The organism is Glaciihabitans arcticus (assembly GCF_004310685.1).
Classification (GTDB): domain Bacteria; phylum Actinomycetota; class Actinomycetes; order Actinomycetales; family Microbacteriaceae; genus Conyzicola; species Conyzicola arctica.
In genome coordinates this window covers 1-57,671 of sequence record NZ_SISG01000002.1, presented here as the reverse complement: position 1 = coordinate 57,671, position 57,671 = coordinate 1, and the positions used below count along the sequence as shown (strand labels likewise).

Annotated in this window: 41 protein-coding genes, 1 tRNA gene and 1 riboswitch (1 of these 43 running past the window's edge); of the genes, 27 read left to right on the top strand and 15 right to left on the bottom strand. The window is 67.6% G+C overall.

The features are described from left to right. The 15 genes from EYE40_RS14475 to EYE40_RS14405 form a co-directional block, all read left to right on the top strand. Window positions 1-43 carry the 3' portion of a TadE family type IV pilus minor pilin gene (locus EYE40_RS14475; protein WP_130982983.1) on the top strand. The gene continues 341 nt to the left of window position 1, outside the view, so only the last 43 of its 384 coding nucleotides appear in the window; its start codon lies off the left edge, out of view; its stop codon occupies window positions 41-43. A 17-nt stretch (window positions 44-60) separates the two neighbouring features. Beyond that, complete coding sequence (locus EYE40_RS14470) at window positions 61-432, top strand: Rv3654c family TadE-like protein (protein ID WP_130982982.1); 372 nt, start codon at window positions 61-63, stop codon at window positions 430-432. Between the two features lie 144 nt (window positions 433-576). After that, window positions 577-3,474, top strand: a complete 2,898-nt coding sequence (gene topA, locus EYE40_RS14465) for a type I DNA topoisomerase (protein WP_130982981.1) — start codon at window positions 577-579, stop codon at window positions 3,472-3,474. Between the two features lie 2 nt (window positions 3,475-3,476). Then, window positions 3,477-4,097, top strand: a complete 621-nt coding sequence (gene tmk, locus EYE40_RS14460; protein ID WP_130982980.1) for a dTMP kinase — start codon at window positions 3,477-3,479, stop codon at window positions 4,095-4,097. Window positions 4,098-4,106: 9 nt separating this feature from the next. Beyond that, window positions 4,107-5,273 (top strand): DNA polymerase III subunit delta', encoded by a 1,167-nt coding sequence (locus EYE40_RS14455; protein WP_130982979.1) that lies wholly within the window; start codon window positions 4,107-4,109, stop codon window positions 5,271-5,273. Beyond that, window positions 5,270-6,793 carry an alpha/beta hydrolase gene (locus EYE40_RS14450; protein ID WP_130982978.1) on the top strand — a complete coding sequence of 508 codons (1,524 nt, stop codon included), beginning with the start codon at window positions 5,270-5,272 and terminating at the stop codon, window positions 6,791-6,793. The genes EYE40_RS14455 and EYE40_RS14450 overlap by 4 nt, the downstream gene beginning before the upstream one ends. After that, a complete protein-coding gene (locus EYE40_RS14445; RefSeq protein ID WP_130982977.1) occupies window positions 6,787-7,458 on the top strand; it encodes a TetR/AcrR family transcriptional regulator in 672 nt (223 codons plus the stop codon). The genes EYE40_RS14450 and EYE40_RS14445 overlap by 7 nt, the downstream gene beginning before the upstream one ends. A 63-nt stretch (window positions 7,459-7,521) precedes the next feature. Then, window positions 7,522-7,594 (top strand) — tRNA-Thr (locus tag EYE40_RS14440). 35 nt (window positions 7,595-7,629) lie between these two features. Further along, a complete protein-coding gene (locus tag EYE40_RS14435) occupies window positions 7,630-7,947 on the top strand; it encodes an NIPSNAP family protein (protein WP_130982976.1) in 318 nt (105 codons plus the stop codon). Between the two features lie 73 nt (window positions 7,948-8,020). Further along, window positions 8,021-9,004: a Gfo/Idh/MocA family protein gene (locus EYE40_RS14430; protein ID WP_130982975.1), complete on the top strand. Its 984-nt coding sequence runs from the start codon at window positions 8,021-8,023 to the stop codon at window positions 9,002-9,004. Between the two features lie 10 nt (window positions 9,005-9,014). Next, window positions 9,015-10,541: a D-alanyl-D-alanine carboxypeptidase/D-alanyl-D-alanine endopeptidase gene (gene dacB / locus EYE40_RS14425; RefSeq protein ID WP_130982974.1), complete on the top strand. Its 1,527-nt coding sequence runs from the start codon at window positions 9,015-9,017 to the stop codon at window positions 10,539-10,541. Window positions 10,542-10,557: 16 nt separating this feature from the next. Then, window positions 10,558-11,139, top strand: a complete 582-nt coding sequence (locus tag EYE40_RS14420) for an isochorismatase family protein (protein ID WP_130982973.1) — start codon at window positions 10,558-10,560, stop codon at window positions 11,137-11,139. A gap of 12 nt (window positions 11,140-11,151) precedes the next feature. Then, window positions 11,152-12,618: an NAD-dependent succinate-semialdehyde dehydrogenase gene (locus tag EYE40_RS14415; protein ID WP_130982972.1), complete on the top strand. Its 1,467-nt coding sequence runs from the start codon at window positions 11,152-11,154 to the stop codon at window positions 12,616-12,618. Window positions 12,619-12,622: 4 nt separating this feature from the next. Next, a complete protein-coding gene (locus EYE40_RS14410; protein WP_130982971.1) occupies window positions 12,623-13,117 on the top strand; it encodes a hypothetical protein in 495 nt (164 codons plus the stop codon). Then, window positions 13,114-13,908, top strand: a complete 795-nt coding sequence (locus tag EYE40_RS14405) for a TrmH family RNA methyltransferase (RefSeq protein WP_130982970.1) — start codon at window positions 13,114-13,116, stop codon at window positions 13,906-13,908. The genes EYE40_RS14410 and EYE40_RS14405 overlap by 4 nt, the downstream gene beginning before the upstream one ends. Here EYE40_RS14405 and EYE40_RS14400 read toward each other — a convergent pair whose 3' ends face one another. The 3 genes from EYE40_RS14400 to EYE40_RS14390 all read right to left on the bottom strand — a co-directional run bounded on the left by EYE40_RS14400 (window position 13,909) and on the right by EYE40_RS14390 (window position 16,860). Next, window positions 13,909-15,744, bottom strand: a complete 1,836-nt coding sequence (locus tag EYE40_RS14400) for an ABC transporter ATP-binding protein (protein ID WP_130982969.1) — start codon at window positions 15,742-15,744, stop codon at window positions 13,909-13,911. A 79-nt stretch (window positions 15,745-15,823) separates the two neighbouring features. Continuing rightward, window positions 15,824-16,036 (bottom strand): hypothetical protein, encoded by a 213-nt coding sequence (locus EYE40_RS14395; RefSeq protein WP_130982968.1) that lies wholly within the window; start codon window positions 16,034-16,036, stop codon window positions 15,824-15,826. A gap of 50 nt (window positions 16,037-16,086) precedes the next feature. Continuing rightward, window positions 16,087-16,860, bottom strand: a complete 774-nt coding sequence (locus tag EYE40_RS14390) for a hypothetical protein (protein ID WP_130982967.1) — start codon at window positions 16,858-16,860, stop codon at window positions 16,087-16,089. 133 nt (window positions 16,861-16,993) lie between these two features. On the opposite strand from EYE40_RS14390, the gene EYE40_RS14385 reads away from it, so the two are divergent. Genes EYE40_RS14385 through EYE40_RS14375 form a run of 3 tightly spaced genes read left to right on the top strand, consistent with a single transcriptional unit; the run spans window position 16,994 to window position 19,595 of the window. Beyond that, complete coding sequence (locus EYE40_RS14385; RefSeq protein ID WP_130982966.1) at window positions 16,994-17,920, top strand: ABC transporter ATP-binding protein; 927 nt, start codon at window positions 16,994-16,996, stop codon at window positions 17,918-17,920. Next, window positions 17,917-18,765, top strand: coding sequence for an ABC transporter permease (locus tag EYE40_RS14380; RefSeq protein WP_130982965.1), 849 nt, complete (start codon window positions 17,917-17,919; stop codon window positions 18,763-18,765). The genes EYE40_RS14385 and EYE40_RS14380 overlap by 4 nt, the downstream gene beginning before the upstream one ends. 23 nt (window positions 18,766-18,788) lie before the next feature. Beyond that, complete coding sequence (locus EYE40_RS14375; protein ID WP_130983143.1) at window positions 18,789-19,595, top strand: ABC transporter permease; 807 nt, start codon at window positions 18,789-18,791, stop codon at window positions 19,593-19,595. Window positions 19,596-19,788: 193 nt separating this feature from the next. Here the strand turns inward: EYE40_RS14375 and EYE40_RS14370 are convergent, their stop codons facing one another. From EYE40_RS14370 to EYE40_RS14345, 6 genes are all read right to left on the bottom strand, one after another. Beyond that, window positions 19,789-21,186: an MFS transporter gene (locus tag EYE40_RS14370; RefSeq protein ID WP_130982964.1), complete on the bottom strand. Its 1,398-nt coding sequence runs from the start codon at window positions 21,184-21,186 to the stop codon at window positions 19,789-19,791. A 290-nt stretch (window positions 21,187-21,476) separates the two neighbouring features. After that, window positions 21,477-21,950, bottom strand: a complete 474-nt coding sequence (ribH, locus tag EYE40_RS14365) for a 6,7-dimethyl-8-ribityllumazine synthase (protein ID WP_130982963.1) — start codon at window positions 21,948-21,950, stop codon at window positions 21,477-21,479. Further along, a complete protein-coding gene (ribB, locus tag EYE40_RS14360) occupies window positions 21,947-23,233 on the bottom strand; it encodes a 3,4-dihydroxy-2-butanone-4-phosphate synthase (RefSeq protein WP_130982962.1) in 1,287 nt (428 codons plus the stop codon). Before ribB ends, ribH begins: the two co-directional genes overlap by 4 nt. Then, window positions 23,230-23,826 carry a riboflavin synthase gene (locus tag EYE40_RS14355; RefSeq protein WP_130983142.1) on the bottom strand — a complete coding sequence of 199 codons (597 nt, stop codon included), beginning with the start codon at window positions 23,824-23,826 and terminating at the stop codon, window positions 23,230-23,232. The genes ribB and EYE40_RS14355 overlap by 4 nt, the downstream gene beginning before the upstream one ends. Window positions 23,827-23,828: 2 nt before the next feature. Beyond that, entirely contained in the window at window positions 23,829-24,836 is a 1,008-nt protein-coding gene (gene ribD, locus EYE40_RS14350; RefSeq protein ID WP_130982961.1) for a bifunctional diaminohydroxyphosphoribosylaminopyrimidine deaminase/5-amino-6-(5-phosphoribosylamino)uracil reductase RibD, read from the bottom strand. Window positions 24,837-24,916: 80 nt separating this feature from the next. Next, window positions 24,917-25,068: riboswitch (FMN riboswitch) on the bottom strand. A 59-nt stretch (window positions 25,069-25,127) separates the two neighbouring features. Continuing rightward, on the bottom strand, window positions 25,128-26,105 hold the full coding sequence (locus EYE40_RS14345; protein ID WP_130982960.1) for a sugar-binding transcriptional regulator: 978 nt from the start codon (window positions 26,103-26,105) through the stop codon (window positions 25,128-25,130). 110 nt (window positions 26,106-26,215) lie between these two features. Here EYE40_RS14345 and EYE40_RS14340 point away from each other — a divergent pair, with 110 nt between their 5' ends. From EYE40_RS14340 to glpK, 3 genes are all read left to right on the top strand, one after another. Further along, window positions 26,216-27,946: a glycerol-3-phosphate dehydrogenase/oxidase gene (locus EYE40_RS14340; protein WP_130982959.1), complete on the top strand. Its 1,731-nt coding sequence runs from the start codon at window positions 26,216-26,218 to the stop codon at window positions 27,944-27,946. Window positions 27,947-28,060: 114 nt separating this feature from the next. Next, window positions 28,061-28,819 (top strand): MIP/aquaporin family protein, encoded by a 759-nt coding sequence (locus EYE40_RS14335; protein ID WP_130982958.1) that lies wholly within the window; start codon window positions 28,061-28,063, stop codon window positions 28,817-28,819. Window positions 28,820-28,854: 35 nt separating this feature from the next. Next, on the top strand, window positions 28,855-30,369 hold the full coding sequence (glpK, locus tag EYE40_RS14330; protein WP_130982957.1) for a glycerol kinase GlpK: 1,515 nt from the start codon (window positions 28,855-28,857) through the stop codon (window positions 30,367-30,369). 52 nt (window positions 30,370-30,421) lie between these two features. On the opposite strand, the gene EYE40_RS14325 is transcribed toward glpK, so the two are convergent. The 6 genes from EYE40_RS14325 to EYE40_RS14300 are packed head-to-tail and all read right to left on the bottom strand — an operon-like array spanning window position 30,422 to window position 35,277. Next, window positions 30,422-31,123 carry an HAD family hydrolase gene (locus EYE40_RS14325; protein ID WP_130982956.1) on the bottom strand — a complete coding sequence of 234 codons (702 nt, stop codon included), beginning with the start codon at window positions 31,121-31,123 and terminating at the stop codon, window positions 30,422-30,424. Continuing rightward, window positions 31,120-31,683, bottom strand: coding sequence for a GNAT family N-acetyltransferase (locus tag EYE40_RS14320; protein ID WP_161972409.1), 564 nt, complete (start codon window positions 31,681-31,683; stop codon window positions 31,120-31,122). Before EYE40_RS14320 ends, EYE40_RS14325 begins: the two co-directional genes overlap by 4 nt. Further along, a complete protein-coding gene (locus EYE40_RS14315) occupies window positions 31,680-32,264 on the bottom strand; it encodes a GNAT family N-acetyltransferase (RefSeq protein ID WP_130982954.1) in 585 nt (194 codons plus the stop codon). Before EYE40_RS14315 ends, EYE40_RS14320 begins: the two co-directional genes overlap by 4 nt. Then, window positions 32,261-33,268 (bottom strand): tryptophan--tRNA ligase, encoded by a 1,008-nt coding sequence (gene trpS / locus EYE40_RS14310; RefSeq protein WP_130982953.1) that lies wholly within the window; start codon window positions 33,266-33,268, stop codon window positions 32,261-32,263. Before trpS ends, EYE40_RS14315 begins: the two co-directional genes overlap by 4 nt. A gap of 51 nt (window positions 33,269-33,319) precedes the next feature. After that, window positions 33,320-34,168, bottom strand: coding sequence for an exodeoxyribonuclease III (locus EYE40_RS14305; protein WP_130982952.1), 849 nt, complete (start codon window positions 34,166-34,168; stop codon window positions 33,320-33,322). Between the two features lie 41 nt (window positions 34,169-34,209). Further along, window positions 34,210-35,277, bottom strand: coding sequence for a YihY/virulence factor BrkB family protein (locus tag EYE40_RS14300; RefSeq protein ID WP_240034860.1), 1,068 nt, complete (start codon window positions 35,275-35,277; stop codon window positions 34,210-34,212). A gap of 65 nt (window positions 35,278-35,342) precedes the next feature. Here EYE40_RS14300 and ptsP point away from each other — a divergent pair, with 65 nt between their 5' ends. The 6 genes from ptsP to EYE40_RS14270 all read left to right on the top strand — a co-directional run. Then, window positions 35,343-36,986, top strand: a complete 1,644-nt coding sequence (gene ptsP / locus EYE40_RS14295; protein WP_130982951.1) for a phosphoenolpyruvate--protein phosphotransferase — start codon at window positions 35,343-35,345, stop codon at window positions 36,984-36,986. Between the two features lie 109 nt (window positions 36,987-37,095). Further along, on the top strand, window positions 37,096-41,301 hold the full coding sequence (locus EYE40_RS14290) for a hypothetical protein (RefSeq protein ID WP_130982950.1): 4,206 nt from the start codon (window positions 37,096-37,098) through the stop codon (window positions 41,299-41,301). 114 nt (window positions 41,302-41,415) lie between these two features. Then, on the top strand, window positions 41,416-45,990 hold the full coding sequence (locus EYE40_RS14285; protein ID WP_130982949.1) for an SdrD B-like domain-containing protein: 4,575 nt from the start codon (window positions 41,416-41,418) through the stop codon (window positions 45,988-45,990). 91 nt (window positions 45,991-46,081) lie between these two features. Further along, window positions 46,082-50,632, top strand: a complete 4,551-nt coding sequence (locus EYE40_RS14280) for a carboxypeptidase regulatory-like domain-containing protein (RefSeq protein ID WP_130982948.1) — start codon at window positions 46,082-46,084, stop codon at window positions 50,630-50,632. Between the two features lie 173 nt (window positions 50,633-50,805). Further along, entirely contained in the window at window positions 50,806-56,613 is a 5,808-nt protein-coding gene (locus tag EYE40_RS14275) for a hypothetical protein (RefSeq protein WP_130982947.1), read from the top strand. A gap of 108 nt (window positions 56,614-56,721) precedes the next feature. After that, window positions 56,722-57,671, top strand: a 950-nt coding sequence (locus EYE40_RS14270; protein WP_130982946.1) for a DUF222 domain-containing protein, incomplete at its 3' end; no start/stop codon positions are given.

Below are 57,671 nucleotides of genomic sequence, written 5' to 3'. Positions count from 1 at the left end.
CACTCTGACCGCACGGAGCTGCGCCCTGGCGGGAGGACTGTGAGCGGGCGGGAGAGCGCCGTGAGTAAGCGGGAGCGGGGCAGCGGATCCATTCTCGCCGTCGCACTCATCGCGGGCACGCTGTGCTTGCTCGCGCTGCTGCTCCCGCTCCAGTTCGCGCTCGCTCGCGGGCAGTCACTGGCGGGTGCCGCGGACGCCGCCGCGCTCGCCGCAGCCGACGTGAGCTCGGGGGCTGTCGCAGGATTCCCGTGCGAGTCCGCGGCCGTGGTGGCCCGTGCGAACGGAGCGGAACTGGAGGCGTGCGAGCTCGACGGGCTCGTCGCAACCGTTCGCGTCACGGGCACCGTGCTGGGGTTCAGCGTGCGCGCCGCGGCTACCGCCGGGCCGCCTCCTGACACCTCACCGGTCGACCCCTCGTCGGGGGTGAATTAGACAGGAGTCAGGGAGACGTGTGTATGGTGTGGCTGACGGCGGCAGTTCGAGACGCAGCACTTCCAGCCCTTGACGCTCGGCCGTTGATAGTAGTACGGGTCGCGAAAACCTCCCGTGCAGGGGTCCCTATATAAGAGGAGAAACGTGCCTGGCACGAAGAAGCTGGTCATTGTCGAGTCGCCCGCAAAGGCGAAGACCATCGGCCAGTATTTGGGAGACGAGTACGAGGTGCAGGCCTCGGTTGGCCACATCCGTGACCTCATCGAGCCCAAGAACCTCCCGCCCGAGCTCAAGAAGGGCTCGCTCGGCAAGTTCTCCGTCGACGTCGAGAACGGCTTCGAGCCGTACTATGTCGTCTCCGACGCCAAGAAGAAGACGGTTGCCGACCTCAAGCGCGCACTCAAGGGTGCCGACGAGCTCTACCTCGCAACTGATGAGGACCGCGAAGGTGAGGCCATCGCGTGGCACCTCCTGCAGGAGCTCAAGCCCAAGGTTCCCGTCAAGCGCATGGTGTTCCATGAGATCACCAAGGACGCGATCCAGCACGCCATCGCCAACACCCGCGAACTCGACACCGCCCTGGTCGATGCGCAGGAGACGAGGCGCATCCTCGACCGCCTGTATGGCTACGAGATCTCGCCGGTGCTGTGGCGCAAGGTCGGCCCCGGCCTCTCCGCGGGCCGCGTGCAGTCTGCAGCCACCCGCCTCGTCGTCGACCGTGAACGCGAACGCCTCGCCTTCACCACCGCGAGCTACTGGGACCTGATCGCGAACTTCGCGGCAGCCGCCGGTGCGCAGGACTTCGAGTCCCGTCTCGTCCGACTCAACGGCACCCGCATCGCCGTCGGGCGCGACTTCGACGACAAGGGAATCCTCAAGTCCGACGCCGTCGCTCTCGACGAGAAAGCCGCCGAGTCGCTCGCCGCAGCTCTCCGCGACCCCGCCATCTCGATCGTCGTGAGCTCGCTCGAATCGAAGCCGTACACGCGTCGCCCCGCCGCACCGTTCACCACCTCGACCCTGCAGCAGGAGGCCGGCCGCAAGCTCCGCTTCTCCGCCCGCCAGACCATGAGCGTCGCGCAGGGACTGTACGAGAACGGTTACATCACCTATATGCGTACCGACTCGCCCACGCTCTCGAAGCAGGCGATCGACGCGGCACGCTCGCAGGCCAGCAAGCTCTACGGCCCCGACACCATCCCCGAGAAGCCGCGCGTCTACAGCGGCAAGAACAAGAGCGCGCAGGAGGCCCACGAGGCCATCCGGCCGTCCGGTGACGTGTTCCGCACGCCGACCGAGCTTCAATCCGTGCTGCGCGGCAACGACTGGAAGCTCTACGACCTCATCTGGAAGCGCACCGTCGCATCCCAGATGGCGGACGCCAAGGGCTCCACCGCGACGGTCACCATCACCGCCGGTCCCACGGCCTCGACCGCAGACCCGGCGAACGCGCTCGCCGAATTCTCGGCCAGCGGCACCGTCATCACCTTCCGCGGATTTATGCACGCCTACGAGGAGAGCCGCGACGAGGATCGCAACGAGTCGGCCGAGCCGGCCGAGGCAAAGCTCCCGCAGCTGACCGAAGGCCAGACCCTCGCCCTGGTCGAGCTGGAGGCCAAGGGCCACGAGACCAGCGCGCCCCCGCGCTATACGGAGGCGAGCCTCGTCAAGACGCTCGAAGAGCTCGGCATAGGCCGGCCCTCGACCTATGCGGCCATCATCTCCACGATCGTCGACCGCGGCTACGTCACCCCGCGCGGCCAGGCGCTCGTTCCGAACTGGATCGCGTTCTCCGTCGTGCGCCTGCTCGAGGAGTACTTCTCCGACCTGGTCGAATACGACTTCACGGCCAGCATGGAGAACGACCTCGACCGCATCGCCGGGGGAGAAGCCGACCGCGTCGAATGGCTGCAGGGCTTCTACTTCGGTAACACCAACCACCGCGGCCTGCGCACCGTCATCGACAACCTCGGTGAGATCGACGCCCGCGAGATCAATTCGATCCGCATCGCCGACGACGTCACCCTGCGCATCGGCAAGTACGGCCCCTACCTCGAGGCGCCCGGCGAGACCCCGGAGACGCCGCGACGGGTCAATATCCCCGCCGAGCTCGCGCCCGACGAGCTCACCGCCGAGAAGGCGCGCGAGCTCATCGACGCTCCCGTCGTCACCGACCGCGTCATCGGCATCAACCCCGAGACCGGCAAGCTCGTGCTCGCGAAAGACGGCCGCTTCGGTCCGTACATCACCGAGTCCGACCCGGTCGACGAGGAAGCCGAGGCCGCCAAGGCTGCGGCAACCGCCGAGGCTGCAGCCATCGCCGCCGCCGAGATCGAGGCCGCAACGGTCGTCGACCCCGCCACCGGCGAGGTCATCGCGCCGAAAGCGAAACGCAAGCCGGCTGCCAAGAAGACGACCCTGCCCAAGGAGCGCACGGCATCCATCTTCAAATCGATGGATCTCGCCCTCGTCGACCTCGACACGGCGCTGAAACTGCTGTCCCTTCCCCGCGTCGTCGGCCTCGACCCCGAGACCGGCGCCGAGATCACCGCGCAGAACGGCCGCTTCGGCCCGTACCTGAAGAAGGGCGTCGACACACGCTCGCTGTCCTCCGAAGAGCTCATCTTCGACATCGACCTCGCGGGGGCCATCGAGCTCTACGCGCAGCCGAAGTACGGCGGACGCGCGGCATCCAGCGCGCTCAAGGAGTTCGATGCCGACCCCGAGAGCGGCAAGCCGATCCGCATCAAGGACGGCCGCTTCGGCGCCTACGTCACCGACGGAACCACCAACGCCACGATCCCGCGCGGCGAGACGGTCGAAGACGTCGACTTCGAGCGCGCCGTGCAGCTGCTCGCCGACAAGCGCGCCAAGGGACCGGTCGTGCGCAAGACCGCCGCCAAGAAGCCGGCAGCCAAGAAGCCCGCCGCGAAGAAGGCGGCCGTGAAGAAGCCCGCGGCCAAGAAGCCTGCGGCGAAGAAGCCTGCGGCGAAGAAACCGGCTGTCCGCAAGCCGGCGGCACCCAAGCCGGCCGCGGAGTAACCGTGTCCGGCCTCTTCATCACCTTCGAGGGCGGGGACGGTTCGGGCAAGTCGACCCAGGTCGCGCTGCTCACCAACTGGCTTCTCGCCGAAGGTCACAGCGTCGAGCATTCGCGCGAGCCCGGCGGAACCGACCTCGGCGTCGAGCTGCGGGAGATCATCCTGCACCGTCGCGGGTATATCGCGCCACGTGCCGAAGCCCTGCTTTACGCTGCCGACCGCGCCCACAACATCGCGACCCGCGTGCGTCCGGCGATCGAGCGGGGCGAGATCGTCATCCAGGACCGCTACCTCGACTCCTCGGTCGCCTACCAGGGCGCCGGTCGTGTTCTGGATGGCGCTGAGATCCGCAGCCTCTCGCTCTGGGCCGCCGAAGACCTCATCCCCGATCTCACCGTGCTGCTCGACCTCGACGTGGCGGCCGGTCGCGGGCGCCTCGACGAATCGCGCGACAAGTACGACCGGCTCGAGGCCGAGCAGCAGGACTTTCACGAGCGGGTTCGCCAGGGCTACCTCGACCTCGCGGCCGCCGAGCCTGACCGCTTCCTCGTGCTCGACGCGACCGACACGATCGAGACCCTCGCGGCGGCCATCCGGTCCCGCGTTGTCAGCCTGCTCACTTAGGCTGTCCCCATGGCGGTCTGGGACGAGTGGACGGGGCAGTCGGAGGCCATCGCCGTCGTTGCGGCAGCGGCATCCGCTTCTGCGCTCGGGGGAAGCGGCGACTCGTCGATGACCCACTCCTGGCTCATCACCGGCCCGCCCGGCTCCGGCCGATCCAACCTCGCCTACGCCTTCGCGACGGCCCTGCTCAGTCCCGGCACCCCCGAGGGAGACGAAGCCGCAGCCCGACAGGTCGCCGCCCGCACGCATCCCGACCTTGCCGTGCTCGCCACCGAGCGGGTCATCATCTCCATCGAAGAGGTGCGGCAGCTCGTCTCGAGCTCCCAGTTCTCGCCCTCCGTCGGCCGCTACCGCGTCATGATCATCGAAGACGCCGACCGCATGAGCGAGCGCACCTCAAACGTGCTGCTCAAGGCCCTCGAAGAACCGCCGCCGCGCACCGTGTGGATTCTCTGCGCACCGAGCGCCGCCGACCTCATCCCTACCATTCGTTCGAGGGTGCGCACGGTGCGCCTGCGTGTTCCCGCGGTCGAGGAGGTCGCCGCACTCATCTCCGCGCGCGACAACATCGACCTGCAGACGGCAACCCGTGCCGCCCGCGAGGCACAGAGCCACATCGGCATGGCGCACCGCCTTGCCACCAATGAGGATGCCCGCTCTCGCCGCCAGCGCACCCTCGAGATCGCCCTCGGCATCCGTACGGTCTCCGATGCCGTGCTCGCCGCTGCCGCGCTGCTCGCGCTCGCGGGCGACGATGCCAAGGCCATCACTGAGGAGAAGGATGCCGAGGAGCGCGAGAGTGCCCTGCGATCCCTCGGCATCGAACCGGGCGGCACGATCCCGCCCGCCCTGCGCGTGCAGCTCAAGAACCTCGAAGAAGACCAGAAGCGGCGCGCGACCCGCAGCCTGCGCGACGGCATCGACCGCATCGCCGTCGACCTGCTCTCGCTCTATCGGGACATCCTGCTCATGCAGCTCGGCGTACCAAGCGACCCGATCAACCTCGCGATTCACGCGCAGTTGCTCGCGGCCGCGAAGATCTCGACGGCGCCGCAGACCCTCGCCACCATGGACGCCATCGCCACGGCCCGCAAGCGCATCGAGAGCAACGTGTCTCCAGCCCTCGCGCTCGAAGCCATGCTCATCACCGCTCGACGAACGGGACCCACTACGTGAAACGCCTCCTCACCGCAGCATCGCTCGCCACCGTTGCCACCCTGCTGCTCGGGGGCTGCACGCTCTTCGGCGGTGGCGGCGGAACATCCACCCCGACCGGCGAGGACGTCGCGGCCGAGCTCGAGCCGTTCTACTCCCAGGTGCTCGAGTGGTCCTCCTGCGCCGAGGGCATGCAGTGCGCGACGGCGAAGGCTCCACTCGACTGGGCCGACCCCTCGCGGGACGACATCGACCTCGCCCTCGTGCGCCAGCTCGCGACCGGTGGCAACGCGAAGGGATCCCTGCTGATCAACCCGGGCGGGCCCGGCGCATCCGGAGTCTCGATCGTGCGCGACAGCGTCGACTTCGTCACGACCGAGCGCCTGCAGGCAGAGTTCGACATCGTCGGCTTCGACCCACGGGGTGTGGGCGAGTCGTCGGCCGTGTCCTGCTACACCGACCCCGCCGACTTCGACGAGTTCATCTACAGCACCGCGCCCGGCGAGGTCGGCACCGACGAGTGGATCGACGCGCTCGAGACATCGTCCGAGCAGTTCGGCAAGGACTGCCTCGCCGAGACCGGTGACCTGCTCGAGTTCATCGACACCGAGAGCGCCGCGCGCGACATGGATCTGCTGCGCGCCGTCCTCGGCGACAAGAAGCTGAACTATCTCGGCTTCTCCTACGGCACCGAACTCGGCGCGACTTACGCGAGCCTCTACCCCGAGAAGACCGGTCGACTGGTGCTCGACGGCGCCGTCGATCCCAACGCGACCGACGCCGAGCAGACCGTTGTGCAGGCCGCCGGCTTCGAATCGGCGCTGCGGGCGTTCCTCGCCGACTGCATCGGCGGTGACGAGTGTGTGTATTCCGGCACGGTGGATGCCGCCATGGTCGACATCGCCGAGCTTCTCGAGCGCCTCAGCGAAAGCCCGTTGCGAGCCGACGACGGACGCGAGCTCAGCGGCTCGGTCATGACCACGGCCATCATCTACCCGCTCTACAGCGAGGACAGCTGGCCGTACCTGCGCCAGCTGCTCGCACTCGTGAACCAGGGCGACACCGAGTTCGCGTTCATCCTCGCCGACGCCTACAACGGCCGCGACTCGGAGACCGGCGACTACCTCGACAACTCCCTCGAGTCGCGCATCGCCATCACCTGCCTCGACTCGGGATCCAACGGCAGCCGCGAGGACTGGGCTGCCGAGGCGGCCGTCATCGAGAAGGCCGCACCGACCTTCGGCAAGCAATTCGGCTACGGCGGAACCACCTGCGCGCGCTGGCCGTTCCCGCAGAAGACGGACCGGGTGGAGATCGCCGCCCCCGGGTCCGCCGACATCATCGTCGTCGGAACGACCAATGACCCCGCGACGCCGTACGTGTGGGCCGAGGCGCTCGCCAAGGCTCTCGTGAACGGTCACCTCGTGACGCGCGAGGGCGAGGGGCACACCGGTTACAACAAGGACAACGACTGCGTGGACGACGCGGTGGACGACTACTTCCTCGAGGGGACCGTGCCCGCGAAGGATCCGCTGTGCTAGCCAGAGGCGCGCTCGAGCAGAGCGCGGCTCCCGGCCTCCGCGAGCGCAAGCGGCTGGCCACGCGTCGAGCGATCCAGCTCGCAGTGCTGGACCTGGTCGCCGAGCGCGGGCTCGACAAGGTCACCGTCGATGAGATCAGCCGTGCCGCTGACGTGTCGCCGCGCACCTTCTTCAACTACTTCGCCTCCAAGGAGGAGGCGATCGTCGGCGACGTGCCCACGCTTCCGCCGAGTGCCGATGTCGAGGAGTTCGTGAACGCCGGCCCCGGTGCCGACATCCTCTCCGGCATCGGGCAGCTGCTTATCCACACTGCGGAGGTCGCGTCTATGGACCAGGAACTCACGAGACGCCGCCGGCGACTCGTGAAGGAGCATCCACAGCTGTTCGCCATGCGCATGGCCTCGATGCGCGAGTTCGAGCTCGAGGTGGCCGAGCTGGTGGAACGGCGGCTCGTCGCGGACGGCGCGGAAGTGGCATCCGACCCCGAAGCTCTCACCGAGCGGGCGAGGCTCATCGTGCTCGTGGCGGTCGCCGCGATGCGCCACGCGTGGACCAGCTGGGCCGACGCCGAGGCGAGCGCCGCGGGCACCATCTCGCTCTCCGATCGGCTCACCGAGTCCTTCGCCCAGCTCGGCACGATTCTTCGCCCGGTGCCCACCCGCTAGTTTCAAAACCGGCCCGCGAATCGGCTAAGCTAGCTTGCTGTGCCTCGGCGAAATCCGAGCCACGCCGCCTTAGCTCAGTCGGTAGAGCATCTCACTCGTAATGAGAAGGTCGTCAGTTCGATTCTGACAGGCGGCTCCGTCAGTACTCCTCCTCGCCAGTAGGCTTCGGGCATGGCCGTCACCTTTGTCATCGACTACACGATCGACCCGAGCAAGCTCGCCGCCTTCGAGGAGTACTCCGAGCGCTGGATCCAGCTCGTCGAGCGCGAGGGCGGCACCCACCATGGGTACTATCTCCCGGCCGAGGGGGCGAGTGACAAGTCGCTGGCGCTGTTCAGCTTCCCGAGCCTCACCGCCTACGAGGTCTACCGCAGCAACTTCGGCGTCGACCCCGACTTCATCGCGGCCGACAAGCTTCGAACAGATTCGGGATGTGTTCTGCGCTGGGAACGCACCATCATGCGACCGCTGGCCGCCAACCCGCGCTGAGCCGGCCTCCCGTAGAATGGTCAACTGGCGCCTCGCGCCATCCACCCGTCGTCTGCAGTGAGCGGAGTTCCCCATGGCCGAATCTATTCGCTGGGGCATCCTCGGCACCGGGGGCATCGCCCACGCGTTCGCGAGCGACCTCCGCGACAACGGTTTCACGATCGCCGCAGTCGGCTCCCGCAGCCAGGAATCGGCCGACGCGTTCGCCGCCGAGTTCGGCATCCCGACAGCACACCCGACCTACGAGGCTCTCGCCGCTGACCCCGGGGTCGACGCAATCTACGTGTCGACGCCGCACCCGTTCCACGCTGAGAACGCGACCCTCGCGCTGAACGGCGGCAAGCACGTGCTCGTCGAGAAGCCGTTCACCCTCAACCAGGGCGAGGCCACGGCCGTCGTCGCGCTCGCGGCCGAGAAGAGGCTTGTGGTGCTCGAGGCCATGTGGAGCCGCTTCCTGCCGCACATGGTGCGCTTGCGCGAGATCATCGCCGAGGGCACGATCGGTCAGGTACGCACCGTCATCGCGGACCACAACCAGAACCTCCCGAAAGACCCGAGCCACCGCCTGCAGAACCCCGACCTCGGCGGCGGCGCCCTGCTCGACCTCGGCATCTATCCCGTCTCGTTCGCGTGGGACATGCTCGGCGCCCCGACCAGCGTGAACGCGATCTCGAGTCCGACCGCCACCGGCGTCGATCGCCAGACCGCGATCGTGCTCGGCTACGAGAACGGCCAGCAGGCGCTGTTGCACACGGCTCTCGACACGGCCGGACCGAATGAGGCATCCGTGATCGGCACGAACGGCTGGGTCAAGCTCGACGGCACCTTCTACGTGCCCACGACGTTCACGGTGCGTGACTCTTCGAACGAGGTCGTCGAGACCTTCGAGCAGGAGGTCGGCAGCCGCGGCATGCAGTTCCAGGCCTGGGAGCTCGAGCGCCTCGTGGCGGCGGGCGAGATCGCGGGCGAGATCCTTCCGCCCGAAGAGACGGTCGGCATCATGGGCACCCTCGACGAGGTGCGCCGCATCATCGGGCTGAAGTACCCGGGCGAATGATGGGAGCCGCGTGACCGACCCGAACGAGCCGCTGACACGGCGTGCAGCTCGGGATGCCGCGAAGCCCCGCAAACCCTTCACCGCGGGTCCGAAGCCGCTCAGGCAGCCGACTCTCGATCCGGCGACCGGTGAGCGGCTTCCTCCCAAGGGGATCGCCGCGCTCTACGCCAAGCACCCGCGCATCTGGCTCGCCTCCACCCTCAGCGTCGCTTTCCTGGTTCTGTGCACGGGCGCGCTCTTCGCGGGCGTCGCGTCGGGCCGTGGCGGTCCGAGTGTGGCCGGACCCGACGGGAGCGTCGCGGTTCCGGATCGCGCGGTGCCGCAGGAGATCCCCGCCCCTACGCGCCTGCGCACCTGCACCGTTGCGCCGCTCGCCTCCGACCCCGCACTCATGACCCTGCGTGGTGAGGTGATCAACGCGTCCACGAAGGAGGTGATGTTCACGCGCGGCGGCACGGTTCCGGCCCGCACCGGCAGCGTGCTGAAACCGCTGACCGCCTCCGCGGCGCTGCTCGCGCTCGGCCCCGACTACCGACTCACGACCTCGGTGTTCGAGGGCACCATCCCGGGCAGTGTGGTCCTCGTCGGCGGCGGCGACGCGACGCTGAACAGCCTCTCGAACGGGGAGAACATCTACAAGGGTGCGGCGAAGCTCAGCGACCTCGCGACGAAGGTCACCAACACCTGGTCGAGCCTGCACGGCGACGAGCCGATCACGAGCATCGTGCTCGACGCCACCATGTGGGACGCGGACGACAGCTGGAACTCCAGCTGGGCTCGCTCCGAGCAGACCAGTGGCTACCTCTCCGAGGTCACCGCGCTGCAGTTCGATGGTGACCGGCAGGACCCGACCCAACAGGTGAGCCCGCGCAGCTCGGACCCGGTGATGGCGGCGGGCAAGAAGTTCGCCGCGGCCCTCGGTGTTCCGAACGCCACGCTGAGCCTCGGCAAGACGGCCTCGTCCATCAACCTCGGTGAGGTGCGGTCGCAACCGGTCAGCACGCTCATCAACCAGATGCTCGTGACGAGCGACGGAACGCTGGCAGAGACCCTGGCCCGGGTGGTGTCCTCGCAGATGGGGCTTGGCGGCGGATCCGCGTCGGTCGGCCAGGCGATCAGCACCGCGCTGCAGCCGCTCGGCATCGACACCGGCAAGCTCGCCATCGTCGACGGATCGGGGTTGAGCGCCGAGAACGGCGTTCCGCCCGACTTCATGGCGCAGTTCATGGCGCTCGCAGTCGGGGGCACTAACGACCTCACCTACGTCTACAACGCCCTCTCGGTCGCGGGCGAGTCGGGCGCGCTCAAGAACCGGTTCACCGGCGACAACGCCATCGCGAAGGGCAAGGTGGTCGGCAAGACCGGCTACATCACGACGGCCTACACGCTGTCGGGCCTGGTGACGGCAGAGGACGGCACGGTGCTCGCCTTCGCGTTCTACGCGATCGGTGAGGGAATCCGCGACACGGCCAAGCCCGCCCTCGACACCCTCGTCACCGGCCTGTATTCCTGCGGCGACAACCTCGCGAACAACTGACGAATAGGCTGGCGGTATGACTCGGGCGCTTTTCATCATCGACGTTCAGAATGACTTCACCGAGGGCGGCGCACTCGGCGTCGACGGCGGTGCCGCGGTCGCCGCGGGCATCACCTCCCTGCTCGCCGAGCACCCCGAGCGCTACAGCCACGTGTTCGCGTCCCGCGACTGGCACGACGGCGCAAATGACAACGGTGGGCACTTCGCCACGTCGGCAGCGCCCGACTTCGTCGACAGCTGGCCGGTGCACTGCGTCGCGGGCACCGAGGGCGCGGAGTATCACCCCGCCCTCGATACGACGTCCGTCGACGTGCACGTGAAGAAGGGTCAGGGCAAGCCCGCCTACTCGATCTTCGAGGGCACAACGGAGGACGGTCGAACCGTCACCGAGGTGCTCGACGCGTTCGGCATCGACGCGATCGACGTTGCCGGAATCGCCACCGACTACTGCGTGCGTGCCTCCGCGATCGATGCCCTCACCGCGGGCCGTCGCGTCACCGTCCTCACCGACCTGGTCGCCGGCGTCGCCGCGGAGTCGAGCGCTCGCGCGCTGGTCGAGCTCGAGACCGCGGGCGCATCCCTCACCACAGCCGAATAGGAGAATCCGACAATGTCGTCAGAATCCGAACTTCTCGCCCGCGTGCCCGACCGCCTGTTCATCGGCGGGGAGTGGGTCGCCTCGACCTCCGGCAGGTCGATCGAGGTGCGCGATCCGTCGACCGGCCTGGTCATCAAGACGATCGCCGATGCGTCGGTCGCCGACGCTGCGAGTGCGATGGATGCCGCGGCGCACGCCCAGGCCTCGTGGGCCGCAACGGCGCCCCGTGTTCGCGGCGAACTGCTGCGAGGTGCCTTCGACCTGCTGCAGGAGCGAGCGGACGACTTCGCCCTGCTCATGACGCTCGAGATGGGCAAGCCGCTCGCCGAGGCGCGCGGCGAGGTCACCTACGGGGGCGAGTTCCTGCGCTGGTTCAGCGAGGAGGCCGTGCGCATCTCCGGCCGATTCGGTCGCAATCCCGAGGGCACCGGCCGCATGATCGTCACCCACAAGCCGGTCGGGCCGTCGTTCCTCATCACGCCGTGGAACTTCCCGCTCGCGATGGCGACCCGAAAGATAGGCCCCGCCCTGGCCGCTGGGTGCACCTCGATCATCAAGCCGGCCGAGCTGACCCCGCTCACCACCCTGTACTTCGCGAAGCTGCTGCAGGATGCAGGCCTTCCCGCCGGCGTCGTCAACGTGTTGACCACGAGCACGTCGAAGGAGGTCTCAAGCCCCATCATCGCCGACCCACGCCTGCGCAAGCTCTCGTTCACGGGCTCCACGCCGGTCGGGGTCGCGCTGCTCAAGCAGGCCTCCGAGAACGTGCTGCGCACCTCGATGGAGCTGGGCGGCAACGCGCCGTTCCTGGTCTTCGAAGACGCCGACCTCGACAAGGCCGTCGACGGCGCGATGATCGCGAAGTTCCGCAACATCGGGCAGGCCTGCACGGCCGCCAACCGCTTCATCGTGCACGAGTCGGTTGCCGAGGAGTTCGCCGCGAAGGTCACCGAGCGCGTGCGCGCCCTCACGATCGGCCGCGGCACCGAGGAAGGCGTCGGTATCGGGCCGCTCATCAACGACGGCGCGGTCGACAAAGCCGATGAACTCGTACAGGACGCGCTGTCCAGGGGTGCGAAGCTCGTCACCGGCGGCTCACGCGTGGACCGGGATGGCAGCTTCTACCAGCCGACGGTTCTCATTGATGTGGTCGCGGGCAGCGACATCCTGCGCCAGGAGATCTTCGGACCGGTCATCACGATCATCCCGTTCAGCGACGAGGCTGATGCCGTCGCCAAGGCGAACGACACCGAGTACGGCCTGGTCAGCTACGCGTTCACCCAGGACCTCGCGCGCGGCCTGCGCCTCATAGACAGCCTCGACACCGGGATGATGGGCCTCAACGTCGGCGTCGTCTCCAACGCCGCGGCGCCCTTCGGCGGCGTGAAGCAGTCCGGCGTCGGACGCGAGGGCGGGCTCGAGGGCATCCACGAATACCTCGAGACCAAGTACGTTCTTGTGCCCGACAGCAGCCTGTGACGCCATGACCATCCAGTTCGAGGAGACCGAGGTCGAGCCGGCGAAGGCGTCGTGGCTTCCGGCGATCCTCGCGGTGGTCGGCTTCGGTGTGGTCATCGGTGCGGCGGTACTCGTCTACGTGCTCACCTTCTTCGGACCGACCTCGGATGCCGGATTCTGCGCGGAGGTGCTGCCGTCCTGCGCGACGGTGTCCGTCGAACGGGTCGAGGAACTCGCGGGCGTCGACCTCCCGGAGGGCGCGACCGTCGTGCGCGCATTCTCCGGCGAGCGGGACGGGCAGATCGTGCTCGACGCCGTGCTGCAGCTGCCGGAGGGTGCAGAGCCGAAGCTGGCGGACAGTTACCCCGTGACCTTCGAGGGCACCCGGATCGAGGTGAACCGGCTGAGTGCCGGCACCATCTGGACGGGCGGCACCGACGACGGGTCGCTGGGCTACCAACTGCTCGTCTCCGAGGATGAGCCGCGCACGGTCACCATCGGGATCTCGAAGGCCCCGTGAGCGTCATCCCGATCACCGGTCTCGACGACCCGAGGCTGGCCGACTTCGCACACCGCACCGACGTCGCGCTCAAGAATGGGCCGGGCAGCGCGCACGGCATGTACATCGCCGAGTCGGCCCTGGTGCTCGAGCGGGCGCTGCGGGCGGGCCACGTGCCCCGGTCGGTGCTCGCGCTCGGCTCGGCCGTGGATGAAGCCGTCGCGCTGGTGGGGCCGGACGTGCCGGTGTTCTCCGGGCCTGGGGAGCTGCTCGAAGAGCTGACCGGTTACGTGTTGCATCGCGGCCTCATCGCGGCCATGCACCGACCGCCCCTGCCGTCGATCGAGTCGCTGCTCGCGGATGCCCGGCGCGTGGTGATCCTCGAGAATGTGGCCGACCCCACGAACGTGGGCGCGATCTTCCGCTCGGTGGCGGCGATCGGCGCGGATGCGGTACTGGTCACGCCGCGATGCTCCGACCCGTTCTACCGCAGGGCCATTCGAGTCTCGATGGGCACCGTGCTGCAGGTGCCGTGGACACGCACCGGCGAATGGGATGTCACGGGGCCGCTGCTGCGCGACGCCGGATTCCATGTAGCGGCTCTCGCACTGAGCGACCACTCCGTCACCCTGCGGGAGTTCGCCTCGACGGCGCCCGACCGGGTGGCTCTTGTGCTCGGTGCGGAGGGCGATGGCCTGACCCCGGCCGCCCTCGCCGCCGCCGACACCATCGTGCGGATCCCGATGGCGCACGGCATAGACAGCCTCAACGTTGCGTCGACGGCCGCTGTGGCTATGTACGCGCTGGTCTGATCACACCAGCAGCTGGTGCTTCGCGAGTTCTTTGTAGAGCGGCGTCGAGGCGACGAGCTCGGAGTGCGTGCCGACGCCGACGACGCGGCCGTGGTCGAGCACAACGATCTGGTCGGAATCGACGACGGTCGACAGGCGGTGCGCGATCACGATGAGGGTGCGGTTCTCCGCAACGGCGTCGATGGCCTCGCGCAACATCTGCTCGTTCAACCCGTCGAGGGATGAGGTCGACTCGTCGAGCAGCAGGATGGGCGGGGCTGCGAGCAGGGTGCGTGCGATAGCGAGCCGCTGGCGTTCGCCGCCGGACAGCATCACGCCATCCTCGCCGACGGCCGCATCGAGGCCGAGCGGGTTGCGGTCCAGAACCTCGGCGAGGTTGACCGAGTGGAGTACTGCGATGCACTCCTCGTCGGTCGCGTTCGGCGACCCGAGGAGGAGGTTCTGGCGCAGGGTTCCCGCGAGCACGGGGGCGTCCTGTTCGACGTAGCCGATCTGCGACCTGAGGTCTTCGCGGTCGAGAGCGCGCACATCCACACCACCGAGGCGAACGACGCCGGCCGTGGGGTCATAGAAGCGTTCGATCAGGGCGAGGATGGTGCTCTTGCCCGCTCCCGACGGGCCGACGAGCGCGGTGCGCTTGCCTCGTGGGGCACCGAACGAGACGCCGTGCAGCACGGTGAGATCGGCGATCTCGGCTTCGGGCTCGCCCTCGACCCGAACGGCCACGGCCTCTTTGGGGTAGTCGAAGCGCACGTCGTCGAAGGAGATCGCGTCGTCGGTGACTACCGGCGGGCTGGCCTGGGCGGATGTCGCCTCGTCTCCCTCGTTCTCCGAGGGAAGAGCGATGATCTCCTGGATCCGACCGAGCGCGCCGAGCGCCTGGTTCACGGAGTTGATGGCCCCGAAGGCCTGGCCGAGCGGCATGATCATGAGGAACAGGAAGAGGATGAACGAGACGAGGCTCGCGATGTCGATCGCCCCGCTCGCGACGCGGAAGCCGCCGACGCCGAGCACCACGAGGAACGACACCTGCATCGCGATGCCGGCGACGGGGACGACGAGTGCCGAGATCTTCGCGACCTGGATGCCCATCGACCAGGCGCCTTCCGCGTCCTTCTCGACGAGGGCGATCTCGCGCTCGGTGGCGTTCGAGGCTCGCACCGTGCGAATGGCGCTGATGGCGCGCTCGACCGAGGCGGCCAGGTCGCCGACCTTCTCCTGCTGCTTGCGGCTCGCGACCCGGATGCGACCGGAGAGCGACACGACCGTCACCACGGAGACCGCGATGACGAGCACGGTGAGCCCGAGCAGCACGGGGTCGATCACGAGCATCGCGATGATCGCGCCGACGAACAGCAGCGCCCCGCCGATCGCGTCGACGAGGCCCTGGGTGATGACCGCGTAGAGCAGGGTCGTGTCCGAGCCGACCCGGGAGACGAGGTCACCGGTGCGGCGAACGTCGAATTCCTGGATCGGGAGCCGGAGCATCCGGCGCACCAGCTGTCGACGAGCGGACAGCACAACGCTGGTTCCGGTGCGCTGCAGGAGGTAGTGCTGGAAGCCGCTGATCAGGGCGGAGACCACAACGAGCGCGACCAGAAGCCAGACGATCATCGAGAGGCTCTCGCCGGCCTCGACCTTGCTGATCACCTGTCCGACGAGCGCCGGCTGGGCGAGGGATGCGCCGGCGCCGATCGCGCTCAGCAGCACCACAACGCCGAGCACCCGCTTGTGCTCGAGCAGGTACGGGAGCAGCTGCTTGAAGCTCGCGCGCGGTCCGTCGTCCACGGGGCGACCGAATCGGGAACGGGGGCGTGCGGACGTGTCGGAACTCATGCTCCAACGGTAACCGTCGCGCGGGCGCGCGGGCGCCGAACGACTACTCCATCGAGAGTATTTCGCTGAGGGCGTTCCATCAGCGTTTGCCGTACTTCTTGTGCACGGCCTGGCGGCTCACTCCGAGGGCGGTGGCGATCATCTGCCAGCCGAAACCGAGGTTGCGGGCCTTGCGTACGAGTGCAGCTTCGTGCCGGATCAGCTCGAGATGCATGGCCGCGACGGCGCGAAGGGCGGCGAGCGGATCCTCGCTGTCGGACTCGCCTGCGAGGGTGTGAAGGGGTGAGGACATGCTGTCAACCGTAGTTGACATCTAGCGGAGTGTCAACCGGGGTTGACATTTTAAAGCGGGCCGCCCACGGTGCAGCGGTAGTCCACGAAGTCCTCCGCCCAGCCGAGGCCGGGTGCGCCCCATTCGGTGCCCGCCGGGAGGATCTTCGCCGTGCACTCGGAGAAGTCGATGTTCGCGGCGGCTTCGACCTGGGTGTTGGAGAAACCGTGGGACACGCTCGCCCAGGCGTGCCCGATCGCATAGTCCTCGTTGCCGCCGGTGTCCCCCTCGAACCCGAGGTAGACGGTGCCCTCGCCCGCTCCCGGCATTGTCGCGTTCTGCAGGCAGTGTGGAACGTAGTCGCCGGGTTGAGATTCATCGACGACCTCGACCTGCTTGATCGCCCCGGTCGCCGCGAGCACGGCCCGCCCCGGTTCGGGATGCAGCCAGATCGTCTCGCCGTTGGGCCACGCCGTGTCCCCGACTGCAGTGGCCGAATACTCGACGGGGACCACCGTGAAGTTACCTGCCTCGATCGACGCCTGGTCGAGCTCGCCGTCGCACCACTCGAGCAGGCGATCGAGGCCCGGCTTCGCGGCCGGCAGGTTCCAGCCCTGCGGTTCGCGCACCACGGCGCGCAGGTCGAGCTGGGCGCCATTGGTCGCGGTGGCGACGGCGGTCACCAGCAGCATCGCGTCGTCGGGGAGCGGGTCGGCCTCCGCGGTCGGCGTCGGCTCCCCCTCCACGGGCAGCGGCAGCGGAATCGGCGGCGGCTCGGGTGCGCATCCGGCCAGCAGCGCGAGGGGGAGAACAAGGGTGACGATAAAGCTGCGTGGTGCTGTCAACGGGTGTCCAATCGGGGCGCGAGCTGCCCGATCTCGAGCGGGCGCGCCCAGCTTAGACCCGGGTCATCCCGTGTCGACAGGGGGTTTCGCCTGCTCTTTTGGGTGACGGTGGATGCGTCTAGGCTCGACTACTGTGCCAGCCCCCGTCATCACCGCTACAGACCTGACCAAGAAGTACAAGGAGTTCGCCGCCGTCGACGGCATCTCCTTCGAGGTCGCGCCCGGGGAGTCGTTCGGGCTGCTCGGACCGAACGGCGCGGGCAAGTCCACGACCATGCGCATGGTCGGTGCGGTCTCCACCCGCACGAGCGGCGGGTTGTCGATTCTGGGCCTCGACCCGAACGACCACGGCCCCGAGATCCGCTCGCAGCTGGGCGTCGTTCCACAGGCCGACAACCTCGACCAGGAACTGCGCGTGCGCGACAACCTCATCGTCTACGGCCGCTACTTCGGCATCCCGCGTGCCGTGATCGCGAAGAAGGCCGATGAGCTGCTGGAGTTCGCCCAGCTCTCCGATCGTTCGAAGGCGAAGGTCGACGATCTTTCCGGCGGGATGAAGCGGCGCCTGACCATCGCCCGCGCCCTCGTCAACGACCCGCGCATCCTCCTGCTCGACGAGCCGACGACCGGCCTCGATCCCCAGGCCAGGCACATCCTCTGGGACCGCCTGTTCCGCCTCAAAGAGCAGGGCACCACGCTCGTGCTCACCACCCACTACATGGACGAGGCTGAGCAGCTCTGTGACCGCCTCGTTGTGGTCGACAAGGGCACGATCATGGCCGAGGGCTCGCCCGCCTCGCTGATCCGCGACCACTCGAGCCGCGAGGTGCTCGAGGTGCGCTTCGGCTCGGACCGCAACGCGATCGTGGCCGAGCAGATCAAGAACGCGGGCGACCGGGTCGAGGTGCTGCCCGACCGCATCCTCATCTACAGCCCGAACGGCGAGGCCGAACTCACCAAGCTCACCGACGCGGGCCTCGAGCCGATCACCTCGCTTGTGCGACGCTCGAGCCTCGAAGACGTCTTCCTGCGACTCACCGGCCGGACGCTGATCGAATGACGCTGTCGACCGAGGCCACAACCGCCGAGTACGCCGATCGCGCCCTCGCCGGCGGCATCAAGCCGCGCCGCTGGGGATCGTGGTACATCGCCGAGCACCGCTTCCGCGGCATGCGCGCCTACTACCAGACCATTCTCGCGACGAGCATCGGCAATCCGCTGGTCTACCTGTTCGCGCTCGGGGTGGGGCTCGCCGCGCTGGTGCCGCAGGGCATTCCGAACGGCTCCGGCACGATCAGCTACCTTGCCTTCGTCGCACCCGCGCTGCTCGCTACTGCAGCCGTGACGGTCGCCGCCGAAGAATCCACCTACCCGTACATGATGGGGTTCAAGTGGAACCCGATCTTCTTCGCCATGAATGCCGCCCCCATCTCGGGCAACCAGATCGCCAACGGCATGATCATCTCGATCGTCGGGCGCATCCTGCCCACCACCGCGATCTACTTCGTGGTCATGGTGCTGTTCGGAGCTGTGCCGTCCTCGCTGGGTGTGCTGGGCATCCTCACCGCAACGCTCACGGGGCTCGCGATCTCGGTCATCATCTCGATGTACACGGCGGGCATCGAAGAAGACAAGGGCCAGATGGCCATGATCATGCGCTTCGGCATCACGCCGATGTTCCTGTTCTCGGGGACCTTCTTCCCGCTCGCCTCGCTGCCGTGGTTCCTGCAGTGGATCGGCTGGATCTCCCCGCTCTGGCACGGCACAGAGCTCGGACGGGTGCTGAGCTACGGCTACCCCGAGCCGGCCTGGCTCACCGCCGTGCACGTCGTCTATCTCGTCGGACTCAGCGTGCTCGGCTGGATGCTCACCCAGCGCGTCATCTCGAAGAGGCTGAACAAGTGACCACGCAGCTCGCCCCCACCTTCGTGCCGCCCGCCACCCGCCGTGGTGTGCTCGGGTCGCTCTACGCGGGCAACGCGCGGTCGGTCATCAGCCGCGGCCTGCTCGCGACCCGCAGCACCAACTATCTCGTGGTGCTGTCGGGTTTCTTCGAACCGATCTTCTACCTGTTGTCGATGGGCCTCGGACTCGGCGCCCTCGTCGGAACGGTCGCCACGACCACCGGGCAGGAGGTTCCATACGCCGCGTTCATCGCGCCCGCACTGCTCGCCGTCTCGGCGATGAACGGTGCCGTGTACGACTCCACCTGGAACGTCTTCTTCAAGATGAACTACTCGAAGCTCTACCAGGGCATGCTCTCGACTTCTCTGGGGCCGCTGGATGTCGCGTTCGGTGAGATCCTGCTCGCTCTCCTCCGCGGCGCCATGTACGCGGTGGGGTTCATGATCGTGATGCAGGCGCTCGGGCTGAACCTCGCGTGGACCGCCCTGCTCGCCCTCCCCGCGGTGCTGCTCATCGCCTTCGGTTTCGCGAGCCTCGGCATGGCGATCACCTCGTATATGAAGACGTTCCAGCAGATGGACTGGATCGCCTTCGTCATGCTGCCGATGTTCATGTTCTCGGCGACGTTCTACCCGATCACGGTGTATCCGGTCGCGATCCAGTGGGTCGTGCAGGCCCTTCCGCTCTGGCACGGGGTCGAGCTCGTGCGCGGTCTCACCACGGGTGCCCTCAGCGACGCCATGTGGGGACACGTGCTCTACTACGTCGTGATGATCGCCATCGGACTGGTGTTCACGACGAAGCGCCTCAAGGCCCTGTTCCTCGACTGACCGGGCGTCGCGGGATCCCGAGTCTCGTCTCTCTTGTCGCCTGCTCGTCAACTCACGGTTTTCGGACCAACTCGCGCGCCGAAACCCGCGACTGTGTCCGAAATCCGTGAGTCGAGTGCGGTTCGGGATGCGGCGGCACCTTAAACAGAAAGGGGCCCGAGCCGAAGCCCGAGCCCTTTCGTGAGCGAGAGTCCTACAGCTCGTAGTCCATGTCGCGCGTCTCCTTGCTGATGTACAGCGCAACGAGGGTGATCAGCGCGGCGGCACTCAGGTAGAGACCGACGAGCACGGGGCTGCCGCCGGCGAAGGCGAGCAGCGCGAGGGCGATCGCCGGGGCCATTGCGGCACCGAGGATGCTCGCGACGTTGTAGCTGATCGCGCTGCCCGTGTACCGCACGTTGGTCGGGAAAAGTTCGGGCAGCACCGAGCCCATCGGGCCGAAGGTGAGACCCATGAGCGTGAAGCCGAGGATGAGCAGGCCGAGCACGCCGGGGGTTCCCGCGGCGAACAGCGGAACGAACAGCCCGCCGAACACGATGATGCCGATCGTCGTGACGATGAGCGTCTTGCGGCGTCCGTACTTCTCGGCCAGCGGGCCAGCGACGAGGGTGAAGATTCCGAAGAACACGCAGCCGATGATGAGCATGATGAGGAAGTCGTTGCGCGAGTAGCCGAGACCGGGAACGAACGCAGCGATCGCTGCATCGGTGAGCGGTGTGCCCTTGGCTTCGGCTGCAGCCTTTGCCGCGTCGAGCGAGCTCGCGGTGGTGCCGTAGCTGAGCGTGAACGCGGTCATCAGGTAGAACAGCACGTAGGTCGCGAGCATGATGAACGTGCCCAGGATCAGCGGACGCCAGCTCGTCTTGAAGACGCGCGCGAGCGGCAGCTTGGCGACCTCGCCGCGCTCGACCACCTTGGTGAAGGCGGGCGTCTCGACGAGCTTGAGGCGCACGTAGAGTCCGATGATCACGAGCACGGCCGAGGCGATGAACGGCACACGCCAGCCCCAGTCGAGGAACGCTTCGGGTGCAAGGTTCAGCGACAGCAGCAGGAAGACGCCGTTTGCGATGATGAAGCCGATGGGCGCGCCCAGCTGCGGGAATGTGCCGTAGATCGCGCGGCGTCCGGGTGGGGCGTTCTCGGTCGCCAGCAGGGCGGCCCCGCTCCACTCGCCGCCGAGGCCGACGCCCTGCGCGAAGCGCATGAGCACGAGCAGGGCGGGTGCGAGCACCGTCCAGCCGGGGGTGAGCGCCGTGGGCAGGATGCCGATGATGAAGGTCGCGATGCCCATCGTCAGCAGCGAGGCGACGAGGGTGCCCTTGCGGCCGATGCGGTCGCCGAAGTGCCCGAACAGGATCGAGCCGATGGGGCGCGCGACGAACGCGACACCGAAGGCCGCGAACGAGGCGAGCTGAGAGGCCACCGCGTTGTCGCTCGGGAAGAACAGGATCGGGAAGACCAGCACCGCCGCCGTCGCGTAGACGTAGAAGTCGTAGAACTCGATCGACGTTCCGATCAGGCTCGCGAGAATGACGCGCGAGCGCGGGTTGACCGGTTTGGCGAGGGCTGTGGTCGCTGAATCAGCAGACATAAAGAGGTGCTCCGAAGAATTTGCGTGCGGGATGTGACGGTCCCAAGTGATGCGTCGGGAATCCGTCGGGTGCCGCACGTGTCAGCGGCGCTCGGGGGAAAGGGCCGCTTGTGACGGCCCAACAACCCTACGCCTGTTGCCTAGATCGTGCCGACGACGCTACAGCGTGGGCTGCACGAACTGTACAAAGACGAATCCTCCGGCAAGCACCACGGCGAGAACCGCGGCGATAAAGGTGATGATGCGGCCGGGGTTCACGCTGAGCTTCGACATGTCCCCAGCGTAACGGGCTACGCCGAACGGATCTCCCGCAGCAGCACGGCGGTCGCGAGGGCGGCCTCGGCGGCCTCGGCCCCCTTGTCTTCCTTCGAGCCGGGGAGCCCGGCGCGGTCGATACCCTGCTGCTCGTCCTCGAGGGTGAGCACGCCGAAGCCAACGGGTTTGCCGGTGACGATGGCGACCTGAGTCAGGCCCGAGGTCGCGGCATCCGACACGAACTCGAAGTGCGGCGTGCCGCCCCGGATGATGACGCCGAGCGCAACCACGGCGTCGGCGCCCGCGTCGAGCGCGGCCTTCGCCACGACCGGCAGTTCGAAGCTGCCGGGCACGCGCACCTCGGTGATCACGGCACCGGACGCGTCGAGCACACGGTGCGCACCCGCGAGCAGTCCCTCCGAGATCTCGGTGTGCCACTGGCCGGCCACGATGGTGACCTTGAGGCCGGTGCCGTCGACGGTGATTTCAGGTGCTCCTGCGCCGCTCATGCGACACTTCCTCTCTGGTTCGACAAGACTGCCTCGTCGAGGGTTTGGGTGTCGGGGAGAATGTGCCCCATGAGGTCGCGCTTGGCTTCGAGGTAACCCTCGTTGAAGGTTCCGACGCCGACGACGAGCGGCACCTGCTCGAGCACGGTGATGCCGCGGTCGCCCAGCTGCTTCAGCTTGTCGGGGTTGTTGGTGATGACCCGTACTTCGGAGATTCCGAGGTCGTCGAGGATGGCCACCGCGGCCCCGTAGTCGCGTCCATCGGCGGGGAAGCCGAGCTGGATGTTGGCCTCGAGGGTGTCGAGTCCGTCCTCCTGCAGGCGGTAGGCCTTCAGCTTGTTGATGAGTCCGATGCCGCGACCTTCGTGGCCGCGCATGTAGATGACGACTCCGCCCTCGGCCTCGATCTGCTCGAGCGCCGCGTCGAGCTGCGGGCCGCACTCGCACTTGAGCGAGCCGAGTACCTCGCCGGTCAGGCATTCCGAGTGCACGCGCACCAGGGTGCCGTTGGTCGGGTTGCCGTGGATGACGGCCAGGTGGTCGGCGCCGGTCATGCGATCCCGGTAGGCGCGGATGCGGAAGGTGCCGTGCTCGGTGGGCACGTTCGTCTCGACCTCGAAAATGACGCGCGAGGTCTCGGGGATCTCGACGGCGACGGGCACATCCGTGTCGCAGTGGGTCTCCTGCAGGAACTCGATGAGCTCCTCGATGGTGATGACCGGAACGTTCTCCCGCTCGCCGAGGGCGATCAGTCCGGGCAGGCGCATCATCTCGCCGTCGTCGCCGACGATCTCCGAGATCGCGCCGACGGGGATCAGCCCGGCGAGCTTGAGGAGGTCGATGGTCGCCTCGGTGTGTCCGGCGCGGGCGCGAACGCCACCCTCGACGGCGCGCAGGGGCATGATGTGCCCGGGGCGGTGCAGGTCGGTGGGCTCGGAGTCGATGTCGGCGAGCACGCGCAGGGTGTGAGCCCGGTCGCTTGCACTGATGCCGGTGGTGACTCCGGTTGCCGCGTCGACGCTCACCGTGTAGTTCGTGCCGCGAGCGTCTTCGTTGTTGAGCACCATCACGGGCAGCTCGAGGCGGTCGGCGATCTCGTGGGTCATCGGCGCGCAGATGAAGCCGGAGGTGTTGCGCACCATCCACGCCATCCACTCCTGGCTGGCGTACTGGGCGGCGATGATGACGTCGCCCTCGTTCTCGCGGCTCTCGTCGTCGACGACGATGATCGGCTTGCCCGCGCGCAGTGCGTCGAGGGCTGTGGGGACGGTGGCGAGACTCACAGGCTGCTCATTTCGTTCAAACGCGCCACGTGACGCGCGAGGATGTCGGTCTCGATGTTGACCGACCGGCCGACGTCGAGGCTGCCGAGGGTGGTGACTTCGAGGGTCTCGGGGATCAGTGAAACTTCGAACCAGTCACGGCCGACCGCACTCACGGTGAGCGAGACGCCGTCGACGGCGATGGATCCCTTGCGGGCCACGAGGGGCGCGAGTTCCGCGTTCAGCGAGAAGCGCAGCACGCGCCAGACGCTGCCGGGTTCGATCGAGAGCACCGTCGAGGTGCCGTCGATGTGGCCCTGCACGATGTGGCCGCCGAGGCGGTCGCCGACCTGGGCGGCGCGCTCGATGTTGACGCGCTGTTCGAGCGCGGCGGGGGATAGGGTGCTGGTCGCGATGGTCATCGCCATAACGTCGGCGGTGAACCAGTCGTCGCCCTGGTCCACGACGGTCAGGCAGACGCCGCCGACGGAGATCGAGTCCCCGTGTTTCGCGTCGGACACGGCGAGCGGTGCGCGCACGGTGATGCGCGCGGCATCCTCGCCCTGCTGCCAGTCGGTCACGAGGCCGAGCTCTTCGATGATTCCGGTGAACATGGTCATTCTCCAATGGGTCGAGCCACAACGAGGAGGTCTTCCCCGAGGCGCTCGACGGACGTGATGGTGAGCCGACCGAGGTCGGACATGGTGGCGACGCCGACATCGGTGGTCGCGGTCTTCGATCCGCCGATCACGACGGGCGCGAGGTAGACGAGATACTCGTCGACGAGACCGGCCGCGATGAACGCACTGGCCAGCGTGGGTCCGCCTTCGACAAAGATGCGCCGGATGTCCCGATCCCACAGTTCGGAGAGAATGCCGGCCAGGTCGCGGCTCCCGGTGACTATCACGCCGCGCGGGTCTCGCGAGAGCTTCGAGCCCTCGGGCAGGCCGCGTTCACCGATCACTACGGGGATGGGCTGGTGCTCCATCAACTCCCCGCCGTCACCGCGCGCGGTGAGAGAAGGATCGTCGGCGATGACGGTTCCGGTGCCCACAACGATGGCGTCCGCGCGGGATCTCTGCTCGTGCACCCGCTGGCGCGCGGCCGTACCGGTGATCCACTGGCTGGTGCCGTCGTCGGCCGCGGCACGACCGTCGAGGCTCGACGCCCACTTGACGGTGACGAAGGGGCGGCCGAGACGTGCGGCGGTGAGCCACGGGTGGATGAACTCGCTCACCTCATCGGCGAGCAGCCCGGCCTCGACGGAAACCCCCTGCGAGCGCAGGTAGGCGGCGCCACCGCTCGACGCGTCGCCCGGGTCGGACACGGAGTACAGCACGCGCGAGACCCCTGCCGCGTGGAGCGCGACGCTGCACGGACCCGTGCGACCGGTGTGGTTGCAGGGCTCGAGGGTGACGTAGGCGGTGAGGCCCGTGGCATCCGGGATCTTGGACAGGGCGTCGACCTCGGCGTGCGGGGTGCCGGCGCCGCGGTGCCAGCCCTCGGCGACGATCTCACCCGCGGCGTTCACGAGCACGCAGCCGACCTGCGGGTTCACGCCAAAAGCGGGACCGTGCGCAGCAAGAGACAGCGCGTGGCGCATGAGGCTCTCGGCGGTGGTCATCGGGTTCCTGGTCTTCTCGAAAGACGGAACTCCGGGCAAGGGTCGACGGTCGTCGAACCTTCCGGGCTCGATGTCGAGCCCGCGTGCTTCCTCTCATCCGGACTGAGAGACCTTGCGGTCTCATTACCGTCGGTGCTGGAATTCCACCAGCTCAACCGTTTCGAGTTCTCACTCGACGCGGGTCGCGGACTATAACCGCCGGTTCGGACTTTCACCGACCCCGGAGCACGTTCTTTTGCTTGTACGAGTGTATCCAACGCGATACCGGCGCGGATATTCCCCACGTAACAGTCAGCCTTGTGACTCCAACAGGGTCTGGGCGGTGCTGTCGTCGAGGAACAGGTCGGTGATGAGCCCGGCAGCGAGCGCCCCGCGCAGTCCCTCGACCTTGGAGAGCCCCGACACCACGCAGATGCGGCGGGGGGTGCGGCGCAGCACGGCGAAGTCGGGGCCGGTGGTGCGCTGGTTGAGGGCGATGTCGTTCACCGTGCCGTCGGCCCGGAAGAACACCGTCGCCACATCGCCGACGACATGGGATTCCGCGAGCAGGGCGTAGTCGTCATCGTCGAGGTAGCCACCCGCGTAGACATGGCTCGGCACCTCGGAGAAGGGTGTTCCCAGGCCGAAGAGCGCGACATCCATGCTGGCCTGCATTTCGAGGATGCGCCCGATGCTGCGCTCCTTCCAATAGGCGCGCTTCGTGTCGGGGTCGTCGAAGAACGCCGGCACGGGCAGTTGGTGCACGCGCGCGCTGAACGCCTCGCCGAATCGGCCGAGAATCTGGCTCGCATAGTCGACGCCGCTCGTACGCAGATTGCCTGCGCCGTTGAGCTGCACGATGTGCGAGTTGTGGGTGGGCTTCGGTGTCACGTAGCGGCTGACCGCGTTGAGGGTGGAGCCCCACGCGATGCCCATGGTCATGTTCGAGTCGAAGAACTCGCCAAGGGTGCGGGCAGCCGAGAGCGCGACCCGCTCGAGCCGGTCGAGATCGCTCGCCTGGCCGGCCACCGGAACCACGTGCGCCGTGATGCGGAACCTGTCGCTGAGCTCGCCTGCGATGCGGCTCGCGGCGTCGAGCGGCGAGCGGATCTGGATGTCGACGAGCCCGGTCGCCCGCGCATAGCTGAGCAGGCGCGAGACCGATGAACGGGAGGTGAAGAGTTCGCCCGCGATCGCCTCCATCGTCAGATCCTGGATGTAATAGAGATGCGCGGCCCGCAGTGCGACGGCGGTGCGCTCATCGCCGGGTGTCTCGAAATCCGGGACCATGGGGTCTCCTGCACGTTTGTTCATTTGGCCTGATCGGTGCGGCCAGGGGTGATAGGACTGTAACCAGAGAGCTTGCCCCCACGCAAGCACGCGACGAAAGCGAGCGCACCGTGCAGTACCCAGCCGTTGATTTCCCCGCCAGCCTGAGCGAGCGCCCGAAGGCGCAGGTGCTCATCATCGGAGCCGGTATCAACGGCATAGCCACGTTCCGCGATCTCGCGCTGCAGGGTGTGGATGTCACGATCATCGACCGCGGTGACTTCGTGTCCGGTGCCTCGTCCGCCTCCTCGCACATGATCCACGGCGGCATCCGTTACCTCGAGAACGGCGAGTTCCGCCTGGTGCGGGAATCCGTGCAGGAACGCAACGGGCTCCTCCGCCTCGCGCCCCACTACGTCAAGCCGCTGCAGACCACGGTTCCGATCTTCTCCACCTTCTCCGGCATCACGTCGGCGCCGTTGCGCTTCCTCACGCACAAGGCTGGCGCACCCAAGGAACGCGGCGCCCTGCTCATCAAGGTCGGACTCTCGCTCTACGATTCTTTCTCCCGCGACGGCGGATCGGTTCCCCGCCACGAGTTCCACGGAGCGAAGAAGTCCCTCGAGGCACTGCCCCGCCTCAACCCGGATCTCAAGTACACCGCCACCTACTACGACGCATCCATGATCGATCCCGAGCGTCTTGCGCTAGACGTGCTCTCCGACGGACTGCGCGCCGCGGCCACCTCGCGCGCAGCCAACTACGTCGAGGCGATCGGCATGGACGAGAACGGCGTGCGGCTGCGCGACCACCGCACCGGCAAGGAGTTCAACTTCGCGGCAGACGTCGTGGTGAACACCTCCGGACCGTGGACAGACCTCACCAACGACGCGCTCGGCGAGTCCACGGCGTTCATGGGTGGCACCAAGGGCTCGCACATCGTGCTCGACAGTCCCGAACTGCTGGCCGCGACCGGTGGACGCGAGATCTTCTTCGAGCACGACGACGGCCGCATCGTGCTGATCTACCCGCTCGGCGACCGCGTGCTCGTCGGTACCACCGACCTCGAGCACGACATGCGCGAGCCGATCCGCATCACCGAGGCCGAGGTCGAGTACTTCTTCGAACTCGTGCACCACGTCTTCCCCGACGTGAAGGTCGACGCCTCTGACATCGTGTTCCGCTTCTCCGGAGTGCGTCCGCTGCCCCGCCACGACGACGAGGCCCCCGGCTTCGTCTCCCGCGACTACCGCATCGAGCAGCGCCCGCTCATCGGTCGTGCCGGCACCCAGTTCAGCCTCGTCGGCGGCAAGTGGACGACGTTCCGCGCGCTCGCCGAACACCTCGGCGGCGAGGTGCTCGAGGCCCTCGGTATCGAACGCACCGTCTCCACGGTCGACCTGCCCATCGGCGGCGGTCGCGGCTTCCCGAAGACCGACGACGCCCGCCAGGTCTGGGTCGTCAGCCACGGCGACGAGGTCGGCACCGAGCGGGCTGCGCAGCTGCTCGCCCGCTACGGCACCCGTGCGACCGAGGTCATCGACTACCTGGTCGACCACGGCGATGCGCCGCTCGTCCACAACGTCGAGTACTCGACAACCGAGATCGACTACCTCGTGCGGTCCGAGGCCGTCGTGCACCTCATCGACCTGCTGCTGCGCCGCACCCACCTCGCCTTCCGCGGCGGCATAACGGCCGCTCTGCTGACCGAGCTGGCGGATGTCACGGCTGACGCCCTCCACTGGAGCGACGAGACCCGCGACGCGGAGATCACGGCGGCGGCAGCCGAACTGGCCGAGGTGCACGGGGTCGAGATCGCCGGGCTGGACGCCCGTCATGGGGCATCCACTCACAGGAATTAAACAACTTCGCACGAATGTGCGGAACATTGCCCCTCGCTCGGGGGGTAACTTTAGATAACGCCGTGAGGCAGCCGTGAGGCAGCCTCACTCGACATCTCAAATCGGAAGGTCAACGTGGACAATTTAGGTGTTGTATTCGTATCGGAGCTGGTGGGTACTGCCCTCCTCGTTCTTCTCGGCTGTGGTGTTGTCGCCAACGTCGCCCTCGCAAAGACGAAGGGCTTCAACGGTGGTTTCCTCCTGGTCAACATCGGTTGGGGCTTCGCAGTCTTCAGCGGTGTCATCGTGTCCTACAACTCGGGTGCCCACCTCAACCCGGCAGTGACCCTCGGTCTTGTCGCGTCGGGCGCTGAGGAGTTCGGCTCAGGGGTTCCCGTCAATATCACCTCGGTGCTGGTCTACATCCTCGCCCAGCTCGTCGGTGCCATGATCGGTGCCGCCTTCTGCTGGCTCGCCTACAAGCAGCACTTCGACGACGAGCCCGACCCGGCCAACAAGCTGGGCGTCTTCTCGACCGGACCCGCCATCCGCTCCTACGGCTGGAACCTCGTCACCGAGGTCATCGGAACCTTCGTTCTGGTCTTCGTCGTGATCGGTTTCGGTCGCGCAGGAGACGGCGGGGGCCTCGCGGCCCTCGGCGCGCTTCCCGTCGCGATCCTCGTTATCGCCATCGGCGCATCGCTTGGTGGACCCACCGGCTACGCCATCAACCCCGCCCGTGACCTCGGCCCGCGTATTGCTCACGCGCTGCTGCCGATCAAGGGCAAGGGTTCCTCGGACTGGTCCTACTCATGGATCCCGGTCGTCGGTCCCATCATCGGCGGACTTCTCGCCGGCTGGGCATCGATCCCGCTCCTGCCGCTCGTCGGCTGACCCGCGCCGAACCCGAAATCACAAAGGACTAAGCAATGGCTAACTACATCCTCGCAATCGACCAGGGCACCACGAGCAGCCGGGCGATCATCTTCGACAAGTCCGGATCGATCATCTCGACCGGCCAGCTGGAGCACGAGCAGATCTTCCCCAAAGCGGGCTGGGTCGAGCACAACCCGAAGGAGATCTGGGACAACACGCGTGAGGCCATCGGCCAGGCGCTGTCCAAGGCGAACCTGACGCGCCACGACATCGAAGCCGTGGGCATCACCAACCAGCGCGAGACCGCTGTTGTCTGGGACAAGACGACGGGCGAGGCGATCTACAACGCCATCGTCTGGCAGGACACCCGCACGCAGTCGATCGTCGACCGTCTCGCCGCCGACGGAGGTGTCGAGCGTTTCAAGCCCCAGGTCGGTCTGCCGCTCGCAACCTACTTCTCCGGCACCAAGATCGTCTGGATCCTCGAGAACGTCGAAGGCGCCCGCGCCAAGGCCGACTCGGGCGACCTGATCTTCGGCACCACCGACACCTGGGTTCTGTGGAACCTGACCGGTGGCGTGGAAGGTGGAGTGCACGTCACCGACGTCACCAACGCCAGCCGCACGATGTTCATGGACCTCGAGACGCTGCAGTGGGACGACGACATCCTCGCCGCCTTCGACGTTCCGAAGTCGATGCTTCCTGAGATCAAGTCCTCCTCCGAGGTCTACGGCGTCGCCAGCCCGCAGAGCCTGCTGCGCGACACCCCGATCGCCGGAATCCTGGGTGACCAGCAGGCCGCAACCTTCGGCCAGGCCGCGTTCGACCAGGGCGAGGCGAAGAACACCTACGGCACCGGTAACTTCCTGATCTTCAACACGGACACCGAGATCGTGCACTCGAAGAACGGACTGCTCACCACGCTCGGCTACAAGCTGGGTGACGCACCGGCGCACTACGCGCTCGAAGGTTCGATCGCCGTGACCGGGTCGCTGATCCAGTGGTTGCGTGACAACCTCGGGATCATCACCAACGCGTCGGAGACCGAAGCGCTCGCTACCTCGGTCGACGACAACGGTGGGGCGTACTTCGTTCCCGCGTTCTCCGGACTCTTCGCGCCGTACTGGCGTTCGGACGCCCGTGGCGCGCTCGTGGGCCTGACCCGCTACGTCAACAAGGCGCACATTGTCCGTGCCGCTCTCGAGGCGACGGCGTACCAGACCCGTGAGGTTCTGGATGCGGTCAACGCGGACTCGGGTGTTCCGCTGACGGAGCTCAAGGTCGACGGCGGCATGATCGCCAACAACTTCCTGATGCAGTTCCAGGCCGACATCCTCGGAGTTCCGGTGGTCCGCCCCGTGGTCGCGGAGACGACGGCACTCGGTGCCGCCTACGCCGCCGGCCTCGCGGTCGGCTTCTGGAGCGACCTCGACGACCTGCGCAAGAACTGGCAGGAGGACAGCCGCTGGACGCCGAACATGGACGACGCCGAGCGCGAGCGCCTGCTGCGCAACTGGAAGAAGGCCGTCACGAAGACGTTCGACTGGGTCGACGACGACGTGAACTAACAGCGTTCCCGGGACACTCCTCGGCGGCTTCGGCCGCCGGGGAGTTTTCCCGTTAAAGCGCGGCCGGCACCTCGGCCAGTGAGTGGATGACCCGCACTCCCGCCTCGTCGGCCGTCGCGAGCTGTGCGGCGCTCGCGCTGTGAGTACGGTCGAGCCAGATTCCGAGCATGCCCGCGTTCGCGGCACCGAGGGCATCCGTCTCGAACCGGTCGCCGATGTAGGCGGCAGCGTCGAGAGGAACCCCGAACTCGGCGGCGGCGTGGGCGAAAATGCGTGCATCCGGTTTCGTGATGCCGAGGGCACCGGATGCGATCACCTTCTCGAAGCGGTCCGCGATGCCGACCTGCACGAGCTTGCGCTGCTGGAAGTCCGGCTCGCCGTTGGTGATGATGCCCAGCCGATAGGCACCCAGGGCGTCGAGCAGGGGGAGGGTGTCGTCGTGCAGGTGCCACGCCTCGCGGTAGCGCTCGAAGTAGGTGTTGAACCAGAGACCCGGATCGGGGATCTCGAGTGAGTGTGCGAGACCGAAGTCCCGGGCGCGGGCGCTGCGCTGCCCCTCGAAGTCGAGCTCGCCGGCGAGGTAGCGGTGGTAGTGCAGCTCCTCGAGGCTGTGCCACTGGGCGACGATAGCCGCCTCGTCCGCCCCCTCGAAGCCGCCGATCGTGCCGAGGTGAGCCATGATCCCGCGGGCGACCGAGGCCCGGTGCGCGAACAGGGTGTCATCGAGGTCGAACAGCACCACGGCGATCGTCACAGCGGCCAGCCCGTCTTCGGGCTGGAGCTGTCGGCGGCACCGAGCTCGCCGTGCCAGGACGGCACCGGCTCACCATGACGCCCGGGTACGTGCGAGGGGTCCTCGCCGAGGAAGCGGAAGCCGGCAGCGCGGGCGACGGATGCCGAGGCGACATTGCCGAGCTGCGTCTCCCACAGCACACGCTGCCAGCCGCCCAGGTCGAGTGCCCAGCGTGAGACGGCGGTGACCGCGGCCTTCATGAGGCCGCGACCGCGGTGCGGTGCGCCCAGCCAGAAACCGAGGTCGGCGGCTTCCGGTCCACGATCGCGCAGGCAGATCGCACCCAGCAGCGGTCCGCCGTCTCCTTCGCGGATCGCCCAGGTCAGTTCACGACCGCTCGCCCAGCCATCGGGCACGATCCGGTCGACGAAGCGCTCGGCGTGAGCCCGCGTGTACGGCCAGGGTGTAGTCATGAACCGCTCGAACAGTGGCTCGGAGCAATAACCGGTGATCGCCTCGACGTCGTCGCGGGTCGGGGAGTCGAGCAGCAGCTCGCCCGCGCGCAGGGCGAACGGGATCACAGCGGCCAGCCGGGCGCGGGCTCGCGGGCGTCATCCCGAAGCAGGGTTGCGGTCCACGCGTCGAGGCGAGTGTCGCGGTGGGGGAGGCCGCCACGGGTCACCCCCTCGAACTGGAAGCCGTTGCGTTGCGCGACGATCGCGGACGCCGTGTTGCCCACTACGCACTGCCAGTGCAGGCGGGTGAGGGCGAGACCCTCGCGATCGAACGCGAAGTCGGCGACCGTGCGCAGGGCTTCGGTCATCATCCCCTTCCCGCGGTGTTCGGCGCCGAGCCAGAACCCGACCTCCGCGGAGCCGAGCGGCTCAAAGCGCAGCTCGATGACGCCGACGAGAGGGCGCGGGCCGGCCTGCGGCGCCGGACCCCCGGTGAGCCGGATGGCCCAGAGCGAGAATTTCGTCGAGGTCGCGGCATCCGTCGCATAGGTGCCGGTGAAGTGCTCGGCGTCGCTGCGTTTGTAGGGCGCGGGCACAGGCACGCAGGCCTGCAGCTCGGCGTCCTGGCAGTACTCGAAGACCCGGTCCGTGTCGGCGATCGTCACGGGGCCGAGCGCCAGACGGTCGGTGCGCAGCACGGTCTTCATCGTCGCGGGAGGAAGCCGATGCGGTCGTAGACGGTTGCGAGCGTCCTGTCGGCGATCTCGGCCGCGCGGTCCGCGTTGCCGGCGAGGATGCGGTCGAGTTCGGCGCGGTCGTCGAGCAGTTCGAGCGCGCGGTCGCGGATCGGGGTGAACGTCTCGACGACGACCTCGGCCAGGGCCTTCTTGAACGTGCCGTAGCCGCCGGTGCCGAACTCGGACTCGAGCGACGGGATGTCGCGCCCGGTGAGGCTCGAGAACATCGTGAGGAGGTTGGCGATGCCGGGCTTCTCGGCGGCGTCGTAGCGCACCGAGCCGTCGCTGTCGGTCGTGGCGCCCATGATCTTCTTGGCGCTCTTCGCCGGGTCCTCGAGCAACCAGACGACGCCCTTGTCCGTCGAGGCCGACTTGCTCATCTTGTTGCCGGGCTCCTGCAGGTCGAAGATCTTGGCGGTCTCCTTCTGGATCTGCGTCTCCGGCAGCACGAACGTCTCGCCGAAACGCGTGTTGAAGCGGTTCGCGAGGTCGCGGGTGAGCTCGATGTGCTGGCGCTGGTCCTCGCCGACCGGCACGACGTTCGTGTCGTAGAGCAGGATGTCGGCCGCCTGCAGCACGGGGTACGTGAACAGCCCAACGGTCGTCTTGTCAGCGCCCTGGCTGGCCGACTTGTCCTTGAACTGGATCATGCGTCCGGCCTCGCCGAAACCGGTGATCGTGTTGAGCACCCAGGCGAGTTGCGCGTGCGCCTGTACGTGCGACTGCACGAAGAGGATGCTCGCCTCCGGGTCGATGCCCGCGGCGATGTACTGGGCTGCCGTTCGTCTCGTCGCCTCCCGCAGTTTGGCCGGGTCCTGGGCGACGGTGATCGCGTGCAGGTCGACAACGCAGAACACCGCGTCGTGCGTCTGCTGCATCTCCTTCCACTGCAGGAGTGCGCCGATGTAGTTGCCGATCTGAAGGGAGTCGGCGGAGGGCTGCATTCCGGAGAAGAGACGGGGCTTGACGGTCATTGCTCCAGTTTGTCAGAGAACCGGATTTCGATACGGCCGCGGGCGGCCTACTCAATCAACGAGATAGTCGACGACGACGGGGGAGTGGTCGCTCCAGCGGGTGTCCCACGCGCTGGCCTTGTCGACGGTGTAGTGCTTGACGGTGGCCGCGAGGGCCGGCGTGGCCATGTGGTAGTCGATACGCCATCCCGAGTCGTTGTCGAAGGCCTGTCCGCGCTGGGACCACCAGGTGTACGGTCCGTCAACCTCGCCCGCCCACTGGCGTCCGACGTCGACCCAGCCGTGGCCGGGACCGGTGGAGCCGTCGACGCCGGTGACCGTCTCGCCCTCGGGTCCGAAGAACCGATCGAAGTAGGCGCGCTCGCGGGGGAGGAAGCCCGCGCTGGTGCGGTTGCCGCGCCAGTTCTTGATGTCGATCTCACGGTGGCCGACGTTGAGGTCACCGACGATCAGGGAGAGCGGGTTGTGCGCGGCGAGCTCGGGCAGGCGCTCGTTCATCGCGTCGAGGAACTTCCACTTCTCGTCCTGCTTGGGAGTGTCGACGACGCCGGAGTGCACGTAGGTGCTCACGACCGTGACGATCGAATTGCCGACCTCGTAGTCGGCTTCAAGCCAGCGGCCGGCGCTGTCGAAGTCGTCGGCACCGAGGGCTACCCGGTGGATGCTCGCTTTGTTCCGGCTGGCGAGGGCGACGCCGGCGCGGCCTTTCGCCGTGGCGCCATCGTGCAGGATGTCCCATTCCGGACCCAGCAGGTCTTCGAGGATCTCAGTGGTTGCCCGCACCTCTTGCAGCGCGAGGATATCGACGTTGCGCTCGGCCAGCCACTCGGCCATGCCCTTCTTGTATGCGGCGCGCACACCGTTGACGTTGACAGTTGCGATGCGGAGGGGTGTAGCCATGGGCTAAATCCTAACTTCGACCGCCGACGCTGTTGTGCGAGTCAGCGCCCTCGGCGGAAGACGCGCGACAGCCAACTGCGCGGTCCGGCCGTGACCTCGTTGAGCACCTGCTCGCGGATCCGCTCCTCTTCGGCGAACTGCGCGGCGAGGCGCTCCTCCTCGAGCCGGGGGTCGGCGACGATGCCACGGTCCTCCATGCCGACCGCGATCCAGGCGGCCGCGAGCAGGATCACCTGGCAGATGAAGTTGAACCAGATCAGGAGTCCGATGATCACGGCGAAGGAAGCCAGCAGGGGGTTGCTGGAGGCGCCGCCGAGCAGGGTGGATCCGAGGGCCTTGAGCACGCCGAGCGCTGTGGCGCCGATCAGGGAACCGCCGACGAGCCGGCGCCAGGGGATCGTAATCCCGGACACGAAGCGGTAGAACAACCCGAGCACAACGGTATCGAGCAGCAGGGTTGCGGCCAGGCCGACGCCACGAGCCGCGAGGATGCCGCCGAGCGAATCATGGCTGATCGAGAAGAGATCGAGCACCGTGCCGAGCGCCGCCGTGCTCAGCACGGAGAGCGCCGCCGACAACAGCAGGGCGGCACCGAACGCGACGGCGAGACCCAGGTCCTTGAGCTTCAGCAGGAAGATGTTCGCCTGCTGGGGGCCGATGCGGAACATGGCGCGCACGGCATCCCGACCAGAGGCGAGCCAGCCGAGCGCGGTGAGGAGGAGGCCGCCGAGGGCGATCGCGCCCGTCCAGCCCAGGATGCCCGCCTCGAGCAGGCGGTCCTTGCTGATCGCGCCCTCGCCGTCGCCCATGTCGATGAGCCCCGGAACCGCCGTCGAGATCACCGAGAAGATCGCGTCACGCAGCTCGGGATTCGACTGGATCACAAAGCCGGCAACGGAGAACGACACCCAGATGGCGGCGAACGTCGCGAAGATCGCTTGGTAGGAAAGACCGCCGGCGAGGAGCGGACCCCTCTGCTCCGCGTAGCGCATAAAAACGCGAACCGGGCGCAGCTTCTGCACGCGGGCGGTGAGAGCGGCCAGGCGGGCACCGACGGTGACGGGAGGCGTGGCATCCTCGCTCAGAGAAGGCTTGGTGTCGGTGGGCACCGTCCAAGGATACGAGTCGCCGCCGGTAGGCTGACCGGAGGCAACTTCGACGGAGAGGACTATCCATGGATTTGCACGGTGTTGGTGTTGGGCGCGGAGTTGCCGTAGGCCCGATTCTTCGGATGCCCGACGCGCTCCCCGAACCAGAGAAGACCTCCCACGCGGGTGACGCGGCGGCGGAGTTCGCCACAGTGACCGCATCGCTCGGCGCAGTCGCCGGCGACCTGCTCGCACGCGGCGAGAAGGCGGGCGGCGAGGCGCAGGGCGTGCTCGAGGCCGCCGCCATGATGGCGCAGGACCCGATGCTGGCGGATGACGTGAAGGCACGCATCGAGACAGGCACCTCCGGCGAGCGTGCCGTGTTCGAGGCGTTCGCGCAGTTCCAGGAGATGCTCATCGGCATGGGTGGCTACATGGCCGAACGCGCAACCGACCTCGGCGATGTATCGCAGCGCATCATCGCGCACCTCCGCGGCGTCGCGGCCCCCGGAGTTCCGACCAGCGACGAGCCGTTCATCCTCGTCGCCCCCGACCTCGCACCCGCCGACACGGCCCTGCTCGACCTCAGCAAGGTGCTCGGTCTCATCACCCGCGACGGTGGGCCGACGAGCCACACCGCGATCCTCGCCCGCTCGAAGTCGATCCCGGCGCTCGTCAGCGTCGCCGGCGCCCTCGATCTGGCCGACGGCACTGTCGTCATTGCGGATGCCGCGTCCGGCACGGTTCACGTCGACCCCTCGGCTGACGCCATCGCCGACGCGCAGGCTCGTATCGCCGAGCGTGCGGCCGCCGCCACGGCACCGATCACGGACGGCGCGCTCGCGGACGGCACCAAGATCCCCCTGCTCGCCAACCTCGGCTCCCCGAAGGATGCCGCCGAAGCGGTTGCGCTCGGCGCCGAGGGTGTGGGCCTGTTCCGCACCGAGTTCCTCTTCCTCGACTCCAAGACAGCTCCGACCGTCGAGGACCAGCAGAAGCAGTACACCGAACTGCTCAGCCACTTCCCGGGCAAGAAGGTTGTGGTGCGCGCCCTCGACGCGGGTGCCGACAAACCCCTCAGCTTCCTCAATGACGCGCACGAGGAGAACCCGGCGCTCGGCCTGCGAGGCCTGCGCGCACTCCGCGCCAAGGATGAGATCCTGCGCGACCAGCTCACCGCTCTCGTGAACTCGCAGAACGAGACGGAGGCCGACCTCTGGGTCATGGCACCGATGGTCTCCGACTCCGACGAGACCGACTTCTTCGTGAAGCTCGGCAAGGAGCTCGGACTCACCACCGTCGGTGTGATGGCCGAAGTGCCCTCGCTCGCCGTCATGGCCGACCAGGTCGCCGAGCTCAGCGACTTCGTGAGCATCGGAACCAACGACCTCACCCAGTACACGCTCGCCGCGGACCGCATGCTGTCGACCGTCGCCTCGTACCAGGACCCGTGGCATCCCGCGGTGCTGCGCCTCGTCAAGTTGCTCGGCGACGCGGGTGCGGCCACCGGCAAGCCGGTCGGCATCTGCGGTGAAGCCGCAGCCGACCCGCAGCTCGCAGTTGTTCTCGTCGGTCTCGGTGCAACGACCCTGTCGATGACGCCGGCCGCGCTCGCCGACGTGCGCGCGGAACTGCTCGGGGTCACCCTCGAGCAGGCTCGCGCCAAGGCGGTGGCGGCTCTCGCCGCGCACTCCGCGGCCGGTGCGCGCGAGGCAGCAGCTCAGGCGTAGCGCCACCACCGGCAAAAACGGGGGCCTATCCCCGCAAAGTCCCCGATGCTATCGTCGGCAGCGGGGGCTCGCGACTGAGCGCACCGGAGATCGCGGGGGCGGTGTTTTTGTGGGGGATACGCTGACGGTGCGCCGAACGTGGGCGCTCGGGGTGTCCGCGGTGCTGACCGCCGTTCTGCTGCTCACCGGCATCACGCCCGCCGCGTCTGCGGACACCGTCTCGCTGACCGTGACGGTGCTCACTCCCGCGAAGGTGCCCGTCTCTACGGCCAAGGTCACGGCGATCCCGCTCGATGACGCGAACTACGGCGATACCCAGCCCGAAATTGTTGGGTTATTCACATCGGCGGGCCGGTACGTCTTCGGCAACACCCTCGACGGCAGCGTGCCGTACGCCATCCGAGTCGACACCAACAAGAATGTGTCGAACTCCAACTTCACGCAGTATTGGGGCGGCGGTTCCGACCTCGCCGGGGCGAAACCATGGACCAGTGCTGAAGGCCTGGCTCTTGAGGTGAAACTCCTCGGCGGCACCTACAGCGGCAAGGTGCTGACCTCGAAGGGGGGCGGTCTACCTAACGTCGACGTACATCTTTTCAAGTGGGACGGAGTGCGCTGGTCCCTCGTCAAGACCGTCGTATCGGCGGCGAAGACCGGCGTCTACTCTTTCCCGTACCTGGAGCCGGGCAGCTACACCACGGAATTCGACACGAGTCGTGTGCAGAGGTCGTACATCAGCGTCTTCGCGGGCGGTGCGGCCGTATACGGCACGGAGACCGTGCCGCAATCCATCGGCACCGGTCGCGTGTCCTATGTGAATTTCGGCACGCCTGCCGTGGTGAACCAGAAACTCGCGATCGGCGGCACGTTGAGCGGTCAGCTGATTTCCGGCACTGCGACCAATAAGGTGCCCGTCGACCTCGTGCCCGTGGCGATTCGCGGCACGGCCCCCAACCAGACAGGCTCGGCGCTGCCTCGTCAGCCCCTGAAGGTGTCTACGCCGGCGGCGTTCACCCTGACCGGGCTCCCGACGGGTTTTTACAGCCTCAGTGCCGCATCGGGCTCCGTGTCAGGTAGTTACATCGATCCCGGCACACCCTCGAGCCAGAAGGTCTACTTCGTCAAGGCGGGTGCGGTGACGAAGGCGGGGATCGTCGACGTCGCTGCGACTGGTCCCGCGGGGCTGCTGCAGGGCAGTTTCTCCTCCGATGCGGTCACGGGCGGCACCATCGACATCGCACGCGCGGATGATGTCGCCGTGAGTTCGACATCGATCCTGATCTCATCGAACGGAACCTTCGAGCGCCAGCTGCGACCCGGTCTCTATACCTACGAGGCCCGCCCCGTCGGCGCGACCCCTCTCAAAGCGGTCTACGGCTCCGTCACCGTCGGGTTCGGCGGCGCGGTCGAGCTGCTGCTGCCGGCCGAGGAGGAGGCGCCGATGGCCTTCGATCCGCCGCCGAGCGTGGCGCCGTCAGGCGGCACCGTCGGCACGACCTTCACCGCGAGCGCGACCAGCAACCACCCGACCACGAGTGTCGTGACATACCAGTGGCTGCGCGACGGCATCCCGATCTTCGGTGCTCGTAGCGCCGGTTACACGGCTGGTGGCGGCGACGAGGACAGGCAGCTTAAAGTACGCATCGGGATTACGGATCTCGAAAGCAACGATCACGTCAGCACAACCCTGACCGTGGCGACCGTCGCCGCCGGAGAGCCACTGAGCGTCGACACCCCGCCGTCGATCATCGCGCCCGCCACCGTGAAGGTAGGCACCGTGCTGCGGGCGAACCCGGGAACATGGAGCGAGACCCCGGTGACGCTCAGCTACCAGTGGATGCTCAACGGCGGCATCATCCCCGGCGCGACGAAGCCCACGTTCAGCCCGGTTGCGGCGCAGGGCGGACAGGACATCGGCCTCAGCGTCACCGCGACCCGCGCCGGGTATCCGTCGGCAACGTACACCCCGGCGTACACCGGGAACTTCTATGTCTCGGTCGCACCGCTCCCGGCGCCGGCGCTCAAGACCGCTCCGGTGATCACGGTCACCACGAAGGGGCTAGCGGGTAAGGTCCGATACACGGCCAGCCCCGGCACGTGGTCGCCGACACCGCTGTACGTGACGTACGACTGGTACCTCGATGGGGACCTGCAGGATTCGAGTCCCAGCCGAACTCTGACCCTCGACCCGGTTTTCGACGACATGACGGCCGTGCTCACAGTGGACGTCCGGGCGGCCCGTGTCGGCGGCCTTTCGGGATCGACGCTCCTGGTCGCGCGAAAGAGCTCGCTGCCGCCGATAGCTGATGCGCTTCCTGCCGTCGTGCGAACCCTCGGCGAGGATCCGCTCGCAGCGGACGCGCCGGTGCGGTCGGGCGAGTCACTGATCGTTGCTCCCGGTTACTGGATCTACGCCGACCCCCGGTACGTTCGCGAGGTCGGCCGACTGACCCACACCTACGCCTGGTACCGAGGCACTGCGCCGCGGGTGAAGATCGCCGGTGCCACAAAGTCCACCTATCGGGTCACGGATGCCGATAACGGCCTGCCGATCTCGGTGACCGTCGTGACCTCCTCACCGGGAATGGTTCCCGCGGCGACGATCCTTCCCGCCGGGGTTGGATACCTCGATGACAGCCTGGGCGAGGTCGACGCCACCGTGACATTCGACGCTCCCGCCTTCCCTCTCGCCCCGGTCACGGCGACAGTCTCCCCGTCGTTCAGCGCATTCGCGCCGGTCACGACCGGCTACCAGTGGATGACCTGCAGGCCGACGTCCTCTGAGTGCGGAACCGCCTCCGACTTCACGCCCATCGCGAAAGCAACCGGACGCACGTACACACCCCCGGTAGCACTGGCGGACAGCAGGCTCGGTGTGCGGGTGAGCGTCGGCAAGGTGGGCTTCCGTGCTGTGTCGTTCTTCGCGTCTGAAGCCGTGGGCGCTGCCGGGACCATCACTGCGGGCCTTCCCGGGCTGACCCGTTCGCCGATCGTCGGCGCTGCGGTCGGCGCGGTCGCGGGAAGCAAGAACATCACGGGAACAACGAGCACCTTCCTCTGGCAGACAAGCTCCGACGGAGCCACGTGGGTGACTGCCGGAAGTGGTGCGACCCTCGTGCCCGATGCCGCACTCTTCGGCGCTCGGTTGCGTGTCATCGAGACAGTGAAGAAAGCCGGTTACGGGACTCTCGAACTCGAGAGCGCGCCGGTCGAGATCGGCGCCGGAGGCGAGTTCGCGACATCCGCACCGAAGATCACCACGGTGGGCCTCACGTCGACCATTGTCGGTCCGACATTCGCGCCCGCCGGGGCGCCAAGCTACCAGTGGTTCGTGGGCGGGGAACCCGCGGGCAACGGGCCCAGTTACGAGCGCGTCGAAGCGGACGCCGCGAAGCCCCTCACAGTGACGATCAGCTTCGAGAGCGGTCAAGCGGCATACGCGGCGGACACTTTCGTGCAGACGCTGGTGGCCGTGCGCGGAGTGCGACCGGTGCAGCCGGCACCAGCAATCATCGGATCGCGCCTCGGCGAAGTGCTGGGCGCGCCGGTGATTGACTACCCCAGCACCGCGATGAACGAGAAGATCACTTACCAGTGGTACCTCGCCGGCACGGCGATCAAGGGCGCGACCAGACCCACCTTCACGCCGTCCACCTCGAACGTGGGCAAGAAGCTCACGGTCCGTGTTGTCTCGACGTCGCTGAATTACGCCACGGTCTCCGTGCTGAGCCGTCCACTCACGCTGCTCGCCGGCGTCAACCCGACCGGCGCGCCAACGGTCGACGTCACCGGGGGAGTGCTCAAGCCGGGTGTGGTAGTCACGGCCACCACGTCATCCTTCACGCTCGCCGGGCAGACGTTCGCCTACCAGTGGCAGGTCAACACCGGCGCAGGGTGGGCCAGCATCGCCAAGGCGACCGCAAAGACGTACAGGGTGCTGCCGACCCAGGTCGGAGCGAGCATCCGGGTCATTGTCACGGGGAAGCGCGCCGGCTACGCGAGCCTGACGGGCGCCTCCGTGGCGGGAGTCGTCCTCACCTCGGGCGAGCTGCCGCTGCTCACCGCGCCCGCCCTCGTCGGCACCGGTATCGCCGGATCGGCGCTGAGCGTGAGCGCCCCCACCTTCGGCGCGAGCGGCGTGATCCTCAGCTATCGGTGGCTGCGCAATGGCGTGGTCATGCCGGGTGCTGCGGGAGCGAGCTTCGTGACATCCATTGGCCAGATAAAGGACTCGATCACCGTGGAGGTCACGGCGAAAGCGCCGGGCTATCTCACCTGGGTGTCGCTGCTCGACGCCCGCGTCATCACCGGCTGAGAGCGCCCCCAAACGGGGGTGATCGGAGCGTTCAGCAAAACTGCTATCTTTTCGAGGAGTACTCGCCTGTTGCGCGTACGCGAACCGCGATGCAACACAGCCTGGAGTGCCACCGTGACCCGAGTACGTCTGATTCCCCTGCGCCGCGCGGTCCTGATCGCCGTGAGTGCGCTCGTCACGGCCGGCCTGCTGGTGACCGGGATGACGCCCGCCGCGCACGCCGCCGCAGGTGACGCCAGCCTCGAGGTGCGGGTCACCACGCACACCGGCACCCCCTTCATCTCCGGTGCCGTCACGGCGTTCCCGATCGGCAACGGATCCCGCTCGCTCACCCCCGCCGTCACGGCCACGCCCGTGGCCGGCAAGCCCGGCAGCTACCTGTTGGCGGGTCTCGACGGCGGCTCTCCCTACGCGATCGGCGTACAGGTGCGCCCCGCCTCGGCCACCGGTGCCGCAGCCGTGGTGCAGTACCTCGGTGGAGCGCTGCTTCCGGAAGCGGCACGCCCGGTCACGCCCGCCGTTGGAACCGGTCGGCTCGATTTCTCCCTCATGGCCGGCAGCCTCAGCGGCAAGGTGCTCACCAACAAGGGCAAGGGCCTCGCCGGGGTCGATGTGACCCTCTACAAAGCGACCTCTTCCCGTCTGGTGGTGGCCGAGACGGTCGTCTCCAGCAAGACCGGCGCCTACGCATTCACCTCCCTGGAGCCCGGGGACTACTCCGTGCGTTACGAGACGGCGCGCGGCGCCCGCGCCTGGATCGCGACGAATCAGGGCGGCACGCCCGCGCTGAACAGCTACTCGGTCGGCTCGCGGTATCCGGTGGCCTTCGGCAAGCCGGTTGTGCTGTCGCAGAAGCTCGCGCTCGGCGGAACCGTCACCGGACTGGTGCGCGGTTCTGGATCACCGCTTGCTGGCGCGAAGGTGCAGGCCTACCCCATCGTTGGAAAGCCGGGTGCGTGGACCAGCGTCTTCACCAATGCGGCGCTCGTCACCACGGCCAACTCGAAGGGGGCGTTCTCGCTCCCGGGGCTGGCGTCCGGCTACTACGCGCTGAGCATCCGCCCGAAGTCGAACCAGCCGTTCGCGGATCCCAACCCGGTGCCGAACATCAGCAACTACTCGACCCTCAAGTACGTGAAGGTCGTCGCGGGCAAGGTCACCCCGGCGCCCGCGGTGCAGACCACGGCGATCCCTAGCACGGCGACCGTCACCGGCAGCTTCACAGGCTCTCCGGCGACCACGGGTGGCACGGTCAGCTTCGGCATCGTGACCGACTTCGCGGCCACCGCACGCAGCACGCAGATCCAGGCCAACGGAACCTGGTCGATCAACCTCCCGGTCGGTCGGTACCAGGTGCGCCTGCGCCCGACCGATACCACCAGCAGCCAGAAGTACATCGCGACGCACACCACTTATACGGTCGCGGCCGCGACGCCGAACGCCCCGATGGTGCTGCCCATGACGGTCGACACCGGGCTTGCTTTCACCACGGCTCCGGTCATCGCCAATGCGAGCACCACGGCTGTCGGCACCAACCACTACGTCTCCGTGGCCGTCAACCACACGGCGGTCACCGCCGTGTCCCAGTGGTACCGCGACGGTATCCCGATCTTCGGTGCGAACGACGGCGCCTACGTTTCCCGCGGTTCCGATGTCGGCGCGGCGATCACATCCCGCATCACGGTCATCGATCTCGAGGCCGACGGATCACGCCTCACCGGCACCACGCCGCCCGTCATCGTCACCGCCGGTGCGGCCATCACCAACAACGCAGCGCCCACCCTCGGCCCGGTCGCCGCGAGCTACCTGCCCGGCACACGACTCGTGGTGAGCGAGGGCGGCTGGAATCAGTACCAGCTCAACTTCGTCAGCCAGTGGATGCGCGACGGAGTCGTCATCCCGGGAGCGACCTCGCGCTCGTACACTCTCGCTCCGGCCGACGCGGGGACCACCGTCTCGGTTCGCGTGAGCGCGCAGAAGCTCGGACACCCCTCAAGCGCGTTCATCCCGGCGGGAAGTGTGAACGTCGGCTTCCACGCCGCGCCCGTGCTGAAGAAGGCTCCCGCGATCGTCACCGTGACGAAGGGGTTGCCGGTCGGAGACAAGCGCTACACCGTGTCGACCGGAACCTGGGCGCCCGTGCCCGGCGTCAGCTACCAGTGGGTTGCCAACGGAACGCCGATCGACGGCGCGACGACCTCGAGCCTGCTGGTGCAGGCCGGCGACCACGCGGGCGAGACGATCGCCGTACGCGTGCAGGCCTCCGTTCCCGGCGGTGTGGTCGCGACGAGCACCGTGGTCGCCCGCGCGGGAACCGTCGCCCCGACCGGCACCGGAACCGCGGCGGTCACCCTCGCAGGAACCACCGTCACGGCCGCGCAGAACGTGCTGCTCGACAGCGTGCTCACCGCGTCGGCCGGTAGCTGGACGACGCTGGACACCGCGACAACCCCGACCTTTGCCCACGTCTGGCAGCGTCTGCTTCCCACCGGTGTGTGGACGGCGATCCCCGGAGCGACAAAGGCGAACTACACGGTCACCGCTGCCGACGTCGCCCGCCCGCTGCGGGTGCTCGTCACGGTCGTCGCACCCGGCTACCCGAGCGTGGCGCTCCCTCCGATCGTCGCCGGCATCGGCTCCGCCCGCCAGGACCTCCAGTCCGGCGCGCCGACCGTAGCCATCTCGAACATCCCGGCGCCCACGGTGCCGGTCGGCACAACGTCCATCACGTGGGGCGCGGCCGGCATCACCCAGAGCTACCAGTGGTTCAGCTGCACAACGCCGTGTGAGGCCTACCCGAACGGCTACACCGCCATCGCCAAGGCGACTGCGGCGAAGTTCGCACCGACCGCCGCCCTCGCAGGCAAACTCCTCGTCGTACGCGTGACCGCGAGCAAGCCCGGCTACACGGCGCGTGCGGTGGTCTCCGCTCCACGGCAAGTGAGCGCGGCGCGTGCGATCACCAGCACCGCCCCGCCGGCCTATGGCACGGGGGTCACGGCGGGCAGCGCGACGGTGCGGACCGCGGTCAGTGCGGTTGCCGGAGCATGGAACATCCCGGGCGTCGTTCGCAGCTACGTCTGGCAGAAGTGCTCGGCCGCCTGCACGGTCGCCGCCAACTGGACCCAGCTGGCCACCGGTGCGAAGTACGTTCCGGATGCCACTGCCTTCGGCACCGGCGGCAACAAGCTGCGCGTGGTCGAGGTGGCCACGAAGAAGGGCTACACGACGGCGCGTCAGGCATCCGCCGTGGAACTGACACTCATCCCCTCGGTCGAGTACCCGACCTCTAAGCCGACTTTCACCCGTGTCGGCAACGTGATCACCGTCTCTCCCGTCACCTTCGCCCCTGCGGTCGCAGGCAAGAAGGTGCATTACAGGTGGTACGTCGGCGGCAGCTGGGTCGACGTGGACCCGTCTCCGTACGACAACTTCGTGCGCAGCTTCACTGTTCTTCCCGCCCACGCGGGAAAGACCATCTCGGTGGACTTCTGGTATGACTCGGGCATCCCCGCCTACGGCGAGAGCGGCGGCCAGTTCGAGGAATACGCCGTGCGACTCACGCCAGGGCCTCAGACGCCCCCGACCTTCTCCGGAAGCCACGTCGGCGAATTCCTGCACATCACCCCGGCGATGTTCACGCTGGCGAACGGAGACGCGGTTCAGGTCTACGGCACCAAGTACCAGTGGCTCTCGAACAACGTGGCCATCAAGGGGCAGACCGGCTACGACTTCAAGCCCTCGATCGCATACCTCGGCAAGAAGATCTCGTTCCGCGCGACGGCGACCATCGCCGGCTACACCCCGTTCAGCGTGACCAGCGCGCAGACGCTCATCACCAAGGGAGTCGTCAACTCCGGATTCGTGAACCTCGCCGGCACCGGAACCGTGGGGTCGACCCTGACGGCGACGCCGACGGGTTTCCTCCCCGGACCGACGTTCACCTATACCTGGTACCGCAACATCGGCAATTCCGCGGTCGTCATCCCGAAGGCTGTCGGAAAGACCTACGTCATCACGGCGGCCGACCAGGACACCAGCATCACCGTGAAGGTCACCGCGACGCAAGCCGGGTTCGTCGACTACCCGACCACGTCGTACAGCATCTATGTACCGCAGCGGCAACTCACCGTAACCTCGACCCCCGCGGTCGGCGGAACCGGCGTCGCGGGCACCCCGCTGACCGTCAGCGCGCCCACCTTCGGCGCGCTGAAGCCGGTCGTGACCTACGTCTGGTACCGCGACGGAGTACCTGTCTGGAGCGCGCGCACGCCCACCTTCACCCCTCCGGCCGAGTTCGTCGGCGACACGGTGCACGTGCAGGTCAGCGCGATCCTGCCCGGTTACAGCGAGTGGGGCTGGTACCACTCCGGCTGGACGATCAGCCAGGGTGCGGCCCCGACCGCGGTCGGCGCCAACGCCCCGAAGGTCAGCGGTACGGCAGCGGGTTGCTCGGTGTTGTCGGCGACACCGGGCATCTGGACGGCTGACGGTTCGACCTACACCTACCAGTGGCATGCCTCGGTGGATGGCCCGATCCCCGGTGCCACAGCCAACCAGTTCGCCGTTCCGAGCGGTGCGTTCGCCGGGCAGCAGCTGTTCGTCGTCGTGAAGGCCACCCGGTCCGGACTCGCCGCCGGCACGGCCCAGAGCCTGCCGACGCAGCCCGTGCCCGCGTCGACCTGCTGACGTTGAATCGCTAATAACTGATAGCTTTTCGTCTAATAGCGCTCGTGTCCACGCGCCGTAACCCCGTCCCACCTGCATCAGGAGTCAACCCGTGAGCCGAGTGTCCGCGTCATCCCTGCGTCGCGTCGCGCTGCTCGTCCTCAGCTCGCTCGTCACGGCGGGTCTTCTGCTGACCGGCATCACGCCTGCGGCCCAGGCCGCCCCTGGCGATGCAACCCTGACCGTGCGGGTCACCACTCACACCGGGGCGCCTTTTGCGGCCGCGGCCGTCACGGCCCAGTCGCTGGCCACCGGTACTGCCGTCGGCGACCCGGTGATCATCGGCACGCCGGTGGCCGGAACTCCCGGCAGCTACCAGTTCGCCGGCCTCGACGGTGGCTCCCGTTACACGATCGGCGTGCGCACCCGCGTCGCCAACGCTGGCGGAACGCCTGCCGTGCAGTACTACGGGGGAGCCGCCACCGCCGAGGCGGGCCGCCCCGTCCCCGTTGCCTCCGGTGCGAACACTCTCGACTTCTCCCTGTTCGCCGGTGCGCTCAGCGGCACGGTCCTCACCTCCGCGGGCAAGGCCCTCGCGGGCGTCGATGTCACCCTCTACAAGGTGCTGGGCACCAGCTACACGGCTGTCGATTCCGCTGTCTCGAGCGCGAAGGGCGCCTACGCCTTCGGCTACCTCGAGCCGGGCATCTACACCGTGCGCTACGCGACCGCTCGCGCCGCCCGCACCTGGGTCGCGGCGAACGCGGGTGGTGGCCCGGTGCTGAGCGACACGGCCTACGGCACGCACTACACGGTCAACTACGGCAAGCCGGTGGTGTTGTCGCAACGCCTCGTCGCCGGCGGCACCATCACGGGAGTCGTGCGCGGCTCCGGTCTGCCGCTCGCCGGCGCCACGGTGCGAGCCGCCTCGCTCACCGGCACCCCCGGTGCCTTCACGGGCGGCGCCGTCTATACGGCGCACACCGCGACGGCGAACGCGGCGGGCGCCTTCTCGATCAGCGGCCTCCCGGCGGGCTACTACGCGCTCAGCATTCAGGCCACCGGCGACCAGGACTTCGCCGACCCACTCGTGGCGATCCAAACGGCGGCCTCGGTGCGGGTCGTCGCCGGGAAGATCGTCTCGGCGCCTGCGGCGATGACCACGGCTACTCCGGGAACCATCATCCTCAGCGGCTCGATCACCGGAGCGCCCGCGACCGCCGGCGGAACCGTGACGGTCGGCAAGTCCAGCGACTTCGATCGCACTGCTCGCACGATCGACATCCAGCCGAACGGCAGCTACTCGATAGCCGTCGCGCCCGGCCAGTACCAGGTGCGCATTCGGCCGGTCAACACGGCCAATCCGGCCCAGGCCATCGTGCCCGTCTACCGCACCAAATCGGTCAACGCGCTCCCCGCGGCGACTGGACCGGTGACGTCGAACTGGGATCTGGACCCCGGGCTCACCTTCGCGACGGGACCGATCATCAGCAATGCTGCGACCACCGTCGTGGGAACGCTCCACCAGATGGCCGCGACTACGCTGCGCTCGACCACCTCGACCATCAGCGTGCAGTGGTACCGCGATGGCATGCCCATCTTCGGCGCGACCGCCACCTCGTTCGCCTCGCGCGGCAGTGATGTCGGTGCGGCTCTCACGGCGCGGGTCGCCCTCACCGACACCGTCGATGGCCTCGGTCGCGTGGTCGGTGTAACGGCGCCGCTCGTCGTGACGGCCGGACCGGTGCTGAGCGCCGTCGCCCCGGCGAGCATCGCGTCGGGCACGTACCTGCCGGGCATGAAGATCGTCGCGAAGCCGCAGACTTTCCTGCAGACCGCCCTGACCTACAGCTACCAGTGGACCCGGGATGGCGTCTTCATCCCCGGCGCGACCAGCGTCGCCTACACGTTGACGCCTGCCGACGGCGGCACGCAGATCGCCGCGCGAGTGCGAGGCAGCAAGGCGGGCTTCACCACTTCTTCGGTCAGCATCGCCGGTCCGGTCACGGTGGGCAGGTTCGCCGCGCCCGTGCTCAAGAAAGCTCCGTCCCTCACCGCGACGACCATCGGGCAGCCTGCCGGTCAGATCCGTTACACGGTCAGATCGGGGACATGGTCGCCCGTGCCGGGGTTCGGCTACCAGTGGTTCGCCGACGGCGTGGAGATCCCGGGTGCCACCTATGCGAGCTTCGTCTACGTTCCCGATCTGTACAGCGGCAGGTCTCTCACCGTGCGCGTGCAGACGGTGAAGCTCGGCCACACCGCCGCGTCCAGCACTCTCGTGGCGCGTCGGGGGAGCGCCGTGCCGACCGGCAGCGGCACTCCTGCCGTCACTCAGGGTGCCGCCTCCGTCACGGCCGGCCAGGCCGTGCCCGTCGCCACCGTGCTCACCGCCGTGCCCGGGACTTGGACGACGCCCGACGCGACGGCTCTGCCCACCTTCTCCTTCGTCTGGCAAAGACAGCTCGCCACCGGCGTCTGGTCCACCATCCCCGGAGCGACCTCCGCCACCTACAGCGTCGCCGTCGCGGACGTCGGCCGACCGTTGCAAGTGCGCGTCACGGTCGTCTCGCCGCGATACTCGAACGTGGCGCTCCAGCCCATCCCGGCCGGCGTCGGCCTGCTGCGGCAGGATCTCGCAACCGCGGCGGCAACGGTGACAATCGGCGGCGCGGGCGCCCCGACTCTTGCCGTGACAGCGACGGGCATCACCTGGCCGGTGACCGCAGTCACCCAGACCTACGCGTGGTTCAGCTGCGCGACCTCGTGCGTGAGCTACCCCGCGGGCTACACGGCCATCGCCAAGGCCACCACGGCGAGCTACGTTCCGCCTGCAGCACTCGGATCGAAGTCACTCGTCGTGCGTGTCGTCGCGTCAAAGGCGGGCTTCGCACCGCGCACCATCGTCTCGGAGCCGCGAGTGCTCGATGCCGCCAACCTCATCGGCAACACCGCCGCCCCGGGCTACGCCAAGGGTCTCGTCTCCGGCAGCGCGAAGGTCGGAATCGCGCTCACCTCGTCCGCCGCCGGCTGGAAGATCCCGGGCGTAACTCGCAGCTACATCTGGCAGAAGTGCGCGGCGGCGTGCGCGACCGAGGCGAACTGGGCGCAGCTCGCCACCGGTGCAAGCTATGTTCCGGATGCCACGGCTTTCGGCACCGGCGGCAACCTGCTGCGCGTGGTCGAGATCGCCGCGAAAAAGGGCTACACGACGGCGCGCGCGGCTGCCACCGTGCAGCTCTCGATCACGCCCTCGGTCGAATACCCGACCTCGACTCCGACAATCACACGGGTGGGCAACGTACTCACCGTGAGTCCCGTCACCTGGGGCCCGGGATGGACAGCGGCCGCAGCCGACGACGTGAAGTATGCGTGGCACGTCGGCGATGGCTGGGCTCCTCCCTACGAGGACTCGCGCACGTACACGATCAAGCCGGAGGATTCGGGCAAGCCGATCTGGGTGCAGATCTCTTACGACTCCGGCGCCCCGGCCTACGGCGGCCTCGCAGGCATCATCCGACCTGTCGCGATTCGGGGAACGGCGCCCAGCGCACAGCCCGCGTTCACCTTCGATGGCACGCGCGTCGGTGACTACCTGTATTTCAGCGACCCGAGTTTCGCGCTGCCCGCCTGGGGCGGGGAGGCCTACACCCGCTCGTACCAGTGGCTCTCGAACGGGGCGCCGATCCCCGGCCAGACCGATCACAATTACCTCGCGACGGCCGACCAGCTCGGCAAGACGATCAGCCTGCGTGCCACGCTCACGACTGATCGCTACAACCCGGTCGTGAACACGAGTGCGGGTGTTGTGCTTCAGCCGGGCGACACCCACTACGGCTCGGTCTCCCTGAGCGGCAACAGTTACGTCGGCTCCGTGATCACTGCGACGCCGTACTTCCCGGCGGGGCACACCTTCCGATACCAGTGGATCCGGGATGACAACGGCGTGCTGACCGACATTCCGAAAGCGACAGCGAAGACCTATACGCTCGTTGCGGCCGACCTGGACGCGTCGATCCGGGTGCGCGTCACCGCTCAGCGCCCCGGCTTCACGGGTCGGACCGAGGAATCGGGCAATATCTATGTGGGCATCCGCTACTTCCAGCAGACCGTGCCCGCCGAGCTGGTCGGTTCCGGTGTGGCGGGCGCTCCGCTCAGCGTCATCCCGCCCGTGTTCGCCGGGGTCAAGCCCGCCTACACATACCTCTGGACGCGCAATGGCGTGGTGATCCCTGGCGCGACGGCCGCAACGTTCACGCCGCCGGCCGCCTACTCCGGTGACGCCATCGTCGCCAAGGTCACGGCTCGCCTCGCCGGCTGGAATCCGGTCACCGCCTCGACGGACGCCCGCACGATCACGCCCGGTGCCGCGCCCACCGCACTCGGGGTGAACGCCCCGAAGGTCACCGGAGTGGCGAAGGGCTGCTCGACGCTCACGGCGACTCGTGGCGTCTGGACGGCCGACGGTGCCGGCTACGCCTACCAGTGGCACGCGTCTCTGGATGGCCCGATCCCCGGTGCCACGCTGAGCCAGTTCACCATTCCGACCGGCGCCTACATCGGGCAGAAGCTGTTCGTCGTTGTGACGGCCACCCGCACCGGACTGGCCGTCGGAACGGCCCAGAGCCTGCCAACCGCGGCCGTGCTCGATACGGGCTGCTGACGTCCAACGTCATCCCGGCCCGCGTATGGGGGTGAAAATTCGCCCCATTCTCGGCCCCGGGCGCAAAACACCGCAAAACCCGTATCGGGTTGGGGGTTTTACCCTGAGTACCCCCGACCGGCCCCACCCCAGAATCATTCCTGTCGTCTATTAACCCTTGGCACAGGAGCATCGTGAACCAGCTTTCAGAACTGCGTGAATCCGCACTCGCGCGTCTACGCAAGATCGCGACGGGTGGCATCGTCGCCCTCGTCCTCGGAGGCCTGCTGGCCACCGGCATGACCGTGGGGGCTTCGGCTGTCGAAGGCGAGGGCGCCGAGCTCTCGCTTCACGTGACCGCTGGCGGCGAAGGCGTGGCGAACGCTCGTGTCGACGTTCTTCGAGCCCAGGGCGGCTCCTACGTGTACTCCACCAGTGGCTACACGAATGCGTCGGGCCACGTCGAACTCACTGACACCTACAACCTTCAGGCCGGGGTCAAGTACGCCATCAGCATCGACAACGGTGACGTGTCTTCGGCGTCCTACGCCGGCGGATACCTCAAGGGCCGCTCGGGCGAAGTCATCGACGACTTCGATTCCGCCTTTGCAACGGTGCTGAACGAGGGAAGCAACGACCTCTTGGCAGACCTGAGCGCGGGTGCGACAGTGGCTGGTGACATCGTCGGTGCCGACGACCTCCCCTTCGACGGCGCTTCGCGCGTCACCGCCTACCGCAAGCAGCTGAACCTCACAACGGGCGTGCAGGAGTGGAAGTACGAGCGCGACATCTCGTTCGACGACCAGTCGATCTCGAACTACGCCATCGGCGGCCTGCGTGCCGGCGACTATGCCGTCTCCTTCTCGCAGTACTCGCAGCCGGACTGGGCAACGAACGTCTACGGCGACGGCTACATCTCGGCGGCGGCGGGTCCCACGACCGCGGTGAACCGCAACATCGCGGCTGTCGTGAACGGACGCTTCGTATTGGGCCAGACCATCACCGGCGATATCGACGTCCCGGCCGACTTCGCGGGCGCCGACCTCTCGAACGTCAGCCTCTTCGTCTTCCCGGCGAACCCCGACGGATCGTACGATCCCACCAACACCGAGAACATCAATGGCGGTGTCTCCGCCGACGGAGACTTCGAGACCATCACTCTCGTGCCCGGCAACTACCGCATCTACTTCGACTCCAACATCGAGGGCCTGAGCGGCGAGTGGTACAACAACGCGCCGAGCGGCGCCACCGCGCAGGCCATCGCCTCAGGCACCGACATCGGCAAGGTCGAACTGGGCACCGGCTTCGAACTCACGGTCACCGCCAAGTTCGGCACGGAGCTCGTCGAGGGCGCCCGGGTTGTCGCCCAGGGAACCGGTCTCAACAACCTGGGCTATAGCGCCCCTGTCTACACCGATGAGGATGGCGTCGCCGTCATCCCGAACCTCGAGGCAGATGCCTACGAGATCATCGTCACGGCCGAAGAAGGCGACTACAACCTCTACTACGCCACGGTCAACGGCGCGGGAAGCACCACACCGAGCCTCGTCTCCGGCGTCGACTCCGACGTCAGCGCGGGCGTGCTCTTCCCCGCTCCGGCATACACGACAGTCACGCTCCTCGACCCGGCCAACAAGCCGGTCGCGGGCGTCTATGTGAACGCGGTCGCAGTGACCGACGGCGGGCGTAACTACAATGTCGACTCGGACATCTACAGCTACGGCATCACCAACAAGGCCGGCGTCGCCACCTTCGAGGTCCAGCCCGATACCGAATACACGCTGAACACCTACGGAAACGGCACCACGCTCTACGCCCAGTACCTCGGTGGCGCCCCGCTCACCAATGAGAACCTCATCAACGCGGAGACCTTCAACTCGAGCGAGGTGCAGAAGGTCACGTTCGGCCTTCTCGCCGCCGGAAAGATCACGGGTGTCGTCAAGTCGACCGCCAAGAAGCCGATCGCCGGCGTCGAGGTCGAGGTCTTCGAGTTCGATGGCGTCTCCTGGAACAGCACCGGATACGGTTTCACCGGCAAGACAGGCGTCTACACCGTTCCGGTCAAGCCGGGCAGCTACAAGGTCGCATTCTCGACGCAGCGCTCGCCCAGCGGCGCGTTCGTCGGCGACTACACCTCCGACGAACTGGACCTCAACGCTCTCCCCACCGTTTACGTGGGCCGCAGCGGAGTCGCCTCCGTCAACAAGACCCTGGCACCGGGCGGCACGCTGACCGGAACCATCACCGGACCCATCGTGGGCGACCTGTACGTCACCCCTGTCAGGATCGTCGGTGACCAGCGCATCCCGATGCCTCGCAATCTCGCCTACACGAGCACGAAGGGCGTTTTCAGCATCGGCGGATTGCCGAGTGGCACCTACGCGCTCAGCTACCACGCTGACAACTTCGGCGACACCTACAGTGCAGCGAGCACCGGCCCCCGGTACACCGTCACGGCGGGCAAGATCACCAAGATCGCTGCGAAGGTAACTCTTCCCAGCTCCACCGTCGCGAGGACAGCGACCGTGTCGGGCCAGCTGGCTCCTGCAGTCGCGGTCAACAACTCCAGCTGGATCGACTTCACCAGCGAGGACGGCGTGCAGTTCGCCTCGGCCCAGATCACGGGCAACGGCGCGTACTCGATCGACCTCATCCCGGGCGACTACACCTACTCGACCTACATCAAGAGCTCGAGCGGTACCGTCTACCGCTCCGTCACCGGCTACATCGAGGCCGTCGTCGGACAGAACACGCTCGACATCGAGGCTGAGGTCAGCGCACCGCTGACCTTCGGCTCCGCACCGACGATCAACACCGCGTACGGACTGACCCCGGGCTCCCCGCTCATCGCGGACGCCGAGTGGGACCAGAACCGTGCAACCGCCTCGTACCAGTGGCTGCGCGACGGCATCCCGATCTTCGGTGGCCAGCGCGACTACTACTACGTCCAGGGCGGTGACGTCGGATCGGACATCTCGGTTCGCGTGACCATCAGCAACGGCCAGTACAACGGCTCGGAGGACTTCCAGTCGACCAGCGTCATCACGGAAGCAGTGACTCCCGTCACGGGCTCGTCGATCGCGCTCGGCTCCCTCCCACTCACCGCCACGCGCACCAGCCCTGGCGGAGTGGTCACCGTCGCACCGGGTTACCTGCCTGGAGGATGGAACACCACCATCACCTGGCTTCGTAACGGCGATGCGATCACGGGTCTGCCGGCATCGAGCTACACGCTCGTGAACGCAGACGTCGACCAGGAGATCTCGGCAATGGTCACGGCGACACGCCTCGGACGCACCGACGCGACGCCCACCGAAACCTCCTCGATCACCGGAACCCTCGGAGTGGCCGCGACCAGCGTCAAGAAGCCGACCGTCGCCGTCGTCACCAAGGGTGTCGCCGCGGGCGGAACCAAGTACACGGTCACGCCGGGTACCTGGTCGGTTGCGGGAACCACGCCCGTCTACCAGTGGTTCTTCGACAACGGTTACAGCAACGAGGAAGCGCCCTATGCGACCGGCAGCTCGGTCGTCATCCCGGCAGACATTTCGAAGGCGCTCGCGCTGACCGTGCGGGTGTCCGCCATCAAGGCAGGCATCGCCCCGTCGGCACCGATCGTTGTGCTGGCCCGCAAGGGAACGGCGTACGCCGAGGGCGGCACCCCCGCCCTCGTCGTTGCCGACAGCGACGAGCCGCTGCTCGGATCGGTCACCGTCGGCCAGCGCCTCGCCGTCGACTCGAACCTGTCGGTTCCGTTCGGCAACGTCATCCCGACCTACATCTGGCAGCGCCAGACGGGGGCGAAGTGGGCGCCGATCGCCAAGGCCACCGCGGCCAGCTACGTCGTCACTGCGGCGGATGCGGGCAAGAACCTCCGCGTTGTCGTCACGGCCAGCTCGCCGTACTACGCCTCGAAGGTCTACACCACGGCGCAGGTCGCTGCGGTGCTCGACCAGCGCCTGCTCGAGGAGCGCGCCGGATCGGTGTTCATCGAGGGATCGGCGGCCGTGTCATCCACCGTCACAGCGACATTCGAATCGGAGTCGCCCTTCGCGATCACCGGTGCGGCAGTCGCCTACCAGTGGGGCACCGTGACCGGTGAGGTCTTCACCCCGATCGCCAAGGCGACCGCGGCGAAGTTCGTGGTTCCGGCAACGCTGAACGGCAAGGAGCTGACGGTTCGCGTCACTGCCACCAAGGCAGGATTCGCCCCCAGCGTCGTCCGCGCCCCCAGCAAGACGGTCAACAAGGTCATCACGGTTCTCTCCGGTGTGACGTACACGGGCCAGCTGGACGGAGCGATCCGCGTCGGCGGCAAGCTCACCGTCAAGCCCGCAACGACCGACGTCACGGGAACGCTTCGCACCTACCAGTGGCAGAGGCGCGACGGCGAGAGCTACTCGGACATCCCCGGAGCCACGGCCACGACCTACGTTCCGACGCTTGCTGACCTCGATCTCGACATCCGCGTGGTCGAGACGATCTCCAAGGCCGGCAGTGAGACAGTCATCACCAGGGTCGGCGACGAGGTCAACGGATCCGGCTGGGGCGACAACATCTGGTCCGTGGACCTCGGCTACACGACCGTCAAGGTCGCCCCGAAGATCACGACCACGGCGGCCGCCTACACGGTGGTTCCCGGATCGGCCCTGCCGGCTGCGGGTGACTTCAGCTACCAGTGGTACGTCGCGGGCAACCTCGTCACGGCAGAGGATGGAGACATCTACGACTCGCCGACACTGGCGCGGGGTGCGACGAACCTCGGCAAGGTCATCGAGGTGCGTGTCAGTTACGTACTCGAGGGTTACAAGACCAGGTCGATCAGCCTGATCGCACAGAAGGTAACGGCTCCGGCCCTTGCGTTCACGATCTCCGACCCGCAGGTGGGCGCAGTGTCCTCCTTCGTTCCCGCTCCGGGTGAGTTGCCTGATGGAGCTACCATCGACGCACCCAAGTACCAGTGGTACGCGGGAGCGGTCGCGATCAAGGGTGCGACCAGCCCCTTCTACACGCCCATCGCAGCCCAGGTGAAGAAGCCCATCAGCCTCAAGGTGACGGTCTCCTCCACGGCATTCGCCACGAAGGTGTACTCGTCGCCCGCGAAGGTCGTCGCCCTTGGTGCTGTTGCCGACAACGGCGTCTACGTGAACAACTTCTTCTTCGAGCCAGTCGGCGCCGTGCTGACCAGTCGCGTGGAGGAGGTTCGCCCCGGCTTCGCCGTCGGATACCAGTGGTACCGCGCGGTCGGTGAGGGCGCGTCCGTTGCGATCCCGAAGGCCACCAAGGCGGCGTACACGACGTTGCTGACCGACGTCGACTCACGCATCGAGCTGCGGGTGACCTACAGTCGCGCCGGACACGCCTCGGCAACGTACTCGGCCGGCCAGATCTGGATCGTCGGACGTGACGAGATCAGCGCGACCGCCGCACCGAGCATCGCAGGAAGTGGCGCAGTGGGCGTTCCTCTCACGGCGACTCCCGGAACGTGGACGCTCTCCCCGACCCTGAGCTACCAGTGGTACCGCAACGATGTCGCCATCCCGGGTGCCACGACGGCAAAGTACACGCCGCTCAGTGACCACATCGGCGACAGCCTGACGGTGGAGGTCACCGCCAAGCGCGTCGGCTTCTACTCCCGCGCGGAGTTCGCCAGCGAGGTCAAGGTCATCGCGGGAGCGGCGCCCACGACCACCGCCGCTCTCGGCGGCAAGATCACCGGTCTCGCCAAGGAGTGCTCGCCCCTGGTGGCTACCACCGGTGTGTGGAACCTGGACGGGCTGAAGTTCAGCTACAACTGGCAGGGCTCGCTTGGCAACTCGGGAGAATGGCAGAACGTCGGCGGCGAGACGAACACCTTCACGCCTGACGGCCTGCAGGCCGGCTACAAGTTCCGTGCCGTGATCTTCGCGGAGCGCTCGGGTTACACGGCCGGAACGTTCACCACGGCACCGTCAGCAGTCGTCGCCGAGACGGTCGGCTGTGCCGGGGTCTCCGCGGGTTAGAAGCACCTAGCGGGACGGGACGGGGCGGTCGACGAGAGTCGGCCGCCCTTTCTTTTCCGCCTGTGGAAAACGCGCTCGAACATGTGTTCGAAGGTTCAGTATTGAGGTATGAATCTTCCCGACCCGTATGGCGCAGCACTCTCTGCGCTTGACGCTGCGCCCACGGTGTTTTCTGCGGTGTCGGATGACGTGCTACTCGCCCTCGGCAAGCGTGTTGCCCTCGTGCAGCGCGCTGCCGCCACGCACGCGGCCCTGATCGCCGGTGAGGTTGCGCGCCGGTCGGCTCCCGCTCTCGGGTCTTCGGGGTTGGCACAGCGAACCGGGCACCGCACCCCCGAGGAGCTGGTGCGGGTCACGACCGGGTCGACGAAACGGGATGCGCGGACGGCCGTTGCCATCGGATCACTTGCTTCGTCGCCCGATATCGAGCCGTGGCTTGCGCCCGTCGCAGCTGCTCTGACCGAGGGCACGCTGTCGGTTGAGGCGGCGGCTGCGATTCGTACCGGGCTGGGCGTTCCCACCACCGATATCACCGCCGCGGTGCTTGCCGAGGCGTCTGCCGGGCTGTGCGAGGTCGCCCCGTCCCTGGATGCCGACCGGTTGCAGCGTCTCGCCCGGGATGCGCGGGATGCCCTCGATGAGGACGGCATCGCCGACCGGGAGGCTGCCGCCCACGCGCGGAGGTCGTTGACGTTCTGGCGCACCCCCGATGGCGGTGCACACCTGCGCTGGGTCATGGATCCCGAGACCGCAGCAGCGGTCGGGGACCTCTTCGACCGGGCCACCTCCCCCCGGCGTGGGGGACCCCGGTTCGTGAACCCGACCGACGCGACCCTGGCCGAGGCGATCACCGCGGACACCCGCACAACGGAGCAGCTGGCCTCAGACACCTTCGCCCACCTCCTCACCGCCGGCGCCGACACCGACTCCACCCAGCTACTCGGCACGGGTGGACCGGTGGTGAAGATTCTCGTGGCCGCTGAGTCGCTCGACACCCGCACCGGTCACGCCCGGATCGAGGGCTCACCGACGCCGGTGTCCGTGCAGACGGCGGAACG

Excerpts from the sequence above, each read along its gene's own strand:
- EYE40_RS14420 (WP_130982973.1), top strand. The coding sequence starts at position 10,558 with ATGACTCGGGCGCTTTTCATCATCGACGTTCAGAATGACTTCACCGAG.
- EYE40_RS14400 (WP_130982969.1), bottom strand. The coding sequence starts at position 15,744 with ATGAGTTCCGACACGTCCGCACGCCCCCGTTCCCGATTCGGTCGCCCC.
- EYE40_RS14415 (WP_130982972.1), top strand. The coding sequence starts at position 11,152 with ATGTCGTCAGAATCCGAACTTCTCGCCCGCGTGCCCGACCGCCTGTTC.
- EYE40_RS14430 (WP_130982975.1), top strand. The coding sequence starts at position 8,021 with ATGGCCGAATCTATTCGCTGGGGCATCCTCGGCACCGGGGGCATCGCC.
- trpS (WP_130982953.1), bottom strand. The coding sequence starts at position 33,268 with ATGACCGTCAAGCCCCGTCTCTTCTCCGGAATGCAGCCCTCCGCCGAC.
- EYE40_RS14395 (WP_130982968.1), bottom strand. The coding sequence starts at position 16,036 with ATGTCCTCACCCCTTCACACCCTCGCAGGCGAGTCCGACAGCGAGGAT.
- EYE40_RS14410 (WP_130982971.1), top strand. The coding sequence starts at position 12,623 with ATGACCATCCAGTTCGAGGAGACCGAGGTCGAGCCGGCGAAGGCGTCG.
- EYE40_RS14370 (WP_130982964.1), bottom strand. The coding sequence starts at position 21,186 with ATGTCTGCTGATTCAGCGACCACAGCCCTCGCCAAACCGGTCAACCCG.
- EYE40_RS14455 (WP_130982979.1), top strand. The coding sequence starts at position 4,107 with ATGGCGGTCTGGGACGAGTGGACGGGGCAGTCGGAGGCCATCGCCGTC.
- EYE40_RS14315 (WP_130982954.1), bottom strand. The coding sequence starts at position 32,264 with ATGAAGACCGTGCTGCGCACCGACCGTCTGGCGCTCGGCCCCGTGACG.
- ribD (WP_130982961.1), bottom strand. The coding sequence starts at position 24,836 with ATGACCACCGCCGAGAGCCTCATGCGCCACGCGCTGTCTCTTGCTGCG.
- glpK (WP_130982957.1), top strand. The coding sequence starts at position 28,855 with ATGGCTAACTACATCCTCGCAATCGACCAGGGCACCACGAGCAGCCGG.
- ptsP (WP_130982951.1), top strand. The coding sequence starts at position 35,343 with ATGGATTTGCACGGTGTTGGTGTTGGGCGCGGAGTTGCCGTAGGCCCG.
- EYE40_RS14345 (WP_130982960.1), bottom strand. The coding sequence starts at position 26,105 with ATGGTCCCGGATTTCGAGACACCCGGCGATGAGCGCACCGCCGTCGCA.
- EYE40_RS14435 (WP_130982976.1), top strand. The coding sequence starts at position 7,630 with ATGGCCGTCACCTTTGTCATCGACTACACGATCGACCCGAGCAAGCTC.
- EYE40_RS14380 (WP_130982965.1), top strand. The coding sequence starts at position 17,917 with ATGACGCTGTCGACCGAGGCCACAACCGCCGAGTACGCCGATCGCGCC.
- ribH (WP_130982963.1), bottom strand. The coding sequence starts at position 21,950 with ATGAGCGGCGCAGGAGCACCTGAAATCACCGTCGACGGCACCGGCCTC.
- EYE40_RS14305 (WP_130982952.1), bottom strand. The coding sequence starts at position 34,168 with ATGGCTACACCCCTCCGCATCGCAACTGTCAACGTCAACGGTGTGCGC.
- EYE40_RS14355 (WP_130983142.1), bottom strand. The coding sequence starts at position 23,826 with ATGTTCACCGGAATCATCGAAGAGCTCGGCCTCGTGACCGACTGGCAG.